Genomic DNA, 55,052 nt, shown 5'->3' on the forward strand with positions numbered 1-55,052 from the left:
ATGGTGGACTGGCGCAACGAGAACTCGTTCGGCCACATCATCACCGTGGAAGACCCGATCGAGTTCGTGCATCCGCACAAGAACTGCGTAGTCACCCAGCGCGAGGTCGGGCTCGATACCGACAGCTGGGAAGCCGCCCTCAAGAACACGCTGCGGCAGGCGCCGGACGTCATCCTGATGGGCGAGATCCGCGACCGCGAAACCATGGAGCACGCGGTCGCCTTCGCCGAAACCGGCCACCTGTGCCTGGCCACGCTGCACGCCAACAGCGCCAATCAGGCGCTGGACCGCATCATCAACTTCTTCCCGGAAGAGCGGCGCGCGCAGCTCCTCATGGACCTGTCGCTCAACCTGCGCGGCATGATCTCCCAGCGCCTCATCCCCAAGCAGGATGGCAAGGGCCGGGCCGCCGCGGTCGAGGTGATGCTGAACACCCCTCTGATCGCCGACCTGATCTTCAAGGGCGAAGTCGCCGAGATCAAGGAGATCATGAAGAAGAGCCGGAACCTCGGCATGCAGACCTTCGACCAATCGCTGTTCGACCTGTTCGAGGCCAACGTCATCACTTACGAAGACGCGCTGCGCAACGCCGACTCGCTGAACGACCTGCGCCTGCAGATCAAGCTGGGCAGCCAGCGCGCCAAGACCACCGACCTGGCCTCGGGCACCGAGCACTTCGCCATCGTCTGACGCCAGCCGCCCCACCACCCGCCCTTGCCCGGCGGGTTTTCTTTTTTCTGAAATGGAGCCCTCTCCCATGCCCAGCACGAATCCCCGCAGCTACGACGCCACGCCTTCCCGCAAGGTCGCCTTTCTCGGCCTGGGCGTCATGGGCTACCCCATGGCAGGGCACCTCGCCCACGCCGGCCATTCCGTCACCGTGTACAACCGCACCGCCGCCAAATCGGCCGCTTGGTGCGAAGAGTTCGCGGGCAGCGCCGCGCCCCGGCACGCCCCCACGCCGCGCGAAGCGGCCCAGGGAGCGGACATCGTCTTTTGCTGCGTCGGCAACGACGACGACCTGCGCTCCGTCACGCTGGGTGCCGATGGCGCATTCGCCGGCATGCAGCCTGGCGCGGTCTTCGTCGATCACACCACTGCATCGGCCGAGGTCGCTCGCGAGCTGTACGGCGCGGCGCGCACGCTGGGACTGCAGTTCATCGATGCCCCCGTGTCCGGCGGCCAGGCCGGGGCCCAGAACGGCCAGCTGACCGTGATGTGCGGCGGCGACGCCGGCACCTTCGACAGCGTGAAGCCCACGGCGCTGGCCTTTTCTCGGGCCTTCACCCGCGTGGGCGACAGCGGTTCGGGCCAGCTGGCCAAGATGGTCAACCAGATCTGCATCGCCGGCATCGTGCAGGGCCTGTCGGAGGCCATCGCCTTCGGCCAGCATGCCGGGCTCGACATGCCGCTGGTACTGGACGTCATCGGAAAAGGGGCCGCGCAAAGCTGGCAGATGGACAACCGCGGCAAGACCATGGTGGAGGGCCGCTTCGACTTCGGCTTCGCCGTGGACTGGATGCGCAAGGACCTCGGCCTGGTCCTCGACGAATCCCGCCGCAACGGCGCACGCGTGCCGGTCACGGCGCTGGTGGACCAGTTCTATGCCGATGTGCAGCAGCACGGCGGCGCCCGGTGGGACACCTCCAGCCTGATCACGCGGCTGGGGCGCCAGAAAACGAACGGATAAAAGAACCGATCGCTCAGCCGGACCGCGCCTTCGTGGCGGTGGCCAGCGGTCCGGTGCCAGAACCTCTTCCAGGCGGGTTCGCTGGCTGCCGACGTTCAGCGGACCGGTACGTTGGGCGAAGCGTCCGTGGTGACAGGCGCGGGACGCTGCTGCGCGAAGCCACGCTCCAGTTCCTGCTGCGTGATGATCTCGAACACGCGCACGACCTTGCGCACGCCGTTCACGCCCCGGGCGATGTCGGAAGCCCGGTCCGCCTCGCGCTGCGTCACGCGTCCCATGAGGTACACCGTCTCGCGCTCGGTGACCACCTTGTAGGCACTCGCGAACAGGTCCTTGGCATCGACAAAGCTTGCGCGCACCTTGCCGGTGATCAGCGTGTCGTTGGAACGCTGCGTGAGGGAACTGGGGGACATCACGGCCAGGTCGTTGACGACCGAGCGCACGTTCTCCACTGCCAACGCGGTCTGCTCGAGTTTTTCCTTGTCCTGCGCGGTCGGCACTTCGCCCGTCAGCAGCACTTGCCGGTTGTAGCTGGTCACATTGACATGGACGCGGTCGCCGAAGGTGTCGCGAATGCGGTTGGAGGCGCGCAATTCGATGCCTTCGTCCTCCACCTGCGTGCCCGTCGTGCGCCGGTCCGACGCCATCATGCTGCCCATGACGGCAGCGCCGCCTACCACCAGTGGAGCACATGCCGAGAGGGCCGCCCCCAAGGCGCCCACGGCCAGCAGGGTGCAAGTCAATCGGGTCAAGCGGGTCATCGGGAAGCTCATAGCGGTATCTCCTGTTCACCAAGTAATTGGGCGTCCACGCCGTCGCACAAGCAGTGCAGGACGAGCGAATGCACCTCCCGCACGCGTGCGGCGCGGTCGTGGGGCACGGCGATCAAGACGTCAGTCTCGCGCAGCATGCCGGCCATCCGGCCACCGCTGCGACCCGAAAGGGCGACGACGGTCATGTCTCTTTCATGCGCTGCATCGCATGCGGCCAGCAGCGGCAGGTCATTGCCGGACTCCGACAGGGCCAGCAGGACATCGCCCGCGTGCCCGAGCGCGCGCACCTGGCGAGCCAGCGCGTCGATGTCCGGGCCCTCCAGGCCTGCAGGGGTCCAGATCGCGTCGGGCGCCAGTGCCATGGCGGCCAGTTCCGGCCGCTCCCGCTCGAACCCAGCCACGCACAGTGCCGCAAACTGCTGCGCCTGCGCCGCGGCCGGGCCGCTGCCGCAGGCAAGCACCTTGCCGCCGCTGGTGACGCAGGCGAGGATGGCCTGCACAGCGGAAGCGATGGGATGGCTCAGGGTCTGCGCGGACTGGTATTTGAGGTCGGCGCTGTCGATGAAATGCTGTTGGATGCGTTGCTCTAGCATGAGACAAAGATGATACCCGGGGGGTCGGCGCCGTTTGGGTCAACCATGGACGACAGGCGTAAAACACTGCATCCTGTTTGACTCCAACCAAGGGCTCGAAGCGTTACTGCGCCTCGAAGGCGCCACGCAGCCACTGCACTGAATCGCCTTCCACCAGGACCGCATCGAATCGACATGGCGGCGGTGCAGGCAGGCGCATCAGGTAGCAGCGGGCGGCGAACACGATCCGCTGCTGCTTGGTCCGGCCGATGCTGGCACCCGCGCCGCCAAACGCGCTGCTGGCGCGGCTTCGCACTTCCACGAACACCACCGTTCCATCGCGATCCCGCACGATCAGATCGATCTCGCCGCCGCCACGCCCGGGCGTTCGATAATTGCGCTCGACCAGCCGCAGTCCAGCGGCTTGCAGGTGAGCCAACGCGAGGTCTTCGGCAGCATTGCCGACCACGCGCGTGGTGGCCGCCGGTTTTTTCCCAAGGAATCCCATTGAGCGCCTCTTTCGCTTCAGCCCTGAACGCCGCACGCGACGCGGCGGCTGCGCAGCATTATCCGCAAGGGGCTCTGTACGTGGTGGCCACGCCCATCGGCAACTTGGCCGACATCACACTGCGGGCGCTGCACGTTCTGCAACTGGCCGACACCATCGCCTGCGAAGACACCCGCCACACCCAGGCGCTGCTGCGTGCCTACGGCATAGAAAAACCCGGCAGCCAATTGCTGGCGGTGCACCAGCACAACGAGGCCGAGGCATCGCATGCGGTGGTGGAGCGTTTGCGCGCGGGGCAGCGGGTGGCATACGCCAGTGACGCGGGCACCCCGGGTGTTAGCGATCCGGGGGCGCGGATCGTTGCTGCCGTGCATGCAGCAGGGTTGCGCGCCGTGCCACTGCCAGGGGCGAGCAGCGTGACCTCGGCACTCAGCGCAGCAGGCGCCGTGGCCCAGGGGGCCGAAGGTTTTCTTTTTGCCGGATTTCTTCCGACCAAGAGCGGTGAGCGGGCAACGGCAGTGCAGCAGCTCGCCACGGAAACCCGCTGTGTGGTGCTGCTGGAGGCCCCGCACCGCATCGCCGAACTGGCACAGGCCCTTGTCATCCTGGGAGAACGGCAGGTCACGCTCGCCAGGGAGCTGACCAAACAGTTCGAAGAAATTGCCACCCAGCCCGCCCATGCCCTGCCCGCCTGGCTGGCCGGCGGACCACAACGCTCGCGGGGCGAGTTCGTGGTGCTGTTGCATCCGGCGCAGGCAGCGCAGGACGATGGCGACAGCCTGCGCGTGCTGAAGTTGTTGATGCAGGAACTCCCGCTCAAAACCGCCGTCCGCCTGGCGGCCGAGATCACAGGGGCATCGCGCAATGCCCTGTACCAATCGGCTTTGGCGCTCAAGCAGGAAGGTGGAGCACAGGCCTAGCGGACCTGGCACATGCCAAGCGATGCAATGCAGCCACTGGCGATGGTGAACGCATCCCCCTGCAGGCAAGTCCGTTAGCCGACCGTGTACGCAAGTCCGGACGCCACGCCGCCGAACAGGTCGCCTTTCATCTGAGTCACGTGTGGGAAGGCCTTCTTCAACGCGGTACGCAGTGGACGTAATGCAGAAGAGCCGCCCGTGAGATAAATGGCATCGATGCCATTGGCGTCCAGTCCGGCCTTGCGCAGGCATTCCTGGGCGCAATCCACGATCTGCTGCAAAGGCCCTTCCAGTTGCGCCTCCAGAACATCGGGTGAAATGAAGGATTGCAGATCGGCTTCGAGCCAATCCAGCACGATGGGTTCTTCAGCGCTGTTTTGCGACACCGCGATCTTGGCCTGCTCCACCGCATTGGCCAAACGGTGCCCCCACCGCTCGTTGAGCACCTCCATCAATCGGTCGTGCAGGCGAAGGTCTGCATAGTCGGTCCGAAGGGCTTGCGCTTCCCTCAGGGCTTTGGCGCTGTACAGCCATTGGATCAGGTGCCACGTCGATAGATCGAAGAACACGCGGCTGGGGACCTCCCGACCACTGGGTCCGATGTGGCGCAAACCGAGCAGCGGCATGACCTGAGCCCGGCTCAACCGCTGGTCGAAATCGGTCCCACCCAAGTGCACCCCGGAAGTGGCCAGCACGTCGGAACTGCGATCGGCCAGCAGAGCACGTTTGGGGCCGAGGCGCACGACGGTGAAATCCGAGGTCCCCCCGCCGATATCCACCACCAGCACCAATGATTCATGCGTGATCCGCTGCTCATGGTCCAGCGCCGCTGCAATGGGCTCCAGTTGAAAGGAGACATTGGTAAACCCCGCATCCAAGGCCGCCTGTCGCAAGGCGTCTTCCGCCTGCGCATCACGCGCTTCGTCGCCATCCACGAAGTGGACAGGCCGCCCCATGACAACGCGGTCTGGCATCGCGCCCAGCGCCTGCCGGGCCGGCCCTGCCAACGTGCGCAGAAACAGGGCGATGATGTCTTGATAGCTCACCATGCTCTGGTGAACCGCTGTCTTGTCCTGCAGGAGCGCGCTGCCGAGCAGGCTTTTCAGCGACCGCATGAGCCGCCCTTCCGTCCCCGCGAGGTAATGCGCCACGGCATCGCGTCCGATGTGTGTCTGATGGTCTTCCGTATTGAAGAACAGGGCGGTCGGCAATGTGGTTGCAGTCCCTTCCAACGGTAGCAACGTGGCCACGCCCCTGCCCCGTCTCACTGCCATGGCGGAATTAGAGGTGCCGAAATCAATGCCAAGCGTGGTTTCTTCTGAGGATGTCATCGTGAACAAAGGAGAGATAGGCATCACCCCCGGATTGATCGGGCGGCATCAAACCATCAAGAAGCTGTCGGCAAGCGCACCTTTCAGTGTCGCAGTGTGTCGTCATTAATCGCCCTGATGTGAAAAGATGCCGATCGTCACCTACTGATTGGAGGCCAGCCAAAGCTTCCCATCAGTGTTTATCCAGTGAGTTAAACGACAAAAACAAAAAAGCCCACTAATTAGTGGGCTTTTTTGAGAGCGTTTCCGCTTTATTGGTTGCGCGAGGAGGATTTGAACCTCCGACCTTTGGGTTATGAGCCCAACGAGCTACCAGACTGCTCCATCGCGCGGCAAGAGATAAATTATAACCTACTTTTATGCTTCTGCGGAAGCATTTGCTGTTTCTGCAGATTCTTCTGCGCGATCAACCAGTTCGACATACGCCATAGGTGCATTGTCACCCACGCGGAAACCCATCTTCAGGATGCGCGTATAGCCGCCTGGACGTGCCTTGAAACGGGGGCCGAGCACATTGAACAGCTTGGTCACGCTGTCACGATCGCGCAGACGATCGAATGCCAAGCGGCGATTGGCCAGGGTGTCTTCCTTCGCCAAAGTGATCATGGGCTCCACCACACGGCGCAACTCCTTGGCCTTGGGCAGAGTGGTCTTGATGGCCTCGTGCTCGATGAGCGAGTTCATCATGTTCTGCAGCATCGCGAGTCGGTGCGAGCTGGTGCGATTGAGTTTACGAAGGCCGTGTCCGTGGCGCATGGTGCTTTCCTTATGAGTAATTAAATCGGGCAGCCGTATCAGGTACTGCCCAAGGCACTGGCTCCCATCGAGGGGAGTCCAAAATTATAACTTAACGCTTGTCGAGGCCTGCAGGTGGCCAGTTCTCCAGCTTCATTCCCAGAGTCAAACCACGGGAAGCCAAGACTTCCTTGATTTCATTGAGCGACTTACGGCCCAGATTAGGCGTCTTCAACAACTCGTTCTCGGTGCGCTGGATCAGGTCACCGATGTAGTAAATGTTCTCGGCCTTCAAGCAGTTGGCGGAGCGCACTGTCAATTCCAACTCGTCCACAGGGCGCAGCAAGATCGGATCGAACGTTGCACTGCCGCGAGGACCTGCTGGCGCATCGAATGCGGCCAATTCGCCGCCCTCGAGCTGCGCAAACACAGCCAATTGCTCCACCAAAATCTTGGCGGATGCGCGCACGGCATCCTCCGCCGTGATGGCACCATTGGTTTCGATTTCGACAACCAGCTTGTCCAGATCGGTGCGCTGCTCAACGCGGGCGCTTTCCACGGTGTAGCTCACGCGCTTGACCGGGGAAAAAGATGCATCCAGCACAATGCGACCGATCGACTTCGTCGATTCATCGGCATAACGGCGCAGATTGCCTGGCACATAGCCACGGCCTTTTTCTACCTTAATCTGCATGTCCAGCTTGCCGCCCTGCGACAGATGGGCAATGACGTGATCAGGGTTGACGATTTCAACGTCATGGGGCGTCTGGATATCCCGCGCAGTGACCACACCCTCACCGTCCTTGCGAAGGCTCAGCGTGACTTCATCGCGGTTGTGGAGCTTGAACACCACGCCCTTGAGATTCAACAAGATGTTGACAACATCTTCCTGCACACCATCGATGGATGAATACTCGTGCAAGACACCTGCGATCGTGACTTCCGTTGCTGCGTAACCCACCATGGACGAGAGCAGAACACGGCGAATGGCATTGCCCAGAGTGTGGCCATAGCCGCGCTCAAAGGGCTCCAACGCGACCTTGGCACGATTGTGGCCAAGCTGCTCGACATTGATCGCCTTGGGTTTCAGCAAATTGGTTTGCATTCAGACTTCCTCTCAATACCCCCAGCTCGTTACACCGGTAAGGCTGGTGAAGCGCCTATACCGCGATGCCTCGCGGTATAGGAACAATTTTCTCGAATGTGCGCTAAATGCTTAGCGCGAATAGAGTTCAACGATCAGGGATTCGTTGATGTCAGCGCCGAATTCGTCACGATCCGGGACCTTCTTGAAGATACCTTCGGCCTTGTCGGCATTCACTTCCACCCAAGCCGGCATACCCACTTGCTGGGCCAGCTGCAAGGCTTCGACCACGCGACCTTGCTTTTTGGACTTTTCGCGCACAGCCACCACATCGCCCGTCTTGACGAGGTACGAGGCGATGTTGACGGACTGACCGTTCACCGTGATGGCCTTGTGCGAAACCAGCTGGCGTGCTTCTGCGCGCGTGGAACCGAAGCCCATGCGATACACCACGTTGTCCAGGCGGGATTCCAGCAGGAACAGCAGGTTGGCACCGGTGTTGCCCTTGCGGCGATCAGCGGCTTCGAAATAGCGGCGGAATTGCTTTTCCAGCACGCCATACATTCGCTTGACCTTCTGCTTTTCGCGCAGTTGCAGACCATAGTCGGACGTGCGAGCACCGGAGGTGCGGCCATGCTGACCTGGCTTGGAGTCGAACTTGGCCTTGTCCGCGATAGAGCGGCGAGCGCTCTTCAGGAACAGGTCAGTGCCTTCACGGCGGGAGAGTTTGGCCTTGGGGCCGAGGTAACGTGCCACTTGAGCTTCCTTGGATTGTCATCTTCCGCAACATCATTGCGGGAGCCACCTGCTGCTAAAGCAATCAGGTGGCGGTGGGCTTATAAAAATTAGATGCGACGGCGCTTTTGCGGACGGCAGCCGTTATGGGGAACCGGCGTCACGTCAGAGATCGACGTGATGCGGATACCCAGGGCGCCCAGCGCGCGCACCGACGATTCACGACCAGGGCCTGGGCCCTTGATCTCGACATCAAGATTCTTGATGCCTTGTTCAATGGCAGCACGACCCGCGACTTCGGATGCAACCTGTGCAGCGAACGGCGTGGACTTGCGCGAACCCTTGAACCCTTGACCACCCGACGACGCCCAGGACAAGGCATTGCCTTGGCGATCGGTGATCGTGATGATGGTGTTATTGAACGAAGCATGCACGTGCGCGATACCGTCCGAAACGTTCTTGCGAACCTTCTTGCGAACGCGCTGTGCAGCGTTATTGGCGGGAGACTTTGCCATGTTGATCTTTCAATCTTTTTACTTCTTCAGCGCCGCAGCACCCTTGCGCGGCCCCTTGCGGGTACGAGCATTCGTGCGCGTACGCTGACCACGCATGGGCAGACCGCGACGATGGCGGAAGCCGCGGTAGCAGCCAATGTCCATCAAGCGCTTGATGTTCATCGTGGTCTCGCGACGCAGATCACCTTCGATGGTGAACTGCGCGATCTGATCGCGAATCTTTTCGAGATCGCCGTCCGTCAGATCCTTGATCTTCTTGGAATAAGCGATGTCACAGGCTTCGCAGATCTTGCGAGCGCGGGTGCGACCGATGCCAAAAATGGCGGTCAAGCCGATTTCAGCATGCTGATGCGGCGGAATATTAATGCCAGCGATACGTGCCATATGCGTCCTCTAATACTTTCAATCAACCTTGGCGCTGCTTATGGCGCATGTCCGTGCAGATCACGCGCACCACACCTTTGCGGCGGATGATCTTGCAGTTGCGGCAGATTTTCTTGACCGAAGCCGAAACTCTCATTTCATTCTCCTAAAACTCGTCTTTTCGTCCCGGCCCACTGCGCGGAACACAATTTGCGCCCGCGATGACTCGGAGGCATCAATAAACCGTATCCACCAAGGCCAACCCGCCACTATAGCGCATTTGCCAAGATTCCACTTATGACTGACTCAGTTGCCAGGTGTTGCTTTGAAGTTGGCCTTCTTGAGCAACGACTCGTACTGCTGCGACATCATGTAATTCTGCACCTGGGCCATGAAGTCCATGGTGACCACCACAATGATCAGTAAAGACGTGCCACCAAAATAGAACGGCACGTTGTACTTCAAGATCATGAACTCGGGGAGCAAGCACACAAAGGTGATGTACACCGCTCCAGCCAGCGTCAAGCGAACCAGGATCTTGTCGATATAGCGAGCCGTCTGTTCTCCAGGACGAATCCCAGGAATGAAGGCACCACTCTTCTTCAAGTTGTCTGCAGTCTCCCGGCTGTTGAACACCAATGCGGTGTAGAAGAAGCAGAAGAACACAATGGCCGCTGCGTAGAACATCACATAGATCGGCTGACCCGGGGTCAGTGCTCCAGAAATGTCACGCAACCAACGCATCGACTCACCCGCGCTGAACCAGTTCACCACCGTGGCCGGCAACAAAATGATCGACGAAGCAAAGATCGGCGGAATCACCCCAGCCATGTTGAGCTTCAAAGGCAGATGCGACGATTGCCCGCCATACACCTTGTTGCCCACCTGGCGCCTCGCGTAATTCACGAGAATCTTTCGCTGACCTCTTTCGACAAACACGACGAAATAGGTCACTGCCGCCACGATCAGCACGATGAAAATCGCAGCCAGGATGCTCATCGCACCTGTACGCACCAGCTCCAGCAATCCACCGATAGAACTCGGCAGCCCCGCAGCGATACCTGCGAAGATCAGGATCGAAATCCCGTTACCCAAGCCACGCTCTGTGATCTGCTCACCCAACCACATCAGGAACATCGTGCCAGCCGTCAAGCTCACCACGGCCGTCATGCGAAACCCGAAACCGGGACTCAGCACCAGCCCTGCGGAACTCTCCAGAGCCACAGCGATGCCCAGCGACTGGAATATGGCCAAACCCAGCGTTCCATAACGCGTGTATTGCGTGATCTTGCGCCGCCCTGCTTCGCCTTCCTTCTTCAGCTGCTCGAACGTCGGAACGACGTAGGTCATCAGCTGCATGATGATCGACGCCGAGATATACGGCATGATCCCCAGAGCGAAAACCGTGAAGCGCGAGAGCGCTCCACCCGAGAACATGTTGAACAGGTTCAGAATGCCACCCTGCTGGCCACTGAACAGCTGTTGCAGCTGCGCCGGATCAATGCCCGGCACGGGAATGTGCGCTCCGATGCGGTACACGACCAACGCCAGCAGCAGAAAAACCAGCCGGCGACGCAAATCGCCGAACTTACCGGTTTTCGCAATTTGAGCTGCGTTAGTAGCCACGGATGCGTTCCTTCAGAACGTATTCAAGCCAGGCTGCCGCCGGCAGCTTCGATGGCCGCCTTCGCGCCCGCCGTTGCACCGATGCCGGTCAACTTGACCGACTTGCTCAGTTCGCCACTCTTGATTACCTTCACCACCTTGATCAGCTGACCCACCAAACCGGCGCTCTTGAGCGCCAGCAGGTCGACTTCAGCAAGACCCAGTTGGTCCAGCGCCGTCAGGGTCACTTCTGCATTGAACTTCAGCAGATGGGACTTGAAGCCGCGCTTGGGCAGGCGACGCTGCAGAGGCATTTGACCGCCTTCGAAGCCCACCTTGTGGTAACCGCCAGAACGCGATTTTTGACCCTTGTGACCGCGACCCGCGGTCTTGCCCAGACCAGAACCGATGCCGCGACCAACGCGGCGCTTGGCATGCTTGGCTCCGTCTGCAGGCTTGATGCTATTGAGTTCCATCATCAACCTCTCAGAGGACTTTGACCAGATAGCTGATCTTGTTAATCATGCCGCGCACTTCAGGGCTGTCCTGCAGTTCGCTGATGCTGTTCAGCTTGCGCAGGCCCAGGCCGCGTACGGTGGCACGGTGCGATTCCTTGGTGCCGATCGGGCTGCGCACCAGTTGAATCTTGACGGTTTGTTGCGTAGTCATTTGCTCAACTCCGTTCAGGCGAAGATGTCTTCGACCGACTTGCCGCGCTTGGCTGCCACTTCCGAGGGGGTCGTGGAATGCACCAGCGCATCGAACGTTGCGCGGACCATGTTGTAGGGGTTCGACGAACCGTGGCTCTTGGCCACGATGTCGGTGATGCCCAACACTTCGAACACAGCACGCATCGGGCCGCCCGCAATGATGCCCGTACCCTTAGGGGCTGGAGCCATCATCACGTGTGCAGCACCATGGTGGCCCGTCACTTGATGGTGGATGGTGCCGTTCTTGAGCGACACCTTCACCAGATTGCGGCGAGCTTCTTCCATTGCCTTTTGCACGGCTGCGGGCACTTCTTTCGACTTGCCCTTACCCATGCCGACGCGGCCATCACCGTCGCCGACCACAGTCAGTGCGGCGAAACCGAGAATACGGCCACCCTTCACGACTTTGGTCACGCGGTTCACCGCGATCATTTTTTCGCGCAGACCGTCGTCCTGACCTTCGCTCTGCACTTTGGGTTGAAATTTAGCCATTTTGTATTTCGCTCCGCTTAGAACTGCAGGCCAGCTTCACGTGCAGCGTCGGCCAAAGCCTTGACGCGGCCGTGATAGGCAAAACCTGCACGATCGAATGCAACCTTCTCGATGCCGGCCGCCTTCGCCTTTTCAGCGATGCGCTTGCCGATGATCTGGGCAGCGGTGGCATTGCCACCCTTGCCAGAGCCACCGAGGGACTTGCGCACATCGGCTTCTGCCGTCGATGCGCTGGCCAGGACCTTGCTGCCGTCGCCGGAGATAACACTGGCGTAGATGTGAAGGTTCGTGCGGTTCACCGTCAAACGCGCCACGCCTTGCTGCGCAATGCGAATGCGGGTCTGGCGCGAACGACGAAGACGCTGCTCTTTCTTGGTCAACATGTTGCAGCTCCTTATTTCTTCTTGGTCTCTTTGATCGTGACTTTTTCGTCCGAATAACGGATGCCTTTGCCCTTGTAGGGCTCGGGTGGACGAACGGCACGGATCTCAGCGGCCAATTGGCCGACGCGCTGGCGGTCGGCACCCTTGATCACGATTTCGGTCGGGGTTGGAGTCGCAACCGTGATGCCAGCAGGCATTTCGAAGTTCACGGGGTGCGAGTAACCCACGCTAAGATTCAGCTTGGCACCTGCAGCCTGGGCCTTGTAGCCCACGCCGATCAGGTTCAGCTTCTTTTCGAAGCCCTTGCTGACACCCACCACCATGTTGTTCACCAACTGGCGGATCGTGCCACTCATGGCATTCGCTTCACGGGACTCGTTGACAGGCTCAAAGCTGAGCTTGCCGTCCTTGATGGAGACCTTCACAAGCGCGCTCTGGGTCAGCGACAGCGTGCCGCCCGTACCCTTCACATTGATCTGGTCGTCCTTGATGGACACATCCACACCTGCGGGGATGATCACCGGCATTTTTCCTACGCGGGACATTTCAGTTACTCCTCAATGCCACGTTTAAGCGACGTAGCAAAGCACTTCGCCGCCGACACCGGTAGCGCGCGCTTTGCGATCGGTCATCACGCCCTTGGGCGTCGTGACAATTGCCACACCCAGACCGTTCATGACTTGCGGGATGGAATCACGGCCTTTGTACACACGCAGGCCAGGACGGCTCACGCGCTCGATACGCTCGATCACCGGACGACCGGCGTAGTACTTCAGTGCGATTTCAAGTTCGGACTTGCCGGCTTCGGTCTTGACCTGGAAGCCGTCGATATAACCCTCGTCCTTCAGCACTTGTGCGATGGCGATCTTCACTTTGGAAGACGGCACCAGCACGGTTGCCTTGGACACCATTTGCGCGTTGCGAATGCGGGTCAGCAAGTCAGCGATGGGATCACTCATGCTCATGTTGTATCTCTCCTGCCCGCTTACCAGCTGGCCTTGGTGACACCAGGGATGTCGCCGGCAAAAGCCAGTTCACGGATCTTTGCGCGAGCCAGACCGAATTGGCGGAACGTGCCACGTGGGCGACCGGTGATTTCGCAACGGTTGCGCTGACGCGTGGGGTTGGCGTTGCGTGGGAGCTTTTGCAGACCCAGACGGGCTGCTTCACGCTCTTCATCGCTGCGCTTCATGTCGCTGGCAACTGCCTTCAATTCCGCATACTTTGCTGCGTACTTGGCGGCCAATTTTTCGCGCTTCAGTTCGCGCTGGATCAAAGCTACTTTAGCCATACGCTGCCTCAGTTCTTGAACGGGAAACGGAAACCAGCGAGAAGCGCCTTCGCTTCTTCATCGCTACGCGCCGTCGTGGTGATGCTGATGTTGAGACCGCGCAAGGCATCCACCTTGTCGTACTCGATTTCAGGGAAAATGATCTGTTCCTTGACACCGATGTTGTAGTTGCCACGGCCATCGAAAGCCCGGCCGGAGATACCGCGGAAGTCACGGACGCGGGGCAGAGCCACGGTCACGAAACGATCCAGGAATTCGTACATCTGAACGCCACGCAGGGTAACCATGCAGCCGATGGCCTGGCCTTCGCGGATCTTGAAACCGGCGATGGCCTTCTTGGCCTTGGTCACCACGGGCTTCTGGCCAGCGATCTTGGTCAGATCGGCGACAGCGTTGTCCATCACCTTCTTGTCCGACACGGCTTCGCTCACACCCATGTTCAGGGTGATTTTCGTCAGCCGAGGGACTTGCATCGGAGAGGTGTAACCGAACTGCTTGGCGAGTTCGGGGGCGATTTTTTCGCGGTAGTGTTGTTGCAGTCGTGCCATGTTGACTCCTTAGGCCGCCTTGATTTCAGCGCCGCTGGACTTGAACACGCGAACGCGCGCACCATCAGCCTGCACCTTGATACCTACACGATCAGCCTTGCCGGTAGCCGCATTGAAGATGGCCACGTTGGACTGATGGATCGGCATGGCCTTTTCCACGATGCCGCCGGTCGTACCCTTCATGGGATTCGGCTTGACATGCTTCTTGACCAGGTTGATGCCGTCGATGACCAGATAGGAGTCATCCTTGCGCAGCGACACCGTGCCGCGCTTGCCCTTGTCGCGCCCGGTGAGCACAACGATTTCGTCGCCCTTGCGAATCTTGTTCATGGCGCGTCCTCAGAGAACTTCAGGAGCCAGGGACACGATCTTCATGAACTTCTCGGTACGCAGTTCACGCGTCACGGGCCCGAAGATGCGGGTGCCGATGGGCTCCAGCTTTGCATTGAGCAACACTGCTGCGTTGCCATCGAATTTGACGAGCGAACCGTCGCCACGGCGAATACCCTTCGCCGTACGAACCACCACTGCGCTGTAGACCTCGCCCTTTTTGACGCGGCCACGCGGAGCGGCTTCCTTGATGCTCACCTTGATGATGTCGCCGACACTGGCGTAGCGACGCTTGGAACCACCCAGCACCTTGATGCACAGGACGGACTTCGCGCCGGTGTTGTCGGCAACGTCTAACCGAGATTCTGTCTGGATCATTTCAATATTCCCAACTTGCACCGGCAGGATTGACAGCCCCAGAGAACGTCTCAAGGGCTGAAGATCAGCCAATCAGTCTTGGGCCCGTCGTCCATGCCGCAAACCATTTGCAGCACTTCCCGCTGGGCAGAAACCTCGCGCTTGAAACGCGAAGCCCTCGATTTTGTCAAAAAGCGCAACTGGCGTCAAGCACTTCACAACGGGACGTCCAAATACTGCCGGGCCAACGCCTGAAACACCTCCAGTTGGGGGGCGAGGCCGAGCTCCTCGCGCAGGATCTCACCCACGCGCGGGGCCAGACGAGCGGCTTGGGCCGCATCCAGGAAAAGCATCCGGCTGCGGCGGGCCAGCACATCTTCCACCGTGCGGGCGTACTCGTAGCGGGCGGCGAATCGCACCATTGCCTCGGTCAGCCCCTCTGACAGCGCGGCGTCCGCGCCTGGCAGGCCGTCGATGAAGGATGCCTCGCTGCCATAGGAGTGCAGGCCTTGGGGCGCGCTGATGCGGTGCTGCACCGCCTGCTGGGGCGAGCCCACGAGGGGAAGATGGCGCGTCACGCCGCTGGGGCGTTCCGCCAGCAACCCCGCAGTGAAGCATTTTTGCAACACGTCCTCCGCCATGGCGCGGTACGTGGTCCATTTTCCGCCGGTGACGGTGACCAGTCCGCTCGCGCTGGCGATCACGGTGTGCTCGCGGCTGATGCTCTTCGTGTTTTCATTGTCGTCGTCCTGCGGCTTGACCAGAGGACGCAATCCGACCCAGATGCTGCGCACATCCGAAGGCGCGGGCGCCCGGGTCAGGTAGCGGGCGGATTCGCTGAGGATGAACGCCACTTCCTCCTTGAACGGTAAGGGCTCGCGGGCCAGATCCTGGCGCGGGCTGTCGGTCGTCCCCAGGATGACCTTGCCCAGCCACGGCACGGCAAACAGCACCCGGCCATCGGCGGTCTTGGGCACCATGAGCGCATGGTCGGAAGGCAGGAACTCGCGGTCCACCACGATGTGCACGCCCTGGCTGGGGGCCACGATGGGCTTGGCGGGGCGTCCGAGCGCCGCGGCATCCTGCTGGCGGAACGCGTCCACCCACACACCGGTGGCATTGACCACGCATTTCGCGCGAACGGTATAGGTGGTGCCGGTTTCGCGGTCCTCGCAGGTGAAACCCGCCACCTTGCCGGACTCGTGCACCAGATCGCGGGCAGAGCAGTAGTTGACGAGCAAGGCCCCGCGCTGCGCCGCCGTACGGGCCAAGGCGAGCGCCAGCCGGGCGTCGTCGAACTGGCCGTCCCAGTACTTGACCCCGCCTTTGAGCCCTTCCTTGCGGGCCGTGGGCAGCAGGCGCAAGGTGCTTTCCCGGCCCAGGAATTCGGTGGCGCCCAGGCCGGCCTTGCCCGCCAGAACGTCGTAGGCCTTGAGCCCCACGCCGTAGAACGGCGTTTCCCAATAGCGGTAGGACGGCATCACGAAAGGCAGCGGCTGCGCCAGGTGGGGGGCGTTGTTCAGCAGCGTGGTGCGCTCGTGCAGCGCTTCGCGCACGAGGGATATATTGCCCTGCGCCAGATAGCGCACGCCCCCGTGCACCAGCTTGGTGGCGCGGGAGGATGTTCCCTTGGCGAAATCGTGCGACTCCACCAAGACCACGCTGAAGCCCCGCGCGGCCGCGTCCAGTGCCACGCCCAGGCCTGTCGCTCCGCCCCCGATCACCGCCAGGTCGTAGAGGCGGGGCTCGGCCAGCCGAGCCAGCAGTTCGGAGCGCTTGGTATACAGGGGGGTGGTCACGGTATTCATGGGATCGATTGTCCATGCGTCTCGGAAAAACCAAGGGTTAACCCTTGATTCACCGCAAAAAACAAATCCGCCCAGGCCCTTGCAGACAAGGACGAGGGCGGGAGGTGGGCAAATCAGGCCGGCGGTGCGTGGGCGCCGGCCCATCCTGCCGGGTCAGCGCACCTTGCCGTCCTTCCAGGCCTGCAGCAGGCGGTCGTAGGCAATGGTTTCGCCCTTGGGCTTTTCGTTGGCCAGCTTGGCCCAGGGGGCGGCCTTGTCGCTCAGCCACTTGGCAGGATCGCCCTTGGGATTGAGCTTGGGTGCGCAATGGGCCATGCCGGCGCGCTCCAGGCGGGCCATGACCTGGTCCATCTCGTCGGCCAGCGTGTCCATGGCGCCCTGCGGGGTCTTCTCGCCCGTGACGGCCTGGGCCACGTTCTTCCACCACAGCTGCGCGAGCTTGGGGTAGTCGGGCACGTTGGTGCCGGTGGGCGACCAGGCCACGCGGGCCGGGCTGCGGTAGAACTCGACCAGGCCGCCGAGCTTGGGCGCCATGTCGGTCATGGCCTTGGACTGGATGTCGCTCTCGCGGATGGGCGTCAGGCCCACGATGGTCTTCTTGAGCGAGACGGTCTTGGCAGTCACGAACTGGGCGTAGAGCCAGGCGGCGGCCGTCTTGTTGGCGTCATGGCCGTTGAAGAACGACCACGATCCCACGTCCTGGTAGCCGTTCTGCATGCCGGGCTTCCAGTACGGGCCGTTGGGGCCGGGCGCCATGCGCCACTTGGGCGTGCCGTCGGCGTTCACCACAGGCAGGCCGGGCTTGACCATGTCGGCGGTGAAGGCGGTGTACCAGAAGATCTGCTGGGCGATCTGGCCTTGCGCGGGCACGGGGCCGGATTCGCCGAAGGTCATGCCCATGGCTTCCTTGGGCGCGTACTTCTTCATCCAGTCCACGTACTTGGTGAGCGCGTACACGGCCGCGGGCGAGTTGGTCGCGCCGCCGCGGGACACCGAGGCGCCCACGGGCGTGCACTTGTCCGCCGCCACGCGGATGCCCCATTCGTCGATCGGTAGCCCATTGGGCGTGCCGATGTCGGCAGCGCCCGCCATGGACAGCCAGGCGTCGGTGAAGCGCCAGCCGAGCGAGGGGTCCTTCTTGCCGTAGTCCATGTGGCCGTAGATGGCCTTGCCGTCGATGGTCTTCACGTCGTTGCTGAAGAATTCGGCGATGTCTTCGTAGGCGCTCCAGTTCAGCGGCACGCCTAGGTCGTAGCCGTACTTGGCCTTGAACTTGTCCTTCAAGTCCTTGCGCTCGAACAGGTCGGCGCGAAACCAGTACAGGTTGGCGAACTGCTGGTCGGGCAGCTGGTAGAGCTTGCCGTCCGGCGCGGTGGTGAACTTGGTGCCGATGAAGTCCTTCAGGTCCAGGCCAGGGTTGGTGAACTCCTTGCCGGCGCCCGACATGTAGTCGGTCAGGTTCATCATCTTGCCGTAGCGGTAGTGCGTGCCGATCAGGTCGGAGTCGCTGATCCAGCCGTCGTAGATCGACTTGCCCGACTGCATCGAAGTCTGCAGTTTCTCGACCACGTCGCCTTCCTGGATCAGGTCGTGCTTGACCTTGATGCCGGTGATCTCCTCGAAGGCCTTGGCCAGCGTCTTGGACTCGTACTCGTGCGTGGTCAGGGTTTCCGACACCACCGAGATTTCCTTCACGCCCTTGGCCTGCAGCTTCTTGGCCGCGTCGATGAACCACTTCATCTCGGCCAGTTGCTGGTCCTTGGCCAGCGTGGACGGCTGGAATTCGCTGTCCACCCACTTCTTGGCTTCCGCCTCGCCCGCCATGGCCGTGTTGCCGGCCAGGACCGCGACGGCCAACGCCAGCGCCGAATACTGCATCTTCATAGTGCTTGTCTCCTGATAGTCAGTTGAATCGACTCCCCTTTGCATTCCAGCGGCCGCCGGGTCCGGGGGATGGGTCGGACCGGCGGCAGAAAAAACTCCCGGCAACCGCGCCGTCAGCCCTTGCGCAGGATCAGCACCAGCAAGGCCATCGACAGTACGAAGCTGATCCAGATCGACGGCTCGGCCGACAGCGAAAACCACTGCACCAGGTGCCCGCTGATGCCCACGAAGGCCAGGTTCACATAGGCGGCGGCCAGCAGGCCGATGAAGAGGCGGTCGCCGCGCGTCGTCGCCAGCGGCAGCCAGCCACGCCGGAGCAGGGTGGGGGACTTGATTTCCCACACCGTCATGCCGGCCAGCATGATCACGATGCACAGGAAGAAAACGGCCACCGGCGTGGTCCAGGCCATCCACTCAAACATGGGTACCTCCCTGAGCGCCTGCGGCGCTTACCCTGAGGGGGACGCAGCGGGTGGCCGGGCCAAGCCCGCTCCACGACTGCCGCTGGCCTTGGACGCATCGCGCGCTCTGCGGTGAAAGTGTGTGATTCATGCTTGTGCTCCCTTTCACACGTCAAACCCGGCCCATCGCGAAACCCTTCGCGATGTAGTGCCGCACGAACCAGATGACGATGGCGCCCGGCACGATGGTGAGCACACCGGCCGCGGCCAGGGTGGCCCAGTCCATGCCGGAGGCGCTCACGGTGCGCGTCATCGTCGCCACGATGGGCTTGGCGTTCACGCTGGTGAGCGTGCGCGCCAGCAGCAGCTCGACCCAGCTGAACATGAAGCAGAAGAACGCCGCCACGCCCACGCCGGCCTTGATGAGCGGCAGGAAGATGGTCAGGAAAAAGCGCGGGAAGCTATAGCCGTCGATGTAGGCCGTCTCGTCGATCTCCCGCGGGATGCCGGTCATGAAGCCTTCCAGGATCCACACCGCCAGGGGCACGTTGAACAGCAGGTGGGCCAGCGCCACGGCGATGTGCGTGTCCATCAGCCCCACGGTCGTGTAGAGCTGGAAGAACGGCAGCAGGAACACCGCGGGCGGCGTCATGCGATTGGTCAACAGCCAGAAGAACACGTGCTTGTCGCCCAGGAACTGGTAGCGCGAGAACGCATAGGCCGCCGGCAGCGCCACGGTGAGCGAGATCACCGTGTTGATGGCCACGTAGATCAGGCTGTTGATGTAGCCCGAATACCAGGACTCGTCGGTGAAGATGGTCTTGTAGTTGTCCCAGGTGAAGTGCTGGGGAAAGAACGAGAACGTGGAGAGGATCTCCGCGTTCGTCTTGAAGCTCATGTTGACCATCCAGTAGATGGGCAGCAGCGCGAAGACGATATAGGCCGCAAGGAAGAGGCTCCGCTTGCGAAAACGCTTTTCATTCATGGCCGGCTCCGGTCTGTGCGTCGGTGCCCACGCGCTGCATCCAGTTGTAGAGGATGAAGCACAGCAGCAGGATGATGAGGAAGTAGATCAGCGAGAACGCCGCCGCCGGGCCCAGGTCGAACTGGCCCACGGCCTTCTGCGTGAGGTACTGGCTGAGGAAGGTGGTGGCATTGCCCGGCCCGCCGCCGGTGAGCACGAAGGGCTCGGTGTAGATCATGAAGCTGTCCATGAAGCGCAGCAGCACCGCGATCATCAGCACGCCGCGCATCTTGGGCAGCTGGATGTAGCGGAACACGGCGAACTTGCTCGCACCGTCGATGCGCGCGGCCTGGTAGTAGGCGTCGGGAATCGAGCGCAGCCCGGCGAAGCACAGCAGCGCCACCAGCGGCGTCCAGTGCCACACGTCCATCACCAGCACGGTGAGCCAGGCCTGCGTGGCGTTGCCGGTGTAGCTGTAGTCGATGCCGATGTACTGCAGCGCGGCGCCCAGCAGACCGATGTCGGCACGGCCGTAGATCTGCCAGATGGTGCCCACCACGTTCCACGGGATCAGCAGCGACAGCGCCACCGTCACCAGCACGGCGGAGGACTTCCAGCCCTGCGCGGGCATGGACAGCGCCAGGCAGATGCCCAGCGGGATCTCCACCGCCAGCACGGCGAGCGAGAACGTGATCTGGCGCCACAGGGCCGCATGCAGCTCTTCGTCGCGCATCACGGCGGCGAACCATTCGGTGCCGACGAACACGCGCCGCTCGGGCGAGATGATGTCCTGCACCGAGTAGTTGACCACGGTCATCAGCGGCAGGATGGCCGAGAACGCCACGCACAGGATGACGGGCAGGATCAGGAACCAGGCCTTCTGGTTCACGGGCTTGGTCGTGGTGCTCATGCCAGCAACTCCTCGTTTTGATAGAAGCAGGTGTGGCGCCCCAGCACCTGCAGCCAGACCGTGTCGCCCGCCGAAGGCACCGCCTCGCCCGTGCCCAGGCGGGCCTTGAGCGTGTGCTCGCCCACACGGGCGGTGAGCAGGAAGTAGGTGCCGATGTCCTGCACCTTCTCCACCGTGCAGGGCAGCGCGCCGGGCTGCCCGGCCGCGGCGATGGCCAGGTACTCGGGGCGCACGCCCACCTGCAGCGCGCCGGCCGGCAGGGCCTTGCCCGCGGGCCGCGCCAGGCGGTGGCCCGCGACCACGATCGCATCCGCTTCGCCCTGCGCGGGCAGGAAGTTCATGCCCGGCGAGCCGATGAAGTGGCCCACGAAGACGTGCTGCGGCCGCTCGAACAGCGCATCGGCCGCGCCCACCTGCACGGCGCGCCCGCGCGTCATCACCACCACCTCTTCGGCGAAGGTCAGCGCCTCCACCTGGTCGTGGGTCACGTAGATCAGGGTCAGCTTGAGTTCGTGGTGGATCTGCTTGAGCTTGCGACGCAGCTGCCACTTGAGGTGCGGATCGATCACCGTGAGCGGCTCGTCGAAGAGCACGGCCGCCACGTCGGAGCGCACCAGGCCGCGCCCGAGCGAGATCTTCTGCTTGGCATCGGCGGCCAGGCCCGAGGCGCGCTGGTCGAGCTGCCCGCTCATGTCCAGCATCTCGGCGATCTGGCCGACGCGCTGGCGGATCTGGGCCTCAGGCACCTTGCGGTTCTTGAGCGGAAAGGCGAGGTTCTCAGCCACCGTCATGGTGTCGTAGATCACCGGGAACTGGAACACCTGGGCGATGTTGCGCTCCTGCGGGCTCGCGTGGGTGACGTCCTTGCCGTCGAACAGCACGCGCCCCTGCGAGGGCACGAGCAGGCCCGACATGATGTTGAGCATGGTCGTCTTGCCGCAGCCCGAGGGGCCCAGCAAGGCATAGGCGCCGCCGTCGCGGAACTCCATCGACAGCGGCAGCAGCGCGTAGTCGCTGTCCTGCTGCGGGTTGGGCTTGTAGGCGTGCGCCAGATCCAGATTGATGCGCGCCATCTCAGCGCCCTCCCCGGCGCGCGGGCGCCAGCAGCAAGGCGCCGTCGGCGCCGAAGACATAGGCTTCGCCCGGTGCCAGGTGCAGCGTGATGGCCGCACCCAGGTCGAAGTAGTGCACGCCCGTGACCTGCGCCACGAGTTCGCCCCAGGGCGTGTGCGCATGCACGAAGGTGTCCGAGCCCGAGATTTCGGCCAGCTCCACCGTGCCGGCCACCGCCACGTCGCCGGGGCGTGCCTGCAGACGCAGGGCACTCGCCCGCACGCCGACGGTCAGGCCCGTCGCGGCGCTGCCCGCCGGCAAACCCTGCGGCAGCGCCAGCAGGCCGCCACCGGCCATGCGCACGCCGCCCGCGGCCGCATCCGCGGCGATCAGGTTCATCGGCGGGTCGCTGAAGGCGCGGGCCACGCGCAGCGAGCTCGGGGCATGGAAGACCTCGGCCGTGGGGCCGTACTGCAGCAGTTCGCCCTCGTGCAGCACGGCGGTATAGCCGCCCAGCAGCAGGGCCTCGCCCGGCTCGGTGGTGGCATAGACCACGGTGGAGTCGCCAGCCGCGAACAGTTGGGTCAGCTCGTCGCGCAGTTCCTCGCGCAGCTTGTAGTCGAGGTTGACCAGGGGCTCGTCCAGCAGCATGAGCGGCGCGCCCTTGGCCAGGGCCCGGGCCAGCGCCACGCGCTGCTGCTGCCCGCCCGACAGCTCGGCCGGATAGCGGTTCAGGAACATGTCGATGTGCAGCCGCTCGGCCAGGGCGCGCACGCGCTCGGCGATGCCCTTGTCGCCCCGCAGCTTGAGCGGCGAGGCGATGTTGTCGGCCACCGTCATGGAAGGGTAGTTGATGAACTGCTGGTACACCATGGCCACGTTGCGCTCGCGCACGGGCACGCCGGTCACATCGACACCATCGACGCGCACCCGGCCTTCGGTGGGCGTGTCCAGCCCCGCCATGATGCGCATCAGGCTGGTCTTGCCGGCCTGCGTGGCGCCCAGCAGCACGGTCACCGCACCGCTGTGCAGCGCCATGTCCATGCCATGGAGCCAGGTCTGCGCTCCCACCCGCTTGCTGATGCGGTCCATTACCAGTTGCATCACGCAACCTTTCCTGAAGGCCCCTTGCGGCCAGTTGAACGTGCAAAACGCGCAGTGCCTGACGGAACCTGCGCGCTTCGAATGGCTTCATTTTTGTTCTTTTTCGTTCGTATCGAATCAAGGTTTACCCTTGATTGATTCGTTTTCGTTCGCTTCAACGCTGCGATGCGGCGGGCCGCATCCGGCCGGGACCGGGTTCCGGGTTTCCCCCTGTGTCACAAATGCCCAGTCCGGCATTCCCCTCCTTTACCGACCGAGGCGTTGCCTCTAGTCTCAGCCTTCCAAAAGCGCCGCATGCTGTCGCCGCCCCTCCATTCCCCTTTTGCCATTCGGAAGTCCTTATGAAGAAAATGCGTACGCTGTCGGCCGTCGTTCTTGGCTGCGCCTCGTCGGTCGCCATGGCGCAGAGCACGCCGCCAGGCACCAGCAGCCTCACCATGTATGGTCTGGTGGACCTGGGCATCAACTACATGACCGGCGCCCCCGGCGGCAATCTGACGCGGCTCACCAGCGGCAACATGGAAGGGTCCCGCCTGGGCTTCAAGGGCAATGAAGACCTGGGAGGCGGCTACCGCGCGATCTTCACGCTCGAATCGCGGATCGAAGCCGATACCGGCAGCCTCAGCAACCGCCCGCCCTCACTGGGCCAGTTGCCGGACCGGCTCAGCACCGCCTCCTCGCTGGGCCTGCCCGCCGCCCTGCAACCCGCGGTCTCGGCCGTGGCCGCGCAGATCGGCTCCCAGGTGGGCGTCAACCTGGGCAACAGCATTTTCGACCGGCAGATCTTCACCGGCCTGGTCACGCCGTTCGGCGCCTTCACCGTCGGCCGCCAGTACACGCCCGGCTACCTGGCCACCGGCAACTTCGACGCGATGAAGACCGAGTCCAGCCTGGCCCTGGGGCAGCTGGTGGCGATTCCGGCCTCCTTCGACATCCGCGTGAGCAATTCGATCCAGTACGCGCTGCAAAAGGACGGGCTTACCGCCACGGCCATGTATGCGGCGGGCGAAGTGGCCGGCAAGCCGAGCGCACGGCGGCTGCTGGGCATCATGGCCATCTACAAGGGCGACGGCTATTCCTTCGGCGGTGGCTACAACACCCGCAACAACGAGCTGGGCCAGAAGTCGCTCACCAACGCCATCCTGGGCGCGACGCTGGACATCGGGCCGGGCACGCTGTCCGGCCAGTACGCCACCATCAAGGACGACCACCCCACCGACCTGTCGACCATTGCCACGGGCCTGTCGGCCAACCCGGCCACCGCCCCCGTGGCCACGCTGGTGCAGAACGCCTTCGTGCAGGCCTTCAAGCAGGATGCCCGCCTGTTCCAGATCGGCTACCGCATCACCACCGGCCCGCACACCGTGACCGTGGCCTACAACAACATGAATGACCGGCGGCCGTTCGATGCCGACCGCTATTCCTACGGCGCGGCCTACACCTACGCCCTGTCCAAGCGCACCGACGTCAGCGCCGTGCTGACGCACCTGGAAAACAAGAACACCTCGCAGGACCTGCTGGGCGGCAACGGCTTCCTCGGCGGCGTGGCGTCAGCCCCGGGCAAGGACGTCAACAGCCTGACGCTGTCGATCCGCCACCGCTTCTGACGCACCCGGCACATTCCGCCCGCTGCGCCACACCGAAATCCCCCGCAAGGGGGATTTTTCGTTGGGGCGCCATTCTTTCCGTCCTTCAGGCCTGCGCGTGCGAGCGCACTGCCCCCACGCCCTGTGTCCAGCCTCCCACAGCTCCACCACGCCCTCGCTCTGCGTTTTCCCGGGCAAGGCAACCCGGCAAACCGCACCCTTCCCCCACCCCACAGCCCACCCGAAAGGAGCCGCCGCGATCGAGCGTGTTGCTTTGTGATCGTTTTTCATCAAGGTTTACCCTGGAACGGTTCGTTTTGGTTCGCTTTAAAGTAAGACCAGCGCCTTTGCCCGTCCGCGCCTTCATTTCGCTTCGTTGCCCCACCCTCCGTGAACACCAATCCCCGCCAACTGCGCCTGCTCGAAGAGGTCCGCTCCCGCCAATCCGCCACCGTGGAGGAGCTGGCCGACACCCTGGGCGTGACGCTGCAGACGGTGCGGCGCGACGTGCAGCGGCTGGCCGAACTGGGGCTGGTGCGGCGGTTCCACGGCGGCGTGCGGGTGCCGACCTCCACCGTGGAGAACCTCGGCCACACGCAGCGCGAAACGCTGCATGCCGACGGCAAGGCCCGCATCGCGCGCGCCGTGGCGGCCCAGGTGCCCAACGACTGCTCGCTGATCCTCAACATCGGCACCACCACCGAAGCCATCGCCCGCGCGCTCATGCACCACCGCGGCCTGCGCGTCATCACCAACAACCTGAACGTGGCCGCCATCCTCAGCGGCAAGCCCGACTTCGAAGTCATCGTGGCCGGTGGCGTGGTGCGCTCGCGCGACCGCGGCATCGTGGGCGAAGCCGCGGTGGATTTCATCCGCCAGTTCCGGGTGGACATCGCGCTCATCGGCATCTCCGGCATCGAGTCGGACGGCACGCTGCGCGACTTCGACTACCGCGAGGTGAAGGTGGCGCAGACCATCATCGCCCAGGCCCGCGAGGTCTGGCTGGCCGCCGACCACAGCAAGTTCAGCCGCGCGGCGATGGTGCAGGCCGCCACGCTGGCGCAGATCGGCCGGCTGTTCACCGATGCGCCGCCGCCCGAGCCCTTTCCCGCGCTGCTGCGCGACGCCGGCGTGGACTGCACCGTCGCTGGATGACGCCCCCACCGCCCCGCGGCACCCCGCCGGTCCTCTCTCTTCAGAATCCACCATGACCTATCTGCTCGCCCTCGACCAAGGCACCTCCAGTTCCCGCAGCATCGTGTTCGACGAGCGCGGCCACATCGTCGCGCAGGCGCAGCTGGAGCTGCCGCAGATCTACCCGCAGCCCGGCTGGGTGGAGCACGACCCGCGCGAGATCTGGCGCACCCAGCTGGCCACCGCGCGGCAGGCCCTGGCCCAGGCGAATCTGAAGGCCGGCGACGTGCGCGCGCTGGGCATCACCAACCAGCGCGAGACCACGGTGCTGTGGAACCGGCGCACCGGCGAGCCCGTGCACCATGCCATCGTCTGGCAGGACCGCCGGGCCGAGCCGCTGTGCGCCGAGCTGCGCGAGCGCGGCCTGGCCGACACCATCCAGGCCAAGACCGGCCTGCTGATCGACGCGTATTTCTCGGGCACCAAGCTGCGCTGGCTGCTGGACCACGTACCCGGCGCGCGCGCCCAGGCCGAGCGCGGCGAACTGGCCTTCGGCACCGTGGACAGCTGGCTCATCTGGCAGCTCACGCAAGGCCAGGTGCACGTGACCGACGTGAGCAACGCCGCGCGCACCATGCTCTTCAATGTGCGCACCAACCAGTGGGACGACGAACTGATGGAGCTGCTGCAGATCCCGCGCGCCCTCATGCCCGAGGTGCGGCCCTCCAGCGCCCACTTCGGCGACACGCACCCCGAGCTGCTGGGCAGCGCCCTGCCCATCGGCGGCGTGGCTGGCGACCAGCAGAGCGCGCTGTTCGGCCAGGCCTGCTTCAAGGCCGGCATGGCCAAGAACACCTACGGCACCGGCTGCTTCATGCTGATGCACACGGGGCAGAAGTTCCAGACCTCCACCAACGGCCTGCTCACCACCAGCGCGGCCCAGATCGGCACGGCGCCGCCCGGCGCGGCAGCGCTCAGCCTGGCCGGCAGCACGCCCGAGTTCGCCATGGAAGGCAGCGTGTTCGTCGGCGGCGCCGTGGTGCAGTGGCTGCGCGATGGCCTGCGCGCCATCTCGGCCAGCAACGAGGTGCAGTCGCTCGCCGAAAGCGTGCCCGATTCGGGCGGCGTGATGATGGTGCCCGCCTTCACCGGCCTGGGCGCGCCCTACTGGAAGCCCGACGCGCGCGGCACCATCACCGGCCTCACGCGGGGCACCACGCTCGCCCACATCGCGCGGGCAGCGCTGGAGAGCATCGCCTACCAGAGCGCCGCGCTGCTGCAGGCCATGAGCCGCGACGCCGTGGCCGCCGGCGGCGCGCCGGTGAGCGAGCTGCGCGTGGACGGCGGCGCCTGCGTGAACGACCTGCTCATGCAGTTCCAGGCCGACCTGCTGGGCATTCCCGTGGTGCGGCCCGCGGTGATCGAGACCACGGCGCTGGGCGCGGCCTATCTGGCGGGCCTGTCGAGCGGCGTGTACCGCAGCACCGACGAGCTGTCGGACCTGTGGCGCGCCGAGCGCCGCTTCATGCCCACGCTGGGCGCCCCGCGTGCCCGCGAACTCATGGCGCGCTGGGAGCACGCCGTGCGGCAGGCCTCGCTCGACTGAAAACCGCCGCCCCGGCCCCCGCCGCAGCGCAGGCGCTAACATCCTGCGCTTCGCATCCACCTGCCCACCGCCGCCATGAACGCCACGCCCGCCGCGACCGATTCGCCCTCCTCCGCCATTGCCTTCATCGGCGGGGGCAACATGGCCAGCGCCATCATCGGCGGGCTGATCCGCCAGGGCGTGCCGGCCGCGCAGGTCGAAGTCGTCGAGCCCTGGGCCGAGGCCCGCGCCGCCCTGCTCTCGCAGCACGGCATCACGGCGCACGAAGCGGCCGGCCCCGCGCTGGCCCGGGCCGGCACCGTGGTGTGGGCCGTCAAGCCCCAGACCTTCCAGGACGCCGCCCGGCAGGCGCGCGCCCACACCGCCGGCGCCGTGCACCTGAGCGTGGCCGCCGGCATCCGCTCGGACAGCATCGCCCGGTGGCTGGACAGCGAACGCATCGTGCGCGCCATGCCCAACACCCCGGCGCTGATCGCCCGCGGCATGACGGCCCTCTACGCCCGCCCCCAAGTGACCGCCGCCGAGCGCGCGGCCACCGAGCGGATCATCGCGACGACGGGGGAATTCCTGTGGGTGGACAACGAGCCGCAGCTCGATGCCGTCACCGCCCTCTCGGGCTCGGGCCCGGCCTATGTGTTCCGCTTCCTGGAGGCCATGACCGAGGCCGGCGCCGCCATGGGCCTGAGCCGGGACCAGGCGCACCAGCTGGCCGTGGCCACCTTCGCCGGCGCCTCCGAACTGGCCCGCCGCTCGGACGAGCCGCCCGAGGTGCTGCGCCAGCGCGTCACCTCCAAGGGCGGCACCACCTACGCCGCCCTGCAGTCGATGGAGCAGGACGAGGTGCCCCAGCGTTTCATGCGCGCCCTGGAAGCGGCGCGTTCGCGGGCGCGCGAGCTGGGCGACGAGTTCGGCGCCTGATCACCAGCGCGGGCGGGCGCCCCGCCGGCTTCAAGCCAAAATGCCCTCCAGCGCAATAAGCACTAGGGCATGTAGCTACAAAAATAATAGCAAACTACCGCAACGCGTAACCCACGGCGATGCCGGCGAACAGCGTGAACCCGATCCAGTGGTTCTCGCGGAAGGCCCGAAAGCAGCCTTCGCGCGTGCGGTGGCGGATCAGCGCGAAGTGCCACGCCACCTGGGCCAGCACCGCGCCGACCGCAAGGTAAAACGGCACGCCCAGTCCCAGCGGTGCCAGCGAAACGCCCCAGAACGCCACCAGCAGCAGGTAGAACGCCAGGATGGCCGCCACGTCGAAGCGGCCCAGGGTGATGGCCGACGTCTTCATGCCGATCTTCAGGTCGTCATCGCGGTCCACCATGGCGTATTCGGTGTCGTAGGCCAGCACCCAGAACAGGTTGCCCAGCACCAGCCACAGCGCCAGCCACGGCACCTCGCCGCGCACGGCGGTGAACGCCATCGGAATGCCCATGCTGAAGGCCACGCCCAGCACCGCCTGCGGCATCGAGAAGAACCGCTTGGTGAACGGGTACAGCACCGTGACCGCCAGCGCCGGCACCGACCACGCGATGGTGATGGCATTGGTGGTGAGCACCAGCGCGAAGGCGACCAGCGCCAGCACCGCGCCCACGGCCAGCGCCTCGCGCGGGGAGACGGCGCCGCTCGTCACCGGCCGCTGCGCCGTGCGCTTGACGTGCCGGTCGAACCGGCGGTCGGCCACGTCGTTCACGCAGCAGCCCGCGCTGCGCATCAGGATGGTGCCCAGCGTGAACACGGCCAGCAGGTGCCAGCCGGGGAATCCGCCCGCCGCGACCCACAGCGCCGACAGCGTGGGCCACAGCAGCAGCAGCCAGCCGGCCGGGCGGCTCCAGCGGATCAGGTCGAGGTAGAGCGACAGGCGCGACGGCGTGGGGGCGGAAAGCTGCATGGCGCGGAAAAAGGAAAGGGAGAAAAGAACGAAAGAGAGAGGCGACCGGGAAACGAAAACGCCCGCACGGGTGGGCGGGCGCTGGCTGGGCAGGGCCGTGCAAGGCCCGGCCGGCTTACTCCTCCAGGAGCGAGCGCAGCATCCAGGCGGTCTGCTCGTGCACCGTGAGGCGCTGGGTCAGCAGGTCGGCCGTGGGTTCGTCGCTGGCCTTGTCGGCCACCGGGAACAGTTCGCGCGCCGTGCGGGCGACGGCCTCGTGGCCTTCGACCAGGATGCGCACCATCTCCAGCGCGTGGGGCGGCTCGGTGGGCGCGTCGGGCAGCGAGGTGAGCTTGCCGAACTGGGCATACGAGCCCGGCGCCGAATGGCCCAGCGAACGGATGCGCTCGACCACCGGGTCCACCGCGTTCCACAGTTCGGTGTACTGCCCCATGAACATGGTGTGCAGCGTGTTGAACATCGGGCCCGTCACGTTCCAGTGGAAATTGTGGGTCGTGAGGTACAGCGTGTAGGTGTCGGCCAGCAGGCGCGACAGGCCCTGCGCGATGGCCGCGCGGTCCTTGTCGCTGATGCCGATGTTGATGCGCGGTGCGCCGCTGGCGCCGGCGCGGGCGAGGGGGGTCTTGGGGGTCTTGGCCATGGAGAACTCCTTCGGGTGCTGAACTGAACAATGCGTCGCCGCGGTGTTTGCCGGCCCGGGCGCGGCGCCCGCTGCGGGAGCGGGTGCGGTCGTCCGGGCGCCGGAAAACACTTTAGCGCATGCGCTGCGGCGCAGCGCCGACCAGGGTCACTGCATCTGCGGCAGGTTGCCAATGCGCACCAGCATCTCGGTGAACATCTGCATGTCGGCGTCGAGGTCGGCCACTTCCTTGAATTCCTTCGCGTTGTGGGCCGTGTACTTCTTGCCCGGCATCGCGGGGCCGAAGTTGATCGCGTTGGGCATCAGCTTGGCCGTGGTGCTGCCGGCCGTGGGCACGGGCTTGGCCTCCAGGCCCGTGGTGTCGCCGAAGGTGTTGAGCAGCGTGGAAAGCCAGGCGCCCTTGGGGTCGCGCGCCATCCACTCGCCCTGGCTGTGGTCCACCTCGACCGCCACGCCGGCCTGCGCGCCCCACGCCTGGATGCGCGCGGCGGTGGCCTTCGTCAGCACGTCGGCGGTGCTGCCGCGCGGCATGCGCACGTTCACCAGCACATCGACCTTGCCGTCCTTCTCGCGCACCAGGTTGGGCGACATCGTGAGCGGGCCCATGAAGTCGTCGCTGTACGCCAGGCCCATCGTGCGGCCCAGGTAGTCGGTGCCGTACAGGTCGGCGATGTAGCGCACCGCGCTGGCGTAGCCGTTGGCGGCCAGCGGCACGCCGGACTCCTGCAGGAACAGCGCCAGGCGCGGCAGCGGGTTCACGCCCTCTTCGGGGCGCGAGCCGTGGGCCGACGTGCCCGTGACCTTGACCGCGAGCGCAGCGCCGTCCTGGACGATGTCGATGGCGAAGGGGCCGCCCTGGGCCGCGTACTTGGCGATGAAGGCCTCGCGGGCCGCGCCCAGGCGCTGCGCCGCGGCGGCCAGGTCGCCGCCCGTGAGGCGCGCGGTGGCCGTCTGCGGCACGGCGTTGGCCGAGGCGGCGCCCGCCATCGCAGCGATGGTGACCGCACCGACCGGCACGGCAGCGGCAGGTGCCAGGGCGAACGAGGCGCGCAGCGCGCCCGAACCCTTTTCGGCCACCACGGCGGGGTACTTGCTGTCCAGCACGATGTTGTACTCGGGCAGCGGGGTCTTGGCGCGGTAGTACTTCATCGCGTCGCCGCCCGTCTCTTCGGTCGTCTCCACCATGAGGCGGATCGTGCGGGCCATCGGCAGGCCGCTGTCTTTGACCGCCTTCATCGCGTACAGCACGGCGGCGATGGAGCCCTTGTCGTCGATGGAGCCGCGCCCGTACAGGTTGCCGCCCACCCGCGTGAGCTTGAACGGGTCCAGCCGCGTGCCGTCGTCCAGCACCCATTCGTCGGCCACCACGGGCACCACGTCGGCGTGCGTGAGGATGCCGAATTCCTCGGTGCCCGTGCCGGGCAGCTTCACTTCGAAGATGCGGTTGTCCACGTTGCGGTACTGCAGGCCGAAATCCTTGGCCATGCCTTCGACCAGCGTGCCGAAGGCGATGATGGCCCGGTCCTCGTGCGGCGGCACCTTGTCCGAGCGCACCGTGGGAATGGCCACCATCTTCGCGGTGGTGTCGATCACCGCCGTGTGGTGGTTCAGCCGGTTGTACAGGCCCAGCAGGCGGCTGATGTTCACCAGGTCGTCGCCCGCCAGCGTGGCCTTGGCCCCATACGCCTTCACGCTGGGCGCCAGCGCAGGGTAGGTGCGCACCGCGCGTTCGAGGAACGCGCTGAAATCGCCGCTGGGCGCGCCCGTCTCGGCGACCACCAGGCGGTCCAGATCGGGTTTCTTGAGCGTGCCCGCCAAGGGCGCGGCGTCGGTCGGCGCGGTCACGCTGGAGCAGGCCGAAAGGCCCAGGGCCAGGCCGGCCGCCATCAAAAGCTTCTTCATGAATGTCCTCGGGATTGTGGAGAGCGCGGCGCCCCGCGCGGACCGCATGTGGCGCGGCCCGCGCCAGGCCGGGGTGGAGGATGCCCACCCACCGGCCGCGCGCGGGGCGAAGTTTAGCCCTGCCCCGAGGCGTTTCGATGAAGCCGGCAGCCCGCGCGCGCGGCGGCCAGCGCCGGCCACCGGGCCGCCAGGACCGCCAGGACCGCAAAAAGAATCGGAAGGCGCCGCAGGCCTGCGGTCAGGACAGGCGCGTCATGCCCGGCAGCTCGCAGGCGTAGATCGCGTTGCGCAGCGCGGCGATGGCCTCGTAGCGGGTGAAGCTGCGGCGCCACGCCAGCACCACGCGGCGCATGGGCGGCGGGCTGCCATCGGCCTCCTGGATCGGCAGGTAGCGGATGTGCGTGTCGTCGCTCTTGCGCCGGCGCGACCCCGTGTGCAGGGCATCGCGCGGCACCGACAGGCGCGGCACCAGCGTCACGCCCATGCCGGCCGACACCATGTGCTTGATCGTCTCGAGCGATGAGCCCTCGAACGTGCGGCGGATGCCCTCGGCATTGCTCGCGTAGCGCGCGAACTCGGGGCAGACCTCCAGCACATGGTCGCGAAAGCAATGGCCCGCGCCCAGCAGCAGCATGGTCTCGCTCTTGAGCTGCGCGGCGGAAATGGATTTCTGGTCGGCCAGCGGGTGACTGCTGGGCACGGCCGCCATGAACGGCTCGTCGTACAGCGGTGCCATCGCCAGGCCCGTGTCGGGAAACGGCTCGGCCATGATCGCGCAGTCGATCTCGCCGGTGCGCAGCATCTCCAGCAGCTTGACGGTGAAGTTCTCCTGCAGCATGAGCGGCATCTGCGGCGTGCGCGCGATGGCGTGACGCACCAGCTCGGGCAGCAGGTAGGGACCGATCGTGTAGATCACGCCCAGCGTGAGCGCCCCGGCCAGCGGGTCCTTGCCGCGCTTGGCGATTTCCTTGATGGCGGCGGCCTGTTCTAGCACGCTCTGCGCCTGGCGCACGATCTCGTCGCCCAGCGAGGTGACCGACACCTCGCCCGCGCTGCGCTCGAACAGTTTGACCTCCAGCTCGTCTTCCAGCTTCTTGATGGCCACCGACAGCGTGGGCTGCGACACATAGCAAGCATCGGCCGCACGGCCAAAGTGCTTCTCCCGGGCCACAGCGACGATGTATTTGAGTTCCGTGAGGGTCATTGTTGGATGCGGATTGGCGAACGCGACATTGTGCGCCGAGATGAAACCCCTGTCGGTCGGCGGCCTGCGGGACGTACAGGAGCGGGAAAGGAACTTTACCCAGGCTTCACATTGGGTGGCGGGGCGTGCCAGGGGCGTTCAAGACGTGCATTTCACCCCCGCGAAAACGCTGCAGACCGGGACATGTGTTTTGCGCAGGCGAGGGCTTGCCAGCCGCGTTCACCGCGCTTTAGTTCATGACCGAACAAACCTCATGCCTTAGAAAACCATGGCTGTATTGCTATCAAAAATATAGTGCACGAAACGGGTTTGATCCAGCATTTGGCTGCGGCGAGCCGGACGCTCAGTGGATGGATTCCGTCTTTGTTTGAAGCCCGGGACATTCGTGCTCCGCCACCATGCATCGCTGTGGAGACTGCTGCTGACTGAAAGCGCCATAAGGCAAATTGATTTGCTACATAAACGATCAGATGACTTTCGTGCTGTTCATGCCGCTTGGAGGCGTAGCGGCCCCTGGCGCAGGTCGTCGGGTTCGCCTCTCCAAACCCCGTGATGAGCCATTGCCACACCACCTGGCCCTGCGTGTTGGTCAGGCGCCGTGGCGTGTTCAGGTGGTCCGCGTCGATGGCGTACAGCCGCCCATTGATCTGCGCCGCCACCGGCATCGGCCCGCTGGTCGTGGGCAGGTAGATGACCTCCGTGCTGTCCATCTCCCCAGCCGGCGCCGCGCTGTTGCCACTCCCGCGGTTGCCGTACTGGCCCAGCACGGTGCTCCCGATGCCATTAATTGACGACTGAACGCCAATCTTTAAGGTTGTGAACAAAGATCAAGCCTTGACTCATGTCTTGCATCGCCACCAATTTAAAAAAGCTTGCCACATCCGATTTTGATTCATCATTATGGTAAGTGGTACTTATATCTAAAAAACCACAACCCTCCACTACCTCATCGATTAAATCATGAATGATTTCAGAACTTTCACCATAGCAAACAAAGTAATTGCAGCCAGCATTCAAAAAATCGCGTACTGTTTGCTTCAACCAAAAAACATCTTGCCACTCCAAATCTCCGGCATCTAGAAGTGCGGCGAATTTCCCCGCCATATCACTAAAGGACAAGGGTTGACAAATATCTTTAAAATAAATATTAGAAGAGTTCATAAAAACCCCCATTTCGCAACTTTTCGATATTGCTCCGGAAGGTATTAATCTCAGTTCGCAGGTGCTCCATGCGTATCATTTTTGAAATATATTCCGCTGCATTGTTGAGTTGCTTTCATTGGTGCTGATTATCAAAATGCCATTGGACTCATTATTTTCTGGCTTAAATGGCTTAGCCAATATGGAATCATTTTTAGACGCAAAATCTGTTATTGCAGCGGGAATTTTTTCTCCCCATCCATTTGGAAATTCACTGGAAAAATTTTCTATCTCAAAATCAGATTTAATTCCTATGAGCCATGTGGTTTCTAGTTCAAAGATTTCTGATTGAAGCAACCATTCATTGTTTTTTAATGGTGCTGCTCCAAAGTATTTCGACTTTTCGTTTCCGACCACCTCCCATTCGGAAGTATGGATGGGCTGAATTTGTGAGTTAAATTTCTTCCAGAATTTCTTGTATAGAAATATTTTTGAGCGGGCTTGCCAAACTTCATCACCCGTGATTAAAAAGAAATGAAGATTTGGCCATTCATTCCTGATCTTCGAGCAGAAACCTATGAGTATTTTTTCTTTAGGGACCTTATTTTCTTGTAACTCGCAGCCCTCAAGATTCTTGCCGCTAAGTTCTTTGATTATTTTTGGGCTCCAACCAATATCGCGAAAATTCTTCAACACTCAAATACTCCTAGTAATCAAAATGACGTTCGCAAGAGTCGTTGAAATGAGAACCTCTGTTTTGGGGATCGTTTGGACCGAAGTTATGGCCTCCAACATCATCTCGAATAATTACTTTCCGAGGAGTGCTGGTTCCATTTGGAATCTCAAATTCATACTGCCTACCAGGTTGAATTCTTTCTTTTCTATCACGATTGGGGCCAACTGACGTTGGCTGCTGGCTGGTAGGAACCCCATTATGAGATCAAACAGGCCTCACGCCCCAGTGAATTATGCCAATGATGCTATTAAATAAATAGCAAACAAGAGGGCCGGAGTGAAGTTGCGTGTAGCGGGGCAAGACAGGGGGTTCAAGGGTTTGCGTTGCTCCGCATGGGAACTCCCTTGGCCGCAAGAATTGGGATAACAGCGCCCGTCCCTAAAGGCGGAGTCGGAGGCAAAGGCGGTTGGGCCGACTCCGCAACCCTTAATCAACATTAAAGGCTAAAAGCAACACCAAGCGAGCCGGCTTTCGCCACGACCCACTCGCCTCCAAAATCCTGAACATTATCTATTTTCAGCAAACCTGCATGTAAATCATTTGCGTATTTTTCATCAAAAACAATATCAACATATCCCCCCTCAATATTGAAATCACATCGCCTATCTGCAATATATTGACTAAAAACCGGATGCTGCTCAAATGCCACGCCCGGACTCATCCAATACCGCACGCCAACAAGCGTTCCATCGTCGGAAAGAATGTGATCGTAAAAAAACCCTCCCAGGGATATTTCGGCATCAGGAAGCCAGCCAGCATTTTTATGCTCTGCGGGTAGGTCACCAATACAAAGGGGCAATAAAAAATAATTCATCCACACATCCAAGTAGTTATCGCCCCTTAGTGCTTGCCCCTCTCTTAAAATACCTAAAACAGCAGCTCACCCAAGTTGAGTCGAAGGATTTAAGTCATTACCATTCGACTTCAAATTAATAACACACCCTTCGTAGCCATAAACAATCAGACCGTCCTCAACCTGCTCAAACTCCAAAATTCCTTCCATCGTTTCATCGGACGTATGCACAAGAATTTCAGTGCGCGCGCCAGGAGCAATTTGAAACTGCTCCGCCCACGGCTCCAAAAATATTCTTACATCCTTACCAGAGCTATTGACATAGATTAATTTTTGCACCAATCTCATAAATCACCTCATTAAATCAACAATTTTATCCAAAAGCTGCACTCTATTTTGAGCAGTGACATTATTCGCATTGCGAGAAAATTCATTGGCATAAAAATTACGCCATTGAATAGCCATATCCCTGGTCAGTCCTTGCGCCTGCATTTGGCCAACTACTCCGCTATTAATAGATTCGATCCGGGTCAACGCGCCTTGTGGACCACTTCCCCATCCAATTAACGCTCTGCCAAACTGCGACTGATTCATGCCACTCGGAATTGCAGGGGCGATTATTTTTGCAATAGCAGGATTGGTTATGCCTTTAATCATTCCAGGCCCAACGCAAATACTCGGCCCGCCACTCGTAGCAATACAACCACCATCATCCACCCGTGGCTGCTGAAACATCGGCGAGCAACTTGACCCGTTGTCCAGCAACGGAGAGTCTCCATACCCTCCACCCGGCATCACGCTTGCCAATCCAGAAGGATCGACGAGATTCGTTGGCGTGCCACCTGCATAGAGATAGCGGTTCCACCCTCCATCCAGCCCAATCGGATCGGCCTGGATGTACCGCCCTCCCTCCCGGTCGTAGTACCGGTTCAGGTTGTACGCCAGTCCCGTCTCGTCATCCCACACCTGCCCCGGATACCGCAGGTCGAACTTCACCGCCTCTGAATAGTTGGCGCTGCCTTGCCCGCTCTGCGCATAGCCTGTCGCCCCGGTCGTCGGGTTCGCCTCTCCAAACCCCGTGATGAGCCATTGCCACACCACCTGCCCCTGCGTGTTCGTCAGCCTTCTCGGCGTGTTCAGGTGGTCCGCATCGATGGCATACAGCCTGCCATTGATCTGCGCCGCCACCGGCATCGGCCCGCTGGCCGTGGGCAGGTAGATCACCTCCGTGCTGTCCATCTCCCCAGCCGGAGCCGCGCTGCTGCTGCTCCTGCGGTTGCCGTACTGGCCCAGCACGGTGCTGCCGATGCCGTCTTCGGCATAGACCGTCTGCTGGGTGATGGCCGGGTTGTTGGCCCCGGACAGCCGCGCATCGCTCTTGAACACGCGCTGGCCCAGGGCGTTGTACGTGTAGCTCACGGCCAGGGCGTTCGCCGGGTCGGCATTCAGGCCGGCCTTGGCGATGCGGCCGTCGCTGCCGTAGTGCAGGTAGTTGTCGCCCTTTTTCGTGATCGAGCCCGTGGCGTCGTAAGCGTAGGCAACGGTGCTGGTCTGCGCGCTGGCGCCGGCCGGCGTGAAGGTCTGCGTGGTGTTTTGCAGCCGGTTGCTGCCGCTGACGGCGATGTAGCTGCGCTTGAGCGTGGCCGTGCCCGCCGCCGTGGTGCTGCTGTAGTGGCTCTGGCTGCGGTTGCCGTTGGCGTCCCACGCATAGCCGCTGGCATTGGCGCCCAGGGTGTCGCTCAACGCGCTGCCCGTGGGTAGCGTGAGGCCGGCCGGCGCGCTATGGGCGCTGGCGGTGAGCCGGCCCGTGGCGTCGTAGGTGTTGGCGCTGGTGATCACGGCCTGCTGCGCGCCCGTGTCGCCGCGCAGGGTGTGCCGCTGCTGCACCTGGGCCAGGCGCCCGGCGCCGTCCCAGGTCAGTTGCGGCAGCAGCCGGCTGGCGGCCAACTGGCCCGCCAGGGTGTAGCTGCGCTGCTCGGCCAGGCCGGGCGTGGGCCCGGCCGAGTTCTCCCGCGTGACGTTGCCCCGGACGTCGTTGCCCCGGACGTCGTTGGCATACGTGGTGGCCACGCCGGCGAAGTCCTGGGCACCCTGCACGGCGCCCAGGACTTCGTAGGACAGCGAGGCCACATTGCCCAGGGCCTGCAATGCGATGAAGACGGCCCAGACGACCCTCATGAACCTCCTCCCGTTTGATGTGAGGCCTGACATCAGGTCAAACAGGCCTTACGCCCTAGTAAATCATGGTCATTATGCTATTAAATATATAGCATTTAAGAAGTGCAACGGCCAGGGTTGGATGTCAGGGTGTTGCATCGGCTCGCATGAGATCTCCCGCGCAAGGCTTGAGAAATAAGCAGCAGTTATTTATTTTCAAAGTCCTTAATCAGCCCCTCAAACTCAATGAGCGACTCTTCAATAGAAACCTTGTTTGCTTCGGTCAAATCATTGCCACCATTAATTGCCGCTGCGTTTATCTGCTCCATGGATAAAATGACGGGGAAAACCGCATTTCGCCATAATTCATTTTCAAAAACACTCCCAACCCCCTCAATCCGATAAATAAGTGAGTTTAAATCAAGTGTTCCATCACGATATTCATTGATGGCTTGCCGCAGCACGAAGGCTTGACGCGAGAAAAAATCGCTCATACAACCTGATTATTCAGGGATAAATTTAATTACCTGCTCATTTCCACCAGCGACAATAACCACGCCGTTGTGCGCCATTTGCACTGTCGTTCTATGCCATGCCGATGATGCCATTAAAAATAGCAAAAAACGGTGCAACGAAATTTTCGGCGGCGGGCAGGACATGGATTCAAGGGATTGCATTGGCTCATCATGGCGACTTACTCCGACTAAAGAAGTTGGAACCAATGCAACCACTTAGTTCATGAATCAATACAGAGTCGGAAATACAGTTCTGTATGCCCTGCTCAGCAGTAACAGTATTCCATTACCTAAGCCTAGACCCATCGGGATTGATGGCCTCCTCATCCTTTCTAGTTGGATAATAAATCATCTTCTGATTAAGTTCGTAGAATATCAATCCATGAATGCCTTGCACTTCTAATTTTTTAACCCGGCGTTGCCAAATATTATTGAATACTTCATCAAGCACCTTCGCATCACCAGTCGCGTATATCTCATCGATGAAAGCAATATCGACGCCACCAGGAAATAACAACAAAAATTCCTCATCGGTTGCTGAAAAAATGTCATATACGCAATTTTGCGCACCATCAATAATTTGAATGTTTTTCATAATCAACGACTTGGTTTCACGTTTCTATAATCGCCACCTGGAGTCTGTACATCCCAATGGGGACCGCTGTGAGACCTACCTCCTGACCCAGTAGGACACCACACATCCCCTTTAGCATCTTCCCAGCCGTGGCTAGAACCGCCTTTGCCTGGATTTGGATTGGGTACCCAGTTATCGCCCCCTTTAGGACTTCTAAATCCATCTGCCTCTGTCGGTTTGCCCGGCGCCTTGGGCCCATTTGGGTCATATGCATTCTTAGGCGGTTTCGCAAACATGCGATCCAACCCATAACCCAATGCGCCAAGAGCAGTTCCAACCGCGATGTCAGTACCTGTGATGATCGCCGGAATAAATGGGATGACGACTGCAAACTCGCCGGTCGGATCGGTATAGCTAAGTGGATTTCCTCCGACATACAAGAACCGATTCCATCCCCCCTCCAGCCCAATCGGATCCGCCTGGATGTACCGCCCTCCCTCCCGGTCGTAGTACCGGTTCAGGTTGTACGCCAGTCCCGTCTCGTCATCCCACACCTGCCCCGGATACCGCAGGTCGAATTTGATGGCTTCCGCATAGTTGGCGCTGCCTTGCCCACTCTGCGCGTAGCCCGTGGCGCCGGTCGTCGGGTTCGCCTCTCCAAACCCCGTGATGAGCCATTGCCACACCACCTGGCCCTGCGTGTTCGTCAAGCGCCGTGGCGTGTTCAGGTGGTCCGCATCGATGGCATACAGCCGCCCATTGATCTGCGCCGCCACCGGCATCGGCCCGCTGGCCGTGGGCAGGTAGATCACCTCCGTGCTGTCCATCTCCCCAGCCGGCGCCGCGCTGTTGCTGCTCCTGCGGTTGCCGTACTGGCCCAGCACGGTGCTGCCGATGCCGTCCTCGGCATAGACCGTCTGCTGGGTGATGGCCGGGTTGTTCGCCCCGGACAGCCGCGCATCGCTCTTGAACACCCGCTGGCCCAGGGCGTTGTACGTGTAGCTCACGGCCAGGGCGTTCGCCGGGTCGGCATTCAGGCCGGCCTTGGCGATGCGCCCGTCGCTGCCGTAGTGCAGGTAGTTGTCTCCCTTTTTCGTGATCGAGCCCGTGGCGTCGTAAGCGTAGGCAACGGTGCTGGTTTGCGCGCTGGCGCCGGCCGGCGTGAGGGTCTGCGTGGTGTTTTGCAGCCGGTTGCTGTTGGCGGTGATGGCATGGCTGCGCTTGAGCGTGGCCGTGCCCGCCGCCGTGGTGCTGCTGTAGTAGCTCTGGCTTCGGTTGCCGTTGGCGTCCCACGCGTAGCCGCTGGTGTTGGCGCCCAGGGTGTCGCTCAACGCGCTGCCCGGGGGCAGCGTGAGGCCGGCCGGCCCGCTGTGGGCGCTGGCGGTGAGCCGGCCCGTGGCGTCGTAGGTGTTGGCGCTGGTGATCACGGCCTGCTGCGCCCCCGTGGCGCCGCGCAGGGTGTGCCGCTGCTGCACCTGGGCCAGGCGCCCGGCGCTGTCCCAGGCCAGTTGCGGCAGCAGCCGGCTGGCGGCCAACTGGCCCGCCAGGGTGTAGCTGCGCTGCTCGGCCAGGCCGAAGGCCGGCCACTTCCAGCCGGTGGGCTGGCCCAGCGGGTTCCAGGTGATGGCGGTGAGCAGTGGCTGGCCGTTCCATTGCAGCCCGGTGAGCTGGCCCGTGGCGTCGTACTGGTACTGCAGCTTCTTGCCGCTCGCGTAGGTGAGGGTGGCGATCTGCCCGGCTCCGCCATTGCGGGCGCCGTCCGGCCCTGCCGGCACATAGGCCTGGACCAGGGTGCGGCTGTCGCCCCCGTTGGCACTGGCCAGCACCTGGGTGCGGGCGGTGACCCGGCCCAGCGGATCGCGCTGCCAGCGCGTGGTGACGCCCGCGTCCTGGATCTCGCTCAAGGACCCGATGCTGGCCTGCGGCGTGCCGGGGGCGTTGTAGCTGGCGCCGGTGAGGTCGTACCGCCACACGCTTTGCTTGCCGTCCTTGAAGAGGATGCGCGTCAGGCGCCCCGCTGCGTCCCGCGTGAGCGCGGTGGTGCGGCCCATCGCATCGCTCACCTGCGTGGGGCGCCCCAGTGCGTCGTATTGCACGTTGGCCGCGCCATTGTCGGCCGAGGTCTCCCGCGTGGCGTTGCCCCGGATGTCGTTGGCATACGTGGTGGCCACGCCCGCGAAGTCCTTGGCGCCCTGCACCGCGCCCAGGCCGTCATAGGACAGCGAGGCGACCTTGCCCAGGGGGTCGGTGATTTCCGCGACGCGGCCCAGGGGGTCGGTGGCGTACCGGTAGCGCTGGCCCAGGGCGTTCTCGGCGGTGAGGCGCTCGCCGTTGGGGCCGTAGGCGTAGCGGTCCACCTGGCTGCCGGCCTTGACGGTTTCCAACTGGTTGGCGGCGTTGATGCCCCGCTCCTGGCGCCACACGGTCTGGCCCGCGGCGTCTTTGACTTCCTGCAGGATGACGTTGTTGAACAGGTCGTACCCATAGCTGCCCGAGGCGCCCCGGTTGTCCTTCCACGAGGCCAGCCGGTGCGCGCTGTCGTAGGCGTAGTCGATCTGGTAGCCGTCCGGCTGCGTCGTGCGCGACAGCTTGCCGATGGCGTTGTACTGGTGGGTCCATTGCATCCCGAGGACCGAGACGTTGCCGAGCAGGTTCCAGGGGTTGTTGCCATAGGCGTACTGGATTTCCAGGCCGTTGGGCAGGAGCTTGCCCACCAGTCGGCCATCGCTGTAGCTGTGGTTGGTGCGCCGCCCGAACGGGTCGGTGGACTCGAACACCAAGGGCGTGTTGCTGTGGTAGGTGTATGTGCGCCGCACGCCCAGGGCATCGGTTTCGGCGGTGACCAGGCCGCCCTGGTATTCCCATCGACGGACGGCGGCCTTGGCTGCGCCGTCGGGCAGGCTGGCGTCGTACACCCGCTCGGTGAGGACGTTGCCGTCCGCGTCGTAGGTGTATTCGGTGACGCGGTTGCCATCGGTGACCTTGACCGGCAGGCGGTAGGTGGGGTGCCACTGCGTGGCGACCCGGCGCTCCTGCGCGGTGCCCTTGGCGTGGGTGGCCAGCAGGGGCAACTGGCGGTCGCTGTCCCATTCGTAGGTGGTCTGGCGGCCAGCGAAGTCCACCTCCGCCGTGACGAGGCCGGCGGCGTTCTGCACCCGGCGGTTGACCGGGCGGTAGGCCAGCCCCGGTGCCGACGAGGCACTGGTGACGGCCAGCGCCTTGTTCTGCACGGTGTAGCCGTACCGGCGGGTCTGGCCGAGCGGGTCCTTCACGCCGACCTGGCCCGAGGCGATGTCGGTGTAGTCGAACTGGTGCGCCAGGGCGTCGCCCGCATGCGCGGCCTTGAGCGTGCGGCCCAGCGCGTCGTAGCTGAACTGGGCGAAACGGCTGCCGTTCTCATCGACGATGGCGGTCAGCAGGAACGGGTTGCCGGTGTCTTCGTACAGGTAGGTCTTCTGGTACTGGTCCTGCAGGCGGGACGACACCAGCCGGTCGCCCAAGCCGTCCTGGTAGCTGTACCGGTAGGTGGTGGTTTGGTAGTCCGGCGTGATGATCTGTTCGATCAGCCGATCGCCCCAGACGAGGGTAAGGGTCTTGCCGAAGGCGTTGGTGATGGTGGTCAGGCGCCCGTAGGTGTACCCGTAGGTGGTGACCCAGCCGTTGCGCGCCCTGCGGCTCAGGAGCTTGCCCGCGCTGTCGAAGGTGAGCACGGAGTCGTCGCTGGCGTTCCGAAAGCGCCACAGGCCATCGGCCTGGGCCAGCGTGTCGCTGCGCTGATCGCCCACCCAGTCCTGCTGGGCGCCCGCGCGCTGAAAGCCCCGCTCCTCGCCGTTGCCGAAGATGACGGTCGCAACGCCCTCGGACACCCGCAGGCTGATGGCATGGTTGTGCCCCCACTGGCGGCCGAAGCCCCGGCTGGCGCGGGCGGAGTCCAGCGCCCAGTGGCTGCGGTAGATGCGCACGAAGTCCAGGCTGCCGCCCCACGGGTCCTGGTGGTCCACGATCTCCTGGAAGTTCTCTCCGGTGGCGGGAATGACGGGGTCGCCCACGCACATGCCGTCCTGCCCGCCAGGGAACACGGAGACACCCCGGTAGCCGTCGCCGGGCGGCGGCACTGGGGGTGGTGGCGGCGGCAGGGGCGGCGGGGGTGGGGGAGGAGGTGGCGGCGGAGGGGGCGGCGGCGGGGGCGGTGGTGGCGGATCGGGGTCGATCAATTGCTTGGGGCCGCACCAGCCGCTGATTTCGGAGTCGCGGACATCCCCGCGTTCCGCATTCCGGCAGACACAGGAGAACTGGTCGGTGGCGTAATCGTATTTGCCGCGGCTTTGGGTCCAGCCCGCCGGGTTGTAGAGGTATTCGGGGTGCTCGTTCTGGGGCCGGTTGCAGATGGGCGCGATGCTGTCGCCCAGTCCATCTTCGCCCTCGCACGGGGCGCCCAGCGAAGGCATGAGCTGGCACCGATTGCGCCCCCAGATGGACTGCGCGCAGAACCGATGCGGCCCATCGGGCAATGCACCGCACACGCCTGCCACCGTGCCGGACAGCACCGTGTAGCGCATGTCCGGCCCTCCCGTGGACTCGATGCCATACCCAAACGGCTTGCTTCTGTCGATCCCCCCTGCCTCTGCCACGCCCCAATAACCCATGGCCTGCAATGCGATGCAGGCGGCCCAGACAACCCTCATGAATCCCTCTCCCATTTGATCTTGAGTTACGCATTTTATCGACTGCGCAGAAACCCGAACATCGAGATACAGGGAGTTACATTAACCAGGGCCTGCGCTGAAAATGCGCCAGGCCTTTGGTCTTCACGCCTTCAGATAATCCGACTTCCCGCCCAGCCACCGCATCACATGCCGCTCGGCCAGGGCGGGAAACCGGTCGAGCATGTGCGGCGCCAGCTCCCTCGCCCACTCCAGCAGCAGCGTGTCGGTGGCCAGGTCGGCAAAGCGCAGCAGCGGCGCGCCGGACTGGCGGGCGCCCAGGAATTCGCCCGGGCCGCGGATGTCCAGGTCGCGCCGGGCGATCTCGAAGCCGTCGTTGGTTTCGGCCATGGCCTTGAGGCGCTCGCGGGCGGTCTCGCCCAGCCGGCCGCTGTCGTTGGTGGAGTACAGCAGCACGCAGGCCGAGGCGGCCGCGCCGCGCCCCACGCGCCCGCGCAACTGGTGCAGTTGCGAGAGGCCGAACCGCTCGGAGTGCTCGATGACCATGAGCGAGGCATTGGGCACGTCCACGCCCACCTCGATCACGGTGGTGCTGACCAGCACGCCCATGGCGCCGCTGGTGAAGAGCGCCATGACGGCCTTCTTCTCGGCGCTGGGCATGCGCGAGTGCAGCAGGCCCACCTGCACGGGCGCCTGGCCTGCCGCGATGCCGCCCTGCAGGGCCTCGCTCAGTTCGGCATGGGTGGCAGTGGCGTTGGACAGGTCCAGCGCCTCGCTTTCCTCGATCAGCGGGCACACCCAGTACACCTGCCGGCCCGAGGCGACCTGGGCGGCGATGCGTTCGATGACCTCGTCCTTGCGGCTGTCCGCGATGAGCTTGGTGACGATGGGGGTGCGCCCGGGGGGCAGCTCGTCGATGGTGGAGACGTCCAGATCGGCGTAGTAGCCCATGGCCAGGGTGCGCGGGATGGGCGTGGCGCTCATCATGAGCATGTGGGGCTCCATGCCCTGCCCTTCGAGCTTTTGCCGCAGCGCCAGCCGCTGCGCCACGCCGAACCGGTGCTGCTCGTCGATCACGGCCAGGGCCAGGCACCGAAAGCGCACGTGCTCCTGGATGACCGCATGGGTGCCGACGACCAGCGCGGCCTCGCCGCTCTCCACCAGGGCCAGCATGGCGGCGCGCTCTTTCTTCTTTTGCCCGCCGACAAGCCAGGCCACGCGCTGGCCGCGCGCGGCCAGCAGGGGCTCCAGCCAGCCGACGAGCTTGGCGAAGTGCTGCTCGGCCAGGATTTCGGTGGGGGCCATCAGCGCGCACTGCCAGCCGGCGTCGATGCACACGGCGGCGGCCAGGGCGGCCACCACGGTCTTGCCCGAGCCCACGTCGCCCTGCAGCAGGCGGTGCATGGGCACGGAGCGGCCCAGGTCGCGGGCGATTTCCTCGCCCACGCGGCGCTGGGCGCCGGTAAGGCCGAAGGGCAGCACGGCCAGCAGCTGCTCGGCCAGCGTCACGCCGCCGTCGCCGGGGGGCGGCGCCTGCAGCACCGGCGCGCGCAACCGGGCCCGCTCGCGCTTGGACTGCTGCTGGGACAGCTGCTGGGCCAGCAGTTCCTCGGCCTTGAGCCGCTGCCAGGCGGGGTGGCTGTGGTCCTCCAGGGTGGCAATGGCCACGTCGGGCGCCGGGTGGTGCAAAAAAGTGAGCGCCTGCCGCAGGTTCCACCCCGGCGCCAGGCCGTTTTGGCCGGGCACACGGCCCACCGGCGGCTCCACGCCGGGCGGCAGCGTCTCGGACAGCTCCACGCGCTGCAGGGCGCTCACGATGGCGCGGCGCAGGTAGGCCTGAGGCAGTTGCGCGACGGTCGGGTAGACCGGGGTGAGGGCGGCCGGCAGGTCGCCGCCGGCCGTGCGAAAGGCCGGGTGCAGCATCTGCCGGCCCCAGAAGCCGCCCTTGACCTCGCCCCGGATGCGCAGGCGCGCGCCCACGGCCAGGGTCTTCTGGTGGGAGGGGTAGAAGCTGAAGAACCGCAGTTCGCAGGTGCCGGTGCCGTCGTCCACCTGCACCAGCAGCTGGCGGCGGGGGCGCAGCTGCACCTCGCTGGAGACGACGGTGGCCTCGATCTGCACGGTGTCGCCGTCCCGGGCATTGCGCAGGGGGGTGATGCGGGTTTCGTCCTCGTAGCGCAGGGGCAGGTGCAGGGCCAGGTCGATGTCACGCACCAACCCCAGCTTGCGCAGGGCCTTCTGGGCGGGGCTGGGGGCGGGCCGGGCCCCGGGGGCGACCGGGGCGCCCGCACGCCCGGGCGCGCCTGCGGAACCGGGGGCGGCAGTGGCGGCGGCGCTACGGTCGGTCATGGGAAGGGGGAGCGTGCGCAGGCAAAGCGCAACAAGAGGAAACCGGCATGGGCAGAAAAGGCTAACATGCCAGCGCCGTCGTTCGGCATTTTTTGCGGACGCACCCGCGTTATCCACTGGTCCCATGCTCAAGCGAATCAGCGTCCAACATCTTGCCCTGGGCATGTACCTGCACCAGTTCTGTGGCTCCTGGATGGACCACCCGTTCTGGCGCACCGGCTTCGTGCTCCAGGACCCGGAGGACCTGGCACGCATCCACGGCACCACCATCGCCGAGGTCTGGATCGACGTTTCCAAGGGGCTGGACGTGGCCTCCGATGTGGCCACCACCTCGCCCGAAGAGGCCGAGGCCCGCCTCGATACCGACTTCAGCCAGCTGCAGGAGATGCCGGACCTGAAGATCCCGCCCGCTCCGCCGCCCGCCCCGTCGCCTCGCATCCGCTCGCTCGCCCCCACCACCATGGCCGAAGAGCTGGGCCATGCGGCGTCGATCTGCCACCACGCCCGCCAGGCCGTGTCCTCGATGTTCCACGAGGCCCGCATGGGCCGCGCGGTGGATTCCAGCGATGCGCGCAGCCTGGTGCAGGAAATCTCCGATTCGATCACCCGCCACCCGTCGGCGCTCATCAGCCTGGCGCGGCTGAAGACGGCGGACGACTACACCTACATGCATTCGGTGGCGGTGTGCGCGCTGATGGTGGCCCTGGGGCGCCAGATCGGCCTGGACGCCGCGCGCATCCGCACCTCGGGGCTGGCCGGGCTGATGCACGACATCGGCAAGGCAGCGATCCCGCTGGTGGTGCTGAACAAGCCCGGCAAGCTCACCGACGAGGAATTCGACATCGTGCGCAGCCATTCCGAGCACGGTTACCGCATGCTGCTCGAATGCGGCGGCGGCGTGGAGGACGAGGTGCTGGACGCCTGCCTGCACCACCACGAGAAGATGGACGGCTCGGGCTACCCGCACCGCCTGCCGGCCGAGAAGATCAGCCTGACCGCGCGCATGGCCTCGATCTGCGACGTGTACGACGCCGTCACCTCCGACCGGCCCTACAAGCGAGGCTGGGACCCGGCCGAATCGCTGCGGCGCATGGCCGAGTGGACCAACGGGCACTTCGACCCCCGCCTGTTCCAGGCCTTCGTGAAGAGCATCGGCATCTACCCCGTGGGTTCGCTCGTGCGGCTGACCTCGGGGCGCATCGGCGTGGTGATGGAGCAGGCCGCCTCGCTGGTGTCGCCGCGCGTGAAGGTGTTCTTCTCCACCAAGTCCGACCTGCGCATTCCACCCGAGGTCATCGACCTGGCCCAGCCCGGCTGCCCGGAGAAGATCGTGGCCCGCGAAGACCCCGAGAAATGGCGCTTTCCGGACCTCAACGAGCTGTGGACCGGCATGCCGTCGGTGCCGCGGTGATGCCCCGGCCCTGACGCGACACCGCCCGCCCGCATGCCGCCGCCGCGCGCCAGCAACGATCCCGCGGGTGCCGTGCGCACCTATGCGATGGTGGAGCGCTCCAGCCACCTCGATTTCGACATCCGCGACCAGAGCGGACGCACGCCGCTCACGCAGCCGCACAAGCACGAGTATTTCCAGATCCAGGTGAACCTGGAAGGCCACACGCAGCACCACATCGGCGGCGTGGCCCGGCCGTTCACCGCGCGCACCCTGAGCTTCGTGCTGCCGCACCGCATGCACTTCGTGCCGCACCCGCCGGGCACGCGCTGGCTGGTGGTGAACTTCAGCCAGCGCTTCCTGTGGCCCGGCCTGGCCGTGGACCCGCTCGACCTGGAAGACGTGCCGCTCGCCCTGGCGCCGGAGCTGGCGCCGTTCCAGTTCCAGGAGCACCTGGACTTCACCTTCGACGAAAGCGGCTTTGGGGCCGTGCAGGCGCTGCTGGACACCCTGCAGCGCGAGAACACGGCACGGCGCCTGGCCTCGCTGGCGTGCATCCGCGGCGGCCTGCTGCAACTGCTGGCGCTGACCTGCCAGCGCTGGGAGGGCGAATTGCGCGCGCTGGCCGCGGCCCAGGCGCAGCGCGGCAGCCGCCGCGCGGCCATGGCCCGGCTGCTGCGCTACCTGCGCGGCGAACTGGCCGGCGACCCCACGCTGGCCGACGCAGCCGAGGCCGCCTGCCTGTCGCCCAACTACCTGGCCCACCTCATCAAGAAGGAAACCGGCAAGACCTTCACCGAGCTGCTGACCGAACGCCGGCTGGCCCTGGCGCAGGAACTGCTGCTGGCCACGGGCGAGCGCATCGGCGAGATCGCGCGGCGCTGCGGCTTTGCCGACGAAGCGTATTTCGCCCGGCGCTTTCGGCAGTGGCACGGCCTGAGCCCCAGCGCCTGGCGCGCGCAGCGGCTGCGCGAACTGCAGGGCACGGCCGTGGCGGTGCCCGGTTCCGTCCAAGTCTTGCGCTGAATCGTCCGGGTGCGCCGCGGCGGCGGACCTTAAGCTTTCCGTTGACCAAAACAACGGAGACGCTTTCATGGACCTGAACCGCCGAGACATCTTGATGACCTCTTCCGCCACCGTGGGCGGCGCCCTGGCCGCAGGCTGCGCCAGCGTGACCGCCACCCCGTCCCAGCCCGCGCCGTTTTCGCTGAGCGTGCCGGCCGTGCCCATCGCCGGCAGCCGCGAAGTCTTTCCGGTGCACCGCATCTACTGCATCGGCCGCAACTACGCGGCCCATGCGCGCGAGATGGGGTCCGACCCCACGCGCGAGCCGCCGTTCTTCTTCCAAAAGCCGAACGACGCGGTGCAGTTCGTGCCGCCAGGCACCACGGTGGACCACCCCTACCCCGCCCTCACCCGCAACTACCACTACGAGGTGGAGCTGGTGGCCGCCCTGCACAGCGGAGGGCGCCACATCGCGCCGGAGCAGGCGCTGCAGCACGTGTACGGCTATGCCGTGGGCCTGGACATGACGCGCCGCGACCTGCAAAGCGACATGAAGGACCAGAAGAAGCCCTGGGAGATCGGCAAGAGCTTCGACCTGTCGGCCCCCATCGGCCCGATCCACCGCACGGCCCAGGCCGGCCACTTTCCCAAAGGCGCCATCACGCTGTCGGTGAACGGCACGGTCAAGCAGAGCGCCGACCTGGCGCAGATGATCTGGAGCGTGGCCGAGCAGATCAGCAACCTGTCGCAGGCGTTCGAGCTGAAGGCCGGGGACTTGATCTACAGCGGCACGCCCGAGAACGTGGGCGCCGTGGTGCGCGGGGACCTCATGGTGGCGCACATTGACGGCCTGCCGGACCTCTCGCTGCGCGTGGTCTGAGCCTGGCGCACGGGGCCTGAGGGCCTGGGGGTCTGAGGGCGCGGGGCCGTGGGACAATCGCCCCGTCTCGCAGCCCCCCGGGTCTCCCCCACCCCCAGCGCGGACCGATCCGCGCTTTTTCTTTTCTTGGAACGGGCCTGTCCGGCCCTCAAGCACATGTCCTCCAGCCCCCGCGCTTTCACGCTCAGCGATTTCGATTTCACGCTGCCCCCGCAGCTCATTGCCCAACACCCCGCCCCCGAACGCAGCGCCTCGCGCCTGCTGGACGGCCGCAGCACCGAGCCGGCCGACCGGGTCTTTCGCGACCTGCCCGGTCTGCTGCGCGCGGGCGACCTGCTGGTGTTCAACGACACGCGCGTGGTCAAGGCCCGCGTGTTCGGCGAGAAGGCCAGCGGCGGCAAGCTGGAGCTGCTGATCGAGCGCGTGCTGGCCGGCAACGAGGTGGTGGCGCACATGAAGGTGAGCAAGAAACCCCTGCCCGGCGCCGTGGTGCACCTGGCGGGCGGGCTGGCTGGCGGCGGCTTCGACGCCACGCTGCTGTCGCGCTGGCCGGGGGACGACGGCCCGCTGTTTCGCTTCGCGCTGCAGGGCCCGGCGGGCGAGACCCCCTACGACCTGATGGAGCGGCACGGCCACCTGCCGCTGCCGCCCTACATCGAGCGACACCAGGAGGGCGGCGCCGACCCCGATGCCGCCGAGGACGCGCAGCGCTACCAGACCGTCTTCGCCCGCGCGCCCGGCGCGGTGGCCGCCCCCACGGCGGCGCTGCACTTCGATGCGGGTGTGCTGGCCGACCTGGAGGCCCGGGGCGTGGAGCGCGCCAGCGTCACGCTGCACGTGGGCGCCGGCACCTTTCAGCCCGTCAAGACCGAGAACTTGGCCGAGCACCAGATGCACAGCGAGTGGTACGAGGTGCCCCTGCCCACGCTGGCCGCCCTGGAGCGCTGCCGCCAGCGCGGGGGCCGCGTGGTGGCGGTGGGCACGACGACCGTGCGCACGCTCGAATCGTGGGCCCTGAGCGGCCAGGCCACGGGCGACACGCAAATCTTCATCACGCCCGGCTTCGGCTTCCGGGTGGTGGACGTGCTGGTCACCAATTTCCACCTGCCCAAGAGCACGCTGATGATGCTGGTGAGCGCCTTCGCGGGCTACGAGCACGTGATGGGCCTGTACCGCCACGCCATCGCGCAGGGGTACCGCTTCTTCAGCTACGGCGACGCCATGCTGCTGCAGCGCCCGCAGCCGGCGCACTGAACGCGGGCCGCCCGCGCCGTGACGAACCGCTCCGAGACGCCGTCCCCGCCGCCGCTGCACGCCCTGCGCAGCCGCGGCGCCGCGGTGGCGGGCATCGGCCTCACCGTGGGCGCCTGCGCGTGCTTCGCGGTGCTGGACGCCACCACCAAATGGGTCAGCGCCGCCGTGCCGCTCTTCATGGCGCTGTGGCTGCGCTACCTGTTCCAGGCGCTGCTGACCACGGCGTTCGTGCTGCAGCGCGAAGGCGTGGCCGTGCTGCGCACCACGCAGCCGCGGTTCCAGGCGCTGCGCGCGGTGCTGTTCGCCGCCACGAGCCTCTTCGGTTTCATCAGCATCCAGCACCTGCCGCTGGCCGAGTTCACCGCCATCGTGGCGGCCACGCCGCTGTGCGTGACGGTGGTGGCGGCGCTGTGGCTGCACCAGCGGGTGAGCGCGCCGCGCTGGGCGCTGGTGGTCCTGGGGCTGGCGGGCACGCTGGCCATCATCCGCCCGGGGGGCGAGGCCTTCACCTGGGCGATGCTCTGGCCGCTGTGCCTGCTGGCCACCGGCACGGGCTACCAGGTCATCAGCAGCAAGATGGCCGGGCACGAGAGCCCTGCCACCACCCAGCTGTACACCGGCTGGTTGGCCTCGGCGCTGGTGTCGGTGGGCGTGCCGTTCGCCTGGACCGCCATCGCGGACCCATGGCTGTGGGCCGGCATGTTCGCCATGGGCCTGTCGAGCGCGGTGGGGCACATGCTGCTGCTCAAGGCCTATGCGCGCACCACGCCGGTGACGATCGCGCCGTTCCTCTACAGCCAGATCGGATTCGCCATGCTGGCCGGCTGGCTGTTGTTCCGGCACGTGCCCGATGCCTGGTCGCTGGCCGGCATCGCGGCCATCGTGCTCAGCGGGGCGGCCAGCGCCTGGCTCACGGTGCGCGAGACGCGCTGAAACGCCAGGTTCAAGGCTTTCGTGGCCGTTGCCCTAGTGTTCATTGCCCTTTTTGCTATTTATTTGATAGCAAATCAGAAGGCCGCGGCATGCCCGTCTTTGCGCGGGTCCGAGCCCGCGATGTAGATGCCGCCCTCGCGCAGCACGAGCTGGGCGCCGCCGAAGGCGAACACGCCGTGGCCCGACTCCACGGTGACCTCGTGGCCCCGCGCGCGCAACTCGGCCAGCACGGCGGGATCGAAGCCCGGCTCCACGGCCACGCCCCGGCCGCCGGTGACGCGCCAGCGCGGCGCATCGGCGGCGGCCTGCGGGTTCTGGCCGTAGCGCAGCACGCGCAGGGCCATCTGCACGTGGCCCTGCGACTGCATGGGGCCGCCCATGACACCGAAGGCCATGCGCGGCGTGCCGTCGGCATGCATGGCGAACGCCGGGATGATGGTGTGCGAGGGGCGCTTGCGCGGGCCCACCTCGTTGGCATGGCCCGGCACCAGGCTGAAGCCGTGGCCCCGGTTCTGCAGGCTGATGCCGGTGCCGGGCACCACCACGCCCGACCCGAAGCCCATGTAGTTGGACTGGATGAACGACACCATCATCCCCGACGCATCGGCGGCCGCCAGGTACACCGTGCCGCCGCGGCGCGGCGCGCCATGGCCGGGATCGCCGGCGCGCGCCGGATCGATGTGCAGCGCACGCTCGCGCAGGTAGGCCGGGTCCAGCAGGTCGCGCGGCGCCACGCGCATCGCGTCGATGTCGGCGTTGTGCTCGTACAGGTCGGCCAGCGCGAGCTTCATGGCCTCGATGCTGGCATGCACCGTCTCCACGTCGTCCACGGGGCGCGTGCCGATGCCCACGGCGTCGAGCAGCCCCAGCGCGATCAGCGCGGCGATGCCCTGGCCGTTGGGCGGGATTTCATGGACGACCGCATCGCCGAACGGCTGGCTCACCGTGCCCACCCAGTCGGCCTGGTGCGCGGCAAGGTCCTCCTCGGTCATCGCGCCGCCATTCGCCTGCGCGTGGGCGGCCATCTGGCGGGCCAGCGTGCCGCGGTAGAAGGCCTCGCCGCCGGTGTCGGCGATCAACTCCAGCGTGCGGGCATGCGCTTCGCTGCGGAAGATCTCGCCCGCGCGCGGCGCCCGCCCGCCGGGCATGAAGCACTCCGCGAAACCCGGCTGGGCACCCAGCCGGTCCGCCCCCAGCGCCCACTGCGTAGCGATGATGGGCGAGACGGGAAAGCCGCCGCGTGCGTATTCGATGGCGGGCTGCGCCAGTTGCGCGAACGGCAGCTTGCCCAGCCGCTGCGACAGCGCGACCCAGGCCGAGACCGCGCCGGGCACGGTCACGGCGTTCCAGCCGGACTCGGGAATGCCGCCGCGCTGGGCGAAGTATTCGGGCGTCCAGGCCGCCGGCGAGCGGCCCGAGGCATTGAGGCCGTGCAGTTCCTGGCCATCCCACACGATGGCGAAGCCATCGCTGCCGATGCCGCAGCCCGTGGGCTCCACCACCGTCAGCGCCATGGCCGTGGCAATGGCCGCGTCCACCGCGTTGCCGCCGGCCATGAGCATGCGCAGCCCGGCCTGGGCGGCCAGGGGCTGCGAGGCGGAAACGATGTTGCGGCCCATGACGGGGCTGCGCTGCGAGGCGTAGGGCTGGCCCCAGTCGAGGGCGGTGGCGTTCGGTGGGGGCGCTTGGGTCATGTCGTGTCTCCTTGGGTTGGGAAAGGCACTCGGGGCGGGATCATTGTTCCAGGGTGATCTTGCGCTCGCGGATCACGGCGGCCCAGCGTGCGCTGTCGGCCTGCACCATGGCGGCGAACTGCGCGGCCGTGCTGGGCCGGGCCGGCTCGACGCCCAGCTTGGCCAGGCTGGCGATGACGTCCGGGGCCTGCATGGCCTTGGCGAAGGCCTGGTGGATGCGCTCCACCAGCGCGGGCGGCGCACCGGCCGGTGCGTACACGCCGAACCAGGTCACCGACGAATAGCCGGGCAGGCCGGACTCCGCCAGCGTGGGCAGCTCGGGCGCGAGCGCGCTGCGCTGCTGGCTGGTCACGGCCAGGGCCCGCAGGCGGCCGCTCTTCACGTGGGGCATGCCGGTGGGAATCGAGTCGAACAGCACATGCACCTGGCCCGTCGCCAGGTCGGCGATCGACTGGGCCGTGCCCTTGTACGGCACGTGCGTCATCTCGATGCCGGCCTGCGCGCTGAAGGCCGCGGCATTGAGGTGCACGATGGTGCCGTTGCCGCTGCTGGCGTAGTTGAGCTGGCCGGGGTGCGCCTTGGCGTAGGCGATCAGGTCCGCCACCGATTTGACGGGCAGCGAGGGCGTGACCAGCAGCACGCTGGCGGCGTCCGCCACATGGGCCACGGGCGTGAAGTCCTTGCGCGGGTCGTAGGCCAGGCGCGGCATGAGGTGGGGCGAGATCGCGTGCGTGCTGCTGGTGGTGAGCAGCAGGGTGTAGCCGTCGGCAGGGGCCTTGGCGGCCTCGGCCGCGCCGATGGTGCCGCCCGCGCCGGGCCGGTTGTCCACCACCATCTGCTGGCCCAGGTCCTGCGACACGCGCTGCGTGACCACGCGCGCCACCAGATCGGTGGCCCCGCTGGCCGGAAACGGCACGATCACGCGCACGGGGTGGCTGGGCCAGGCCTGCGCAGAGACCCCGCCGGCCATCGCGGCAAGCGACAACGCAACGAGCAGGCAGCGGGTGAAATTCACGAATCGCATGGAGCACTCCGATCGGGCACGCGGCAAAAGGGGCCATCTTAGGAATCGGTGCGCCCGCTGACCAACAGCAATTCGGCAAAGACCTTTGCCGCAACGGCAAAGCACTCGATACTTTGCACCTTCCCGAGCAAACCCCTTCCAAGCCCCTTCAAAGCCGTTTGCGCCTTTCTCCGCCATGCGAGCCCACCTGCTGCAAGACACCGCCCTGCGTTACTTCCTCGAAGTGGCGCAATGCGGATCGCTGACCGAAGCCTCCGCCCGGCTGCACGTGGCCGCATCGGCCCTGAGCCGCCAGATCGCGGGGCTGGAGGCGCAGCTGGGCACGCCGCTGTTCGAGCGGCACCCGCGCGGCATGGTGCTGACCGCGGCCGGCGAGATCCTCGCCACGCATGCGCGGCGCACCGGGCTGGACGCCGAGCGCGCGCTGGGCGAGATCGGCGCGCTGCTCGGGCTGCGCGCGGGCCAGGTGCGCCTGGCCACCTCGGATGTATTCGCCAACGAACTGGTGCCCCGGCTGTGCGTGGCGTTCCAGCGCGAGCATGCAGGCATCCGCTTCACGGTGACGGCGCTGCCCACCGCGCAGGTGCCGGAGGCCGTGCGCACGGGCGTGGCCGACATCGGCCTGTGCTTCAGCCGCGCGCCGCAGCCCGGCATCCAGGTGGCCCACCGCCAGAGCGCGCCCGTCCTGGCCATGCTGCCGCCCGGGCACCCGCTGGCCGGCGCCAGCCGCATCAGCCTGGCGCAGATGGCCCGGTTCCCGCTCGTGCTGCCGCCGCAGGAAACCATCGTGCGCCAGATGATCGACATGGCCTGCAGCCGCCAGGGACTGCAGCTGGAGCCCGTGCTGGTCAGCAACCACGCCCGCACGGTGCTGGAGTTCGTGGCGCACGGCGGCGGCGTGTCGGTGTCGAGCGAAAT

The 55,052-nt window shown here is 64.8% G+C and carries 57 protein-coding genes, 1 tRNA gene and 1 pseudogene (2 of these 59 running past the window's edge); 13 read left to right on the forward strand and 46 right to left on the reverse strand.

Features of this window, described 5'->3' with window-relative positions:
* Both AVKW3434_RS18230 and AVKW3434_RS18235 read left to right on the forward strand, forming a co-directional pair.
* Window positions 1–690, forward strand: partial view of a PilT/PilU family type 4a pilus ATPase gene (locus tag AVKW3434_RS18230; RefSeq protein WP_272566929.1) — the 3' portion only. It extends 447 nt beyond the left edge of the window; only the last 690 of its 1,137 coding nucleotides appear in the window; its start codon lies off the left edge, out of view; its stop codon occupies window positions 688–690.
* Window positions 691–757: 67 nt separating this feature from the next.
* The gene (locus AVKW3434_RS18235; protein WP_272566928.1) at window positions 758–1,690 is read left to right on the forward strand and encodes an NAD(P)-dependent oxidoreductase; all 933 of its coding nucleotides are present in this window, start codon (window positions 758–760) and stop codon (window positions 1,688–1,690) included.
* Between the two features lie 95 nt (window positions 1,691–1,785).
* Here the strand turns inward: AVKW3434_RS18235 and AVKW3434_RS18240 are convergent, their stop codons facing one another.
* The 3 genes from AVKW3434_RS18240 to AVKW3434_RS18250 all read right to left on the reverse strand — a co-directional run bounded on the left by AVKW3434_RS18240 (window position 1,786) and on the right by AVKW3434_RS18250 (window position 3,543).
* A complete protein-coding gene (locus AVKW3434_RS18240; RefSeq protein ID WP_502869117.1) occupies window positions 1,786–2,463 on the reverse strand; it encodes a BON domain-containing protein in 678 nt (225 codons plus the stop codon).
* Window positions 2,460–3,056, reverse strand: coding sequence for an SIS domain-containing protein (locus AVKW3434_RS18245; protein ID WP_284406971.1), 597 nt, complete (start codon window positions 3,054–3,056; stop codon window positions 2,460–2,462). The genes AVKW3434_RS18240 and AVKW3434_RS18245 overlap by 4 nt, the downstream gene beginning before the upstream one ends.
* Before the next feature lie 103 nt (window positions 3,057–3,159).
* Window positions 3,160–3,543 (reverse strand): YraN family protein, encoded by a 384-nt coding sequence (locus AVKW3434_RS18250; RefSeq protein ID WP_284406972.1) that lies wholly within the window; start codon window positions 3,541–3,543, stop codon window positions 3,160–3,162.
* Between AVKW3434_RS18250 and rsmI the strand changes: the two genes are divergently transcribed.
* Window positions 3,543–4,463, forward strand: coding sequence for a 16S rRNA (cytidine(1402)-2'-O)-methyltransferase (rsmI, locus tag AVKW3434_RS18255; RefSeq protein ID WP_284406973.1), 921 nt, complete (start codon window positions 3,543–3,545; stop codon window positions 4,461–4,463). The two genes, AVKW3434_RS18250 and rsmI, sit on opposite strands and share 1 nt — an antisense overlap.
* Before the next feature lie 74 nt (window positions 4,464–4,537).
* Here the strand turns inward: rsmI and AVKW3434_RS18260 are convergent, their stop codons facing one another.
* The 26 genes from AVKW3434_RS18260 to AVKW3434_RS18385 form a co-directional block, all read right to left on the reverse strand.
* The gene (locus tag AVKW3434_RS18260) at window positions 4,538–5,794 is read right to left on the reverse strand and encodes an Hsp70 family protein (RefSeq protein ID WP_284406974.1); all 1,257 of its coding nucleotides are present in this window, start codon (window positions 5,792–5,794) and stop codon (window positions 4,538–4,540) included.
* A gap of 255 nt (window positions 5,795–6,049) precedes the next feature.
* Window positions 6,050–6,126, reverse strand: a tRNA-Met gene (locus tag AVKW3434_RS18265).
* A gap of 25 nt (window positions 6,127–6,151) precedes the next feature.
* Complete coding sequence (gene rplQ, locus AVKW3434_RS18270) at window positions 6,152–6,550, reverse strand: 50S ribosomal protein L17 (protein WP_284406975.1); 399 nt, start codon at window positions 6,548–6,550, stop codon at window positions 6,152–6,154.
* 91 nt (window positions 6,551–6,641) lie between these two features.
* The gene (locus tag AVKW3434_RS18275; RefSeq protein ID WP_272549398.1) at window positions 6,642–7,634 is read right to left on the reverse strand and encodes a DNA-directed RNA polymerase subunit alpha; all 993 of its coding nucleotides are present in this window, start codon (window positions 7,632–7,634) and stop codon (window positions 6,642–6,644) included.
* A 111-nt stretch (window positions 7,635–7,745) separates the two neighbouring features.
* On the reverse strand, window positions 7,746–8,369 hold the full coding sequence (rpsD, locus tag AVKW3434_RS18280; RefSeq protein ID WP_272566916.1) for a 30S ribosomal protein S4: 624 nt from the start codon (window positions 8,367–8,369) through the stop codon (window positions 7,746–7,748).
* Between the two features lie 89 nt (window positions 8,370–8,458).
* The gene (rpsK, locus tag AVKW3434_RS18285) at window positions 8,459–8,863 is read right to left on the reverse strand and encodes a 30S ribosomal protein S11 (RefSeq protein ID WP_011793799.1); all 405 of its coding nucleotides are present in this window, start codon (window positions 8,861–8,863) and stop codon (window positions 8,459–8,461) included.
* An 18-nt stretch (window positions 8,864–8,881) separates the two neighbouring features.
* Entirely contained in the window at window positions 8,882–9,247 is a 366-nt protein-coding gene (gene rpsM / locus AVKW3434_RS18290) for a 30S ribosomal protein S13 (protein ID WP_056670935.1), read from the reverse strand.
* A 22-nt stretch (window positions 9,248–9,269) separates the two neighbouring features.
* Window positions 9,270–9,383 (reverse strand): 50S ribosomal protein L36, encoded by a 114-nt coding sequence (gene rpmJ / locus AVKW3434_RS18295; protein WP_011793797.1) that lies wholly within the window; start codon window positions 9,381–9,383, stop codon window positions 9,270–9,272.
* A gap of 149 nt (window positions 9,384–9,532) precedes the next feature.
* Window positions 9,533–10,852, reverse strand: coding sequence for a preprotein translocase subunit SecY (gene secY / locus AVKW3434_RS18300; RefSeq protein WP_284406976.1), 1,320 nt, complete (start codon window positions 10,850–10,852; stop codon window positions 9,533–9,535).
* A 23-nt stretch (window positions 10,853–10,875) separates the two neighbouring features.
* Window positions 10,876–11,307 carry a 50S ribosomal protein L15 gene (gene rplO, locus AVKW3434_RS18305; RefSeq protein WP_272569571.1) on the reverse strand — a complete coding sequence of 144 codons (432 nt, stop codon included), beginning with the start codon at window positions 11,305–11,307 and terminating at the stop codon, window positions 10,876–10,878.
* A gap of 10 nt (window positions 11,308–11,317) precedes the next feature.
* Complete coding sequence (gene rpmD, locus AVKW3434_RS18310; protein ID WP_056670941.1) at window positions 11,318–11,500, reverse strand: 50S ribosomal protein L30; 183 nt, start codon at window positions 11,498–11,500, stop codon at window positions 11,318–11,320.
* A 14-nt stretch (window positions 11,501–11,514) separates the two neighbouring features.
* On the reverse strand, window positions 11,515–12,033 hold the full coding sequence (gene rpsE, locus AVKW3434_RS18315; RefSeq protein ID WP_272549406.1) for a 30S ribosomal protein S5: 519 nt from the start codon (window positions 12,031–12,033) through the stop codon (window positions 11,515–11,517).
* Window positions 12,034–12,050: 17 nt separating this feature from the next.
* Window positions 12,051–12,416 carry a 50S ribosomal protein L18 gene (gene rplR, locus AVKW3434_RS18320; protein ID WP_272549407.1) on the reverse strand — a complete coding sequence of 122 codons (366 nt, stop codon included), beginning with the start codon at window positions 12,414–12,416 and terminating at the stop codon, window positions 12,051–12,053.
* Between the two features lie 11 nt (window positions 12,417–12,427).
* Window positions 12,428–12,961 carry a 50S ribosomal protein L6 gene (rplF, locus tag AVKW3434_RS18325; RefSeq protein WP_284406977.1) on the reverse strand — a complete coding sequence of 178 codons (534 nt, stop codon included), beginning with the start codon at window positions 12,959–12,961 and terminating at the stop codon, window positions 12,428–12,430.
* Between the two features lie 24 nt (window positions 12,962–12,985).
* Window positions 12,986–13,381 carry a 30S ribosomal protein S8 gene (gene rpsH, locus AVKW3434_RS18330; RefSeq protein ID WP_005793636.1) on the reverse strand — a complete coding sequence of 132 codons (396 nt, stop codon included), beginning with the start codon at window positions 13,379–13,381 and terminating at the stop codon, window positions 12,986–12,988.
* Window positions 13,382–13,401: 20 nt separating this feature from the next.
* Window positions 13,402–13,707, reverse strand: a complete 306-nt coding sequence (gene rpsN / locus AVKW3434_RS18335) for a 30S ribosomal protein S14 (protein WP_272549410.1) — start codon at window positions 13,705–13,707, stop codon at window positions 13,402–13,404.
* Between the two features lie 8 nt (window positions 13,708–13,715).
* Window positions 13,716–14,255, reverse strand: coding sequence for a 50S ribosomal protein L5 (gene rplE, locus AVKW3434_RS18340; protein WP_272566913.1), 540 nt, complete (start codon window positions 14,253–14,255; stop codon window positions 13,716–13,718).
* A 9-nt stretch (window positions 14,256–14,264) separates the two neighbouring features.
* Window positions 14,265–14,585: a 50S ribosomal protein L24 gene (gene rplX / locus AVKW3434_RS18345; RefSeq protein WP_272549412.1), complete on the reverse strand. Its 321-nt coding sequence runs from the start codon at window positions 14,583–14,585 to the stop codon at window positions 14,265–14,267.
* 9 nt (window positions 14,586–14,594) lie between these two features.
* Complete coding sequence (rplN, locus tag AVKW3434_RS18350; protein WP_025596343.1) at window positions 14,595–14,963, reverse strand: 50S ribosomal protein L14; 369 nt, start codon at window positions 14,961–14,963, stop codon at window positions 14,595–14,597.
* A 194-nt stretch (window positions 14,964–15,157) separates the two neighbouring features.
* On the reverse strand, window positions 15,158–16,750 hold the full coding sequence (locus tag AVKW3434_RS18355; protein ID WP_284406978.1) for a glycerol-3-phosphate dehydrogenase/oxidase: 1,593 nt from the start codon (window positions 16,748–16,750) through the stop codon (window positions 15,158–15,160).
* Window positions 16,751–16,903: 153 nt separating this feature from the next.
* Window positions 16,904–18,634 (reverse strand): ABC transporter substrate-binding protein, encoded by a 1,731-nt coding sequence (locus AVKW3434_RS18360; protein WP_284394143.1) that lies wholly within the window; start codon window positions 18,632–18,634, stop codon window positions 16,904–16,906.
* Window positions 18,635–18,747: 113 nt separating this feature from the next.
* Window positions 18,748–19,056, reverse strand: a complete 309-nt coding sequence (locus AVKW3434_RS18365) for a DUF2160 domain-containing protein (protein ID WP_284406979.1) — start codon at window positions 19,054–19,056, stop codon at window positions 18,748–18,750.
* A gap of 151 nt (window positions 19,057–19,207) precedes the next feature.
* The gene (locus AVKW3434_RS18370; protein ID WP_272549418.1) at window positions 19,208–20,020 is read right to left on the reverse strand and encodes a carbohydrate ABC transporter permease; all 813 of its coding nucleotides are present in this window, start codon (window positions 20,018–20,020) and stop codon (window positions 19,208–19,210) included.
* The gene (locus tag AVKW3434_RS18375) at window positions 20,013–20,909 is read right to left on the reverse strand and encodes a carbohydrate ABC transporter permease (RefSeq protein WP_272549419.1); all 897 of its coding nucleotides are present in this window, start codon (window positions 20,907–20,909) and stop codon (window positions 20,013–20,015) included. Before AVKW3434_RS18375 ends, AVKW3434_RS18370 begins: the two co-directional genes overlap by 8 nt.
* Window positions 20,906–21,982, reverse strand: a complete 1,077-nt coding sequence (locus AVKW3434_RS18380) for an ABC transporter ATP-binding protein (RefSeq protein ID WP_284394149.1) — start codon at window positions 21,980–21,982, stop codon at window positions 20,906–20,908. Before AVKW3434_RS18380 ends, AVKW3434_RS18375 begins: the two co-directional genes overlap by 4 nt.
* A 1-nt stretch (window position 21,983) precedes the next feature.
* A complete protein-coding gene (locus AVKW3434_RS18385) occupies window positions 21,984–23,066 on the reverse strand; it encodes an ABC transporter ATP-binding protein (RefSeq protein ID WP_272569566.1) in 1,083 nt (360 codons plus the stop codon).
* A 341-nt stretch (window positions 23,067–23,407) separates the two neighbouring features.
* Here AVKW3434_RS18385 and AVKW3434_RS18390 point away from each other — a divergent pair, with 341 nt between their 5' ends.
* From AVKW3434_RS18390 to proC, 4 genes are all read left to right on the forward strand, one after another.
* Window positions 23,408–24,673 (forward strand): porin, encoded by a 1,266-nt coding sequence (locus tag AVKW3434_RS18390; protein ID WP_272566906.1) that lies wholly within the window; start codon window positions 23,408–23,410, stop codon window positions 24,671–24,673.
* 369 nt (window positions 24,674–25,042) lie between these two features.
* Window positions 25,043–25,807 carry a DeoR/GlpR family DNA-binding transcription regulator gene (locus AVKW3434_RS18395; RefSeq protein WP_284394152.1) on the forward strand — a complete coding sequence of 255 codons (765 nt, stop codon included), beginning with the start codon at window positions 25,043–25,045 and terminating at the stop codon, window positions 25,805–25,807.
* Between the two features lie 52 nt (window positions 25,808–25,859).
* A complete protein-coding gene (glpK, locus tag AVKW3434_RS18400; protein ID WP_284406980.1) occupies window positions 25,860–27,392 on the forward strand; it encodes a glycerol kinase GlpK in 1,533 nt (510 codons plus the stop codon).
* Window positions 27,393–27,467: 75 nt separating this feature from the next.
* A complete protein-coding gene (proC, locus tag AVKW3434_RS18405; protein WP_284406981.1) occupies window positions 27,468–28,310 on the forward strand; it encodes a pyrroline-5-carboxylate reductase in 843 nt (280 codons plus the stop codon).
* A gap of 94 nt (window positions 28,311–28,404) precedes the next feature.
* Here the strand turns inward: proC and ubiA are convergent, their stop codons facing one another.
* The 15 genes and pseudogenes from ubiA to recG form a co-directional block, all read right to left on the reverse strand.
* Window positions 28,405–29,280, reverse strand: a complete 876-nt coding sequence (gene ubiA / locus AVKW3434_RS18410) for a 4-hydroxybenzoate octaprenyltransferase (RefSeq protein ID WP_284406982.1) — start codon at window positions 29,278–29,280, stop codon at window positions 28,405–28,407.
* A 115-nt stretch (window positions 29,281–29,395) separates the two neighbouring features.
* On the reverse strand, window positions 29,396–29,920 hold the full coding sequence (locus AVKW3434_RS18415) for a Dps family protein (RefSeq protein WP_284406983.1): 525 nt from the start codon (window positions 29,918–29,920) through the stop codon (window positions 29,396–29,398).
* A 147-nt stretch (window positions 29,921–30,067) separates the two neighbouring features.
* Window positions 30,068–31,822, reverse strand: a complete 1,755-nt coding sequence (locus AVKW3434_RS18420; protein WP_284406984.1) for a dipeptidase — start codon at window positions 31,820–31,822, stop codon at window positions 30,068–30,070.
* Between the two features lie 238 nt (window positions 31,823–32,060).
* Window positions 32,061–33,026 (reverse strand): LysR substrate-binding domain-containing protein, encoded by a 966-nt coding sequence (locus AVKW3434_RS18425; protein WP_284406985.1) that lies wholly within the window; start codon window positions 33,024–33,026, stop codon window positions 32,061–32,063.
* Between the two features lie 251 nt (window positions 33,027–33,277).
* Window positions 33,278–33,793: a hypothetical protein gene (locus tag AVKW3434_RS18430; RefSeq protein ID WP_284406986.1), complete on the reverse strand. Its 516-nt coding sequence runs from the start codon at window positions 33,791–33,793 to the stop codon at window positions 33,278–33,280.
* A 16-nt stretch (window positions 33,794–33,809) separates the two neighbouring features.
* The gene (locus tag AVKW3434_RS18435; protein WP_284406987.1) at window positions 33,810–34,187 is read right to left on the reverse strand and encodes a DUF7684 family protein; all 378 of its coding nucleotides are present in this window, start codon (window positions 34,185–34,187) and stop codon (window positions 33,810–33,812) included.
* A 75-nt stretch (window positions 34,188–34,262) separates the two neighbouring features.
* The gene (locus AVKW3434_RS18440; RefSeq protein ID WP_284406988.1) at window positions 34,263–34,862 is read right to left on the reverse strand and encodes a hypothetical protein; all 600 of its coding nucleotides are present in this window, start codon (window positions 34,860–34,862) and stop codon (window positions 34,263–34,265) included.
* Between the two features lie 10 nt (window positions 34,863–34,872).
* Window positions 34,873–35,049 (reverse strand): annotated as a pseudogene (locus AVKW3434_RS24250) (HNH/endonuclease VII fold putative polymorphic toxin); the annotation flags it as partial.
* A 289-nt stretch (window positions 35,050–35,338) separates the two neighbouring features.
* The gene (locus AVKW3434_RS18445; protein ID WP_284406989.1) at window positions 35,339–35,716 is read right to left on the reverse strand and encodes a hypothetical protein; all 378 of its coding nucleotides are present in this window, start codon (window positions 35,714–35,716) and stop codon (window positions 35,339–35,341) included.
* A 66-nt stretch (window positions 35,717–35,782) separates the two neighbouring features.
* The gene (locus AVKW3434_RS18450; protein ID WP_284406990.1) at window positions 35,783–36,043 is read right to left on the reverse strand and encodes a hypothetical protein; all 261 of its coding nucleotides are present in this window, start codon (window positions 36,041–36,043) and stop codon (window positions 35,783–35,785) included.
* 3 nt (window positions 36,044–36,046) lie between these two features.
* The gene (locus AVKW3434_RS18455; protein WP_284406991.1) at window positions 36,047–37,873 is read right to left on the reverse strand and encodes an RHS repeat-associated core domain-containing protein; all 1,827 of its coding nucleotides are present in this window, start codon (window positions 37,871–37,873) and stop codon (window positions 36,047–36,049) included.
* 185 nt (window positions 37,874–38,058) lie between these two features.
* A complete protein-coding gene (locus AVKW3434_RS18460; RefSeq protein WP_284406992.1) occupies window positions 38,059–38,346 on the reverse strand; it encodes a hypothetical protein in 288 nt (95 codons plus the stop codon).
* A gap of 307 nt (window positions 38,347–38,653) precedes the next feature.
* Window positions 38,654–38,962 carry a DUF8220 family protein gene (locus AVKW3434_RS18465; protein WP_284394178.1) on the reverse strand — a complete coding sequence of 103 codons (309 nt, stop codon included), beginning with the start codon at window positions 38,960–38,962 and terminating at the stop codon, window positions 38,654–38,656.
* A gap of 2 nt (window positions 38,963–38,964) precedes the next feature.
* Complete coding sequence (locus tag AVKW3434_RS18470; RefSeq protein ID WP_284406993.1) at window positions 38,965–43,626, reverse strand: polymorphic toxin type 37 domain-containing protein; 4,662 nt, start codon at window positions 43,624–43,626, stop codon at window positions 38,965–38,967.
* A 123-nt stretch (window positions 43,627–43,749) separates the two neighbouring features.
* On the reverse strand, window positions 43,750–45,954 hold the full coding sequence (gene recG, locus AVKW3434_RS18475; protein WP_284406994.1) for an ATP-dependent DNA helicase RecG: 2,205 nt from the start codon (window positions 45,952–45,954) through the stop codon (window positions 43,750–43,752).
* A gap of 124 nt (window positions 45,955–46,078) precedes the next feature.
* Between recG and AVKW3434_RS18480 the strand changes: the two genes are divergently transcribed.
* From AVKW3434_RS18480 to AVKW3434_RS18500, 5 genes are all read left to right on the forward strand, one after another.
* Window positions 46,079–47,365, forward strand: a complete 1,287-nt coding sequence (locus AVKW3434_RS18480; RefSeq protein ID WP_284406995.1) for a cyclic di-GMP phosphodiesterase — start codon at window positions 46,079–46,081, stop codon at window positions 47,363–47,365.
* 33 nt (window positions 47,366–47,398) lie between these two features.
* Window positions 47,399–48,370, forward strand: a complete 972-nt coding sequence (locus AVKW3434_RS18485) for an AraC family transcriptional regulator (RefSeq protein ID WP_284406996.1) — start codon at window positions 47,399–47,401, stop codon at window positions 48,368–48,370.
* Between the two features lie 94 nt (window positions 48,371–48,464).
* Window positions 48,465–49,229 carry a fumarylacetoacetate hydrolase family protein gene (locus AVKW3434_RS18490; protein ID WP_502869118.1) on the forward strand — a complete coding sequence of 255 codons (765 nt, stop codon included), beginning with the start codon at window positions 48,465–48,467 and terminating at the stop codon, window positions 49,227–49,229.
* A gap of 156 nt (window positions 49,230–49,385) precedes the next feature.
* Window positions 49,386–50,483 (forward strand): tRNA preQ1(34) S-adenosylmethionine ribosyltransferase-isomerase QueA, encoded by a 1,098-nt coding sequence (gene queA / locus AVKW3434_RS18495; RefSeq protein ID WP_284406998.1) that lies wholly within the window; start codon window positions 49,386–49,388, stop codon window positions 50,481–50,483.
* Between the two features lie 54 nt (window positions 50,484–50,537).
* Window positions 50,538–51,416 (forward strand): DMT family transporter, encoded by an 879-nt coding sequence (locus AVKW3434_RS18500; protein ID WP_502869120.1) that lies wholly within the window; start codon window positions 50,538–50,540, stop codon window positions 51,414–51,416.
* 74 nt (window positions 51,417–51,490) lie between these two features.
* On the opposite strand, the gene AVKW3434_RS18505 is transcribed toward AVKW3434_RS18500, so the two are convergent.
* Window positions 51,491–53,110 carry a gamma-glutamyltransferase family protein gene (locus tag AVKW3434_RS18505; protein ID WP_284407000.1) on the reverse strand — a complete coding sequence of 540 codons (1,620 nt, stop codon included), beginning with the start codon at window positions 53,108–53,110 and terminating at the stop codon, window positions 51,491–51,493.
* A 40-nt stretch (window positions 53,111–53,150) separates the two neighbouring features.
* Window positions 53,151–54,080, reverse strand: a complete 930-nt coding sequence (locus tag AVKW3434_RS18510; protein ID WP_284407013.1) for a Bug family tripartite tricarboxylate transporter substrate binding protein — start codon at window positions 54,078–54,080, stop codon at window positions 53,151–53,153.
* Between the two features lie 229 nt (window positions 54,081–54,309).
* On the opposite strand from AVKW3434_RS18510, the gene AVKW3434_RS18515 reads away from it, so the two are divergent.
* A protein-coding gene (locus AVKW3434_RS18515) for a LysR family transcriptional regulator (protein ID WP_284407001.1) crosses the window boundary here: on the forward strand, window positions 54,310–55,052 show its 5' portion. It continues 166 nt past the right edge of the window; 743 of the gene's 909 nt are visible here — the first part of the coding sequence; the start codon lies at window positions 54,310–54,312; its stop codon lies off the right edge, out of view.

Source organism: Acidovorax sp. SUPP3434, from assembly GCF_030159015.1.
Lineage (GTDB): Bacteria > Pseudomonadota > Gammaproteobacteria > Burkholderiales > Burkholderiaceae_C > Paracidovorax.

Excerpts from the sequence above, each read along its gene's own strand:
- AVKW3434_RS18235 (WP_272566928.1), top strand. The coding sequence starts at position 758 with ATGCCCAGCACGAATCCCCGCAGCTACGACGCCACGCCTTCCCGCAAG.
- AVKW3434_RS18240 (WP_502869117.1), bottom strand. The coding sequence starts at position 2,463 with ATGAGCTTCCCGATGACCCGCTTGACCCGATTGACTTGCACCCTGCTG.
- AVKW3434_RS18245 (WP_284406971.1), bottom strand. The coding sequence starts at position 3,056 with ATGCTAGAGCAACGCATCCAACAGCATTTCATCGACAGCGCCGACCTC.
- AVKW3434_RS18250 (WP_284406972.1), bottom strand. The coding sequence starts at position 3,543 with ATGGGATTCCTTGGGAAAAAACCGGCGGCCACCACGCGCGTGGTCGGC.
- AVKW3434_RS18260 (WP_284406974.1), bottom strand. The coding sequence starts at position 5,794 with ATGACATCCTCAGAAGAAACCACGCTTGGCATTGATTTCGGCACCTCT.
- rplQ (WP_284406975.1), bottom strand. The coding sequence starts at position 6,550 with ATGCGCCACGGACACGGCCTTCGTAAACTCAATCGCACCAGCTCGCAC.
- AVKW3434_RS18275 (WP_272549398.1), bottom strand. The coding sequence starts at position 7,634 with ATGCAAACCAATTTGCTGAAACCCAAGGCGATCAATGTCGAGCAGCTT.
- rpsK (WP_011793799.1), bottom strand. The coding sequence starts at position 8,863 with ATGGCAAAGTCTCCCGCCAATAACGCTGCACAGCGCGTTCGCAAGAAG.
- rpsM (WP_056670935.1), bottom strand. The coding sequence starts at position 9,247 with ATGGCACGTATCGCTGGCATTAATATTCCGCCGCATCAGCATGCTGAA.
- rpmJ (WP_011793797.1), bottom strand. The coding sequence starts at position 9,383 with ATGAGAGTTTCGGCTTCGGTCAAGAAAATCTGCCGCAACTGCAAGATC.
- rplO (WP_272569571.1), bottom strand. The coding sequence starts at position 11,307 with ATGGAACTCAATAGCATCAAGCCTGCAGACGGAGCCAAGCATGCCAAG.
- rpmD (WP_056670941.1), bottom strand. The coding sequence starts at position 11,500 with ATGACTACGCAACAAACCGTCAAGATTCAACTGGTGCGCAGCCCGATC.
- rpsE (WP_272549406.1), bottom strand. The coding sequence starts at position 12,033 with ATGGCTAAATTTCAACCCAAAGTGCAGAGCGAAGGTCAGGACGACGGT.
- rplR (WP_272549407.1), bottom strand. The coding sequence starts at position 12,416 with ATGTTGACCAAGAAAGAGCAGCGTCTTCGTCGTTCGCGCCAGACCCGC.
- rplF (WP_284406977.1), bottom strand. The coding sequence starts at position 12,961 with ATGTCCCGCGTAGGAAAAATGCCGGTGATCATCCCCGCAGGTGTGGAT.
- rpsH (WP_005793636.1), bottom strand. The coding sequence starts at position 13,381 with ATGAGCATGAGTGATCCCATCGCTGACTTGCTGACCCGCATTCGCAAC.
- rpsN (WP_272549410.1), bottom strand. The coding sequence starts at position 13,707 with ATGGCTAAAGTAGCTTTGATCCAGCGCGAACTGAAGCGCGAAAAATTG.
- rplE (WP_272566913.1), bottom strand. The coding sequence starts at position 14,255 with ATGGCACGACTGCAACAACACTACCGCGAAAAAATCGCCCCCGAACTC.
- rplX (WP_272549412.1), bottom strand. The coding sequence starts at position 14,585 with ATGAACAAGATTCGCAAGGGCGACGAAATCGTTGTGCTCACCGGGCGC.
- rplN (WP_025596343.1), bottom strand. The coding sequence starts at position 14,963 with ATGATCCAGACAGAATCTCGGTTAGACGTTGCCGACAACACCGGCGCG.
- AVKW3434_RS18355 (WP_284406978.1), bottom strand. The coding sequence starts at position 16,750 with ATGAATACCGTGACCACCCCCCTGTATACCAAGCGCTCCGAACTGCTG.
- AVKW3434_RS18360 (WP_284394143.1), bottom strand. The coding sequence starts at position 18,634 with ATGAAGATGCAGTATTCGGCGCTGGCGTTGGCCGTCGCGGTCCTGGCC.
- AVKW3434_RS18365 (WP_284406979.1), bottom strand. The coding sequence starts at position 19,056 with ATGTTTGAGTGGATGGCCTGGACCACGCCGGTGGCCGTTTTCTTCCTG.
- AVKW3434_RS18370 (WP_272549418.1), bottom strand. The coding sequence starts at position 20,020 with ATGAATGAAAAGCGTTTTCGCAAGCGGAGCCTCTTCCTTGCGGCCTAT.
- AVKW3434_RS18375 (WP_272549419.1), bottom strand. The coding sequence starts at position 20,909 with ATGAGCACCACGACCAAGCCCGTGAACCAGAAGGCCTGGTTCCTGATC.
- AVKW3434_RS18380 (WP_284394149.1), bottom strand. The coding sequence starts at position 21,982 with ATGGCGCGCATCAATCTGGATCTGGCGCACGCCTACAAGCCCAACCCG.
- AVKW3434_RS18385 (WP_272569566.1), bottom strand. The coding sequence starts at position 23,066 with ATGCAACTGGTAATGGACCGCATCAGCAAGCGGGTGGGAGCGCAGACC.
- AVKW3434_RS18390 (WP_272566906.1), top strand. The coding sequence starts at position 23,408 with ATGAAGAAAATGCGTACGCTGTCGGCCGTCGTTCTTGGCTGCGCCTCG.
- glpK (WP_284406980.1), top strand. The coding sequence starts at position 25,860 with ATGACCTATCTGCTCGCCCTCGACCAAGGCACCTCCAGTTCCCGCAGC.
- proC (WP_284406981.1), top strand. The coding sequence starts at position 27,468 with ATGAACGCCACGCCCGCCGCGACCGATTCGCCCTCCTCCGCCATTGCC.
- ubiA (WP_284406982.1), bottom strand. The coding sequence starts at position 29,280 with ATGCAGCTTTCCGCCCCCACGCCGTCGCGCCTGTCGCTCTACCTCGAC.
- AVKW3434_RS18415 (WP_284406983.1), bottom strand. The coding sequence starts at position 29,920 with ATGGCCAAGACCCCCAAGACCCCCCTCGCCCGCGCCGGCGCCAGCGGC.
- AVKW3434_RS18420 (WP_284406984.1), bottom strand. The coding sequence starts at position 31,822 with ATGAAGAAGCTTTTGATGGCGGCCGGCCTGGCCCTGGGCCTTTCGGCC.
- AVKW3434_RS18425 (WP_284406985.1), bottom strand. The coding sequence starts at position 33,026 with ATGACCCTCACGGAACTCAAATACATCGTCGCTGTGGCCCGGGAGAAG.
- AVKW3434_RS18435 (WP_284406987.1), bottom strand. The coding sequence starts at position 34,187 with ATGAACTCTTCTAATATTTATTTTAAAGATATTTGTCAACCCTTGTCC.
- AVKW3434_RS18445 (WP_284406989.1), bottom strand. The coding sequence starts at position 35,716 with ATGAATTATTTTTTATTGCCCCTTTGTATTGGTGACCTACCCGCAGAG.
- AVKW3434_RS18450 (WP_284406990.1), bottom strand. The coding sequence starts at position 36,043 with ATGAGATTGGTGCAAAAATTAATCTATGTCAATAGCTCTGGTAAGGAT.
- AVKW3434_RS18455 (WP_284406991.1), bottom strand. The coding sequence starts at position 37,873 with ATGAGGGTCGTCTGGGCCGTCTTCATCGCATTGCAGGCCCTGGGCAAT.
- AVKW3434_RS18460 (WP_284406992.1), bottom strand. The coding sequence starts at position 38,346 with ATGAGCGATTTTTTCTCGCGTCAAGCCTTCGTGCTGCGGCAAGCCATC.
- AVKW3434_RS18465 (WP_284394178.1), bottom strand. The coding sequence starts at position 38,962 with ATGAAAAACATTCAAATTATTGATGGTGCGCAAAATTGCGTATATGAC.
- AVKW3434_RS18470 (WP_284406993.1), bottom strand. The coding sequence starts at position 43,626 with ATGAGGGTTGTCTGGGCCGCCTGCATCGCATTGCAGGCCATGGGTTAT.
- recG (WP_284406994.1), bottom strand. The coding sequence starts at position 45,954 with ATGACCGACCGTAGCGCCGCCGCCACTGCCGCCCCCGGTTCCGCAGGC.
- AVKW3434_RS18480 (WP_284406995.1), top strand. The coding sequence starts at position 46,079 with ATGCTCAAGCGAATCAGCGTCCAACATCTTGCCCTGGGCATGTACCTG.
- AVKW3434_RS18485 (WP_284406996.1), top strand. The coding sequence starts at position 47,399 with ATGCCGCCGCCGCGCGCCAGCAACGATCCCGCGGGTGCCGTGCGCACC.
- AVKW3434_RS18490 (WP_502869118.1), top strand. The coding sequence starts at position 48,465 with ATGACCTCTTCCGCCACCGTGGGCGGCGCCCTGGCCGCAGGCTGCGCC.
- queA (WP_284406998.1), top strand. The coding sequence starts at position 49,386 with ATGTCCTCCAGCCCCCGCGCTTTCACGCTCAGCGATTTCGATTTCACG.
- AVKW3434_RS18505 (WP_284407000.1), bottom strand. The coding sequence starts at position 53,110 with ATGACCCAAGCGCCCCCACCGAACGCCACCGCCCTCGACTGGGGCCAG.
- AVKW3434_RS18510 (WP_284407013.1), bottom strand. The coding sequence starts at position 54,080 with ATGGCCGGCGGGGTCTCTGCGCAGGCCTGGCCCAGCCACCCCGTGCGC.